The sequence below is a fragment of the Streptomyces sp. bgisy100 genome, assembly GCF_057709105.1.
In genome coordinates this window covers 1-57,671 of record NZ_JBYITE010000013.1, presented here as the reverse complement: position 1 = coordinate 57,671, position 57,671 = coordinate 1, and the positions used below count along the sequence as shown (strand labels likewise).

The 57,671-nt window shown below is 71.4% G+C and carries 43 protein-coding genes (1 of these 43 running past the window's edge); 16 read left to right on the top strand and 27 right to left on the bottom strand.

The window, feature by feature from the left end:
* The 3 genes from gltX to AC3EQ1_RS11860 all read right to left on the bottom strand — a co-directional run.
* Positions 1–902 carry the 5' portion of a glutamate--tRNA ligase gene (gltX, locus tag AC3EQ1_RS11870; protein WP_432094292.1) on the bottom strand. Its footprint begins 574 nt before the window's first position, so only the first 902 of its 1,476 coding nucleotides appear in the window; the start codon lies at positions 900–902; the stop codon falls past the left edge of the window.
* A complete protein-coding gene (locus AC3EQ1_RS11865) occupies positions 895–1,677 on the bottom strand; it encodes a fumarylacetoacetate hydrolase family protein (protein ID WP_432094291.1) in 783 nt (260 codons plus the stop codon). Before AC3EQ1_RS11865 ends, gltX begins: the two co-directional genes overlap by 8 nt.
* Positions 1,678–1,827: 150 nt before the next feature.
* Positions 1,828–2,013 (bottom strand): hypothetical protein, encoded by a 186-nt coding sequence (locus tag AC3EQ1_RS11860; RefSeq protein ID WP_432094290.1) that lies wholly within the window; start codon positions 2,011–2,013, stop codon positions 1,828–1,830.
* A 468-nt stretch (positions 2,014–2,481) separates the two neighbouring features.
* On the opposite strand from AC3EQ1_RS11860, the gene AC3EQ1_RS11855 reads away from it, so the two are divergent.
* From AC3EQ1_RS11855 to AC3EQ1_RS11820, 8 genes are all read left to right on the top strand, one after another.
* Positions 2,482–6,057 carry a sensor histidine kinase gene (locus AC3EQ1_RS11855; protein ID WP_432094289.1) on the top strand — a complete coding sequence of 1,192 codons (3,576 nt, stop codon included), beginning with the start codon at positions 2,482–2,484 and terminating at the stop codon, positions 6,055–6,057.
* Positions 6,058–6,066: 9 nt separating this feature from the next.
* On the top strand, positions 6,067–6,480 hold the full coding sequence (locus AC3EQ1_RS11850; RefSeq protein ID WP_098749732.1) for a roadblock/LC7 domain-containing protein: 414 nt from the start codon (positions 6,067–6,069) through the stop codon (positions 6,478–6,480).
* A gap of 112 nt (positions 6,481–6,592) precedes the next feature.
* On the top strand, positions 6,593–7,000 hold the full coding sequence (locus AC3EQ1_RS11845) for a DUF742 domain-containing protein (protein ID WP_351512515.1): 408 nt from the start codon (positions 6,593–6,595) through the stop codon (positions 6,998–7,000).
* On the top strand, positions 6,981–7,559 hold the full coding sequence (locus tag AC3EQ1_RS11840) for a GTP-binding protein (protein WP_388850729.1): 579 nt from the start codon (positions 6,981–6,983) through the stop codon (positions 7,557–7,559). The genes AC3EQ1_RS11845 and AC3EQ1_RS11840 overlap by 20 nt, the downstream gene beginning before the upstream one ends.
* 328 nt (positions 7,560–7,887) lie before the next feature.
* Positions 7,888–10,977 (top strand): sensor histidine kinase, encoded by a 3,090-nt coding sequence (locus tag AC3EQ1_RS11835; protein ID WP_432094288.1) that lies wholly within the window; start codon positions 7,888–7,890, stop codon positions 10,975–10,977.
* Positions 10,978–10,987: 10 nt separating this feature from the next.
* A complete protein-coding gene (locus AC3EQ1_RS11830; RefSeq protein WP_098749732.1) occupies positions 10,988–11,401 on the top strand; it encodes a roadblock/LC7 domain-containing protein in 414 nt (137 codons plus the stop codon).
* 94 nt (positions 11,402–11,495) lie between these two features.
* On the top strand, positions 11,496–12,041 hold the full coding sequence (locus AC3EQ1_RS11825; protein ID WP_388850735.1) for a DUF742 domain-containing protein: 546 nt from the start codon (positions 11,496–11,498) through the stop codon (positions 12,039–12,041).
* Positions 12,022–12,600, top strand: a complete 579-nt coding sequence (locus AC3EQ1_RS11820) for a GTP-binding protein (protein WP_078650299.1) — start codon at positions 12,022–12,024, stop codon at positions 12,598–12,600. Before AC3EQ1_RS11825 ends, AC3EQ1_RS11820 begins: the two co-directional genes overlap by 20 nt.
* Positions 12,601–12,701: 101 nt before the next feature.
* Here the strand turns inward: AC3EQ1_RS11820 and AC3EQ1_RS11815 are convergent, their stop codons facing one another.
* The 3 genes from AC3EQ1_RS11815 to AC3EQ1_RS11805 all read right to left on the bottom strand — a co-directional run bounded on the left by AC3EQ1_RS11815 (position 12,702) and on the right by AC3EQ1_RS11805 (position 17,203).
* Positions 12,702–12,908, bottom strand: coding sequence for an acyl-CoA carboxylase epsilon subunit (locus AC3EQ1_RS11815; protein ID WP_432094287.1), 207 nt, complete (start codon positions 12,906–12,908; stop codon positions 12,702–12,704).
* Positions 12,909–12,919: 11 nt separating this feature from the next.
* Complete coding sequence (locus AC3EQ1_RS11810; protein ID WP_432094286.1) at positions 12,920–14,503, bottom strand: acyl-CoA carboxylase subunit beta; 1,584 nt, start codon at positions 14,501–14,503, stop codon at positions 12,920–12,922.
* A gap of 174 nt (positions 14,504–14,677) precedes the next feature.
* Positions 14,678–17,203: a polysaccharide lyase 8 family protein gene (locus AC3EQ1_RS11805; RefSeq protein ID WP_432094285.1), complete on the bottom strand. Its 2,526-nt coding sequence runs from the start codon at positions 17,201–17,203 to the stop codon at positions 14,678–14,680.
* Positions 17,204–17,376: 173 nt separating this feature from the next.
* On the opposite strand from AC3EQ1_RS11805, the gene AC3EQ1_RS11800 reads away from it, so the two are divergent.
* Entirely contained in the window at positions 17,377–17,997 is a 621-nt protein-coding gene (locus tag AC3EQ1_RS11800; RefSeq protein ID WP_432094284.1) for a YceI family protein, read from the top strand.
* A gap of 214 nt (positions 17,998–18,211) precedes the next feature.
* On the opposite strand, the gene cimA is transcribed toward AC3EQ1_RS11800, so the two are convergent.
* The 3 genes from cimA to AC3EQ1_RS11785 form a co-directional block, all read right to left on the bottom strand.
* The gene (gene cimA / locus AC3EQ1_RS11795; RefSeq protein ID WP_432094283.1) at positions 18,212–19,825 is read right to left on the bottom strand and encodes a citramalate synthase; all 1,614 of its coding nucleotides are present in this window, start codon (positions 19,823–19,825) and stop codon (positions 18,212–18,214) included.
* An 805-nt stretch (positions 19,826–20,630) separates the two neighbouring features.
* On the bottom strand, positions 20,631–21,734 hold the full coding sequence (locus AC3EQ1_RS11790) for a branched-chain amino acid aminotransferase (protein ID WP_432094282.1): 1,104 nt from the start codon (positions 21,732–21,734) through the stop codon (positions 20,631–20,633).
* A gap of 347 nt (positions 21,735–22,081) precedes the next feature.
* Positions 22,082–23,119 (bottom strand): 3-isopropylmalate dehydrogenase, encoded by a 1,038-nt coding sequence (locus tag AC3EQ1_RS11785; RefSeq protein ID WP_432094281.1) that lies wholly within the window; start codon positions 23,117–23,119, stop codon positions 22,082–22,084.
* Positions 23,120–23,272: 153 nt separating this feature from the next.
* Between AC3EQ1_RS11785 and AC3EQ1_RS11780 the strand changes: the two genes are divergently transcribed.
* Entirely contained in the window at positions 23,273–24,901 is a 1,629-nt protein-coding gene (locus AC3EQ1_RS11780; protein WP_432094280.1) for a purple acid phosphatase family protein, read from the top strand.
* Between the two features lie 404 nt (positions 24,902–25,305).
* On the opposite strand, the gene AC3EQ1_RS11775 is transcribed toward AC3EQ1_RS11780, so the two are convergent.
* The gene (locus AC3EQ1_RS11775) at positions 25,306–25,437 is read right to left on the bottom strand and encodes a hypothetical protein (RefSeq protein ID WP_351512542.1); all 132 of its coding nucleotides are present in this window, start codon (positions 25,435–25,437) and stop codon (positions 25,306–25,308) included.
* A 363-nt stretch (positions 25,438–25,800) separates the two neighbouring features.
* Between AC3EQ1_RS11775 and AC3EQ1_RS11770 the strand changes: the two genes are divergently transcribed.
* From AC3EQ1_RS11770 to AC3EQ1_RS11760, 3 genes are all read left to right on the top strand, one after another.
* Positions 25,801–26,454 carry a hypothetical protein gene (locus tag AC3EQ1_RS11770; protein WP_432094279.1) on the top strand — a complete coding sequence of 218 codons (654 nt, stop codon included), beginning with the start codon at positions 25,801–25,803 and terminating at the stop codon, positions 26,452–26,454.
* Positions 26,455–26,575: 121 nt separating this feature from the next.
* Positions 26,576–27,223, top strand: coding sequence for a hypothetical protein (locus AC3EQ1_RS11765; protein WP_432094278.1), 648 nt, complete (start codon positions 26,576–26,578; stop codon positions 27,221–27,223).
* Positions 27,211–28,260 (top strand): hypothetical protein, encoded by a 1,050-nt coding sequence (locus AC3EQ1_RS11760; RefSeq protein WP_432094363.1) that lies wholly within the window; start codon positions 27,211–27,213, stop codon positions 28,258–28,260. The genes AC3EQ1_RS11765 and AC3EQ1_RS11760 overlap by 13 nt, the downstream gene beginning before the upstream one ends.
* A 284-nt stretch (positions 28,261–28,544) precedes the next feature.
* Here AC3EQ1_RS11760 and pruA read toward each other — a convergent pair whose 3' ends face one another.
* The gene (gene pruA, locus AC3EQ1_RS11755; RefSeq protein ID WP_432094277.1) at positions 28,545–30,176 is read right to left on the bottom strand and encodes an L-glutamate gamma-semialdehyde dehydrogenase; all 1,632 of its coding nucleotides are present in this window, start codon (positions 30,174–30,176) and stop codon (positions 28,545–28,547) included.
* A 51-nt stretch (positions 30,177–30,227) separates the two neighbouring features.
* The gene (locus AC3EQ1_RS11750) at positions 30,228–31,154 is read right to left on the bottom strand and encodes a proline dehydrogenase family protein (RefSeq protein ID WP_432094276.1); all 927 of its coding nucleotides are present in this window, start codon (positions 31,152–31,154) and stop codon (positions 30,228–30,230) included.
* A 209-nt stretch (positions 31,155–31,363) separates the two neighbouring features.
* Here AC3EQ1_RS11750 and AC3EQ1_RS11745 point away from each other — a divergent pair, with 209 nt between their 5' ends.
* Positions 31,364–32,596 (top strand): PucR family transcriptional regulator, encoded by a 1,233-nt coding sequence (locus AC3EQ1_RS11745; RefSeq protein ID WP_432094275.1) that lies wholly within the window; start codon positions 31,364–31,366, stop codon positions 32,594–32,596.
* Positions 32,597–32,819: 223 nt separating this feature from the next.
* Here the strand turns inward: AC3EQ1_RS11745 and serA are convergent, their stop codons facing one another.
* The 6 genes from serA to AC3EQ1_RS11715 all read right to left on the bottom strand — a co-directional run bounded on the left by serA (position 32,820) and on the right by AC3EQ1_RS11715 (position 42,900).
* Positions 32,820–34,412 carry a phosphoglycerate dehydrogenase gene (gene serA, locus AC3EQ1_RS11740; protein WP_432094274.1) on the bottom strand — a complete coding sequence of 531 codons (1,593 nt, stop codon included), beginning with the start codon at positions 34,410–34,412 and terminating at the stop codon, positions 32,820–32,822.
* Between the two features lie 463 nt (positions 34,413–34,875).
* Positions 34,876–35,874, bottom strand: coding sequence for a ketol-acid reductoisomerase (gene ilvC / locus AC3EQ1_RS11735; protein WP_432094362.1), 999 nt, complete (start codon positions 35,872–35,874; stop codon positions 34,876–34,878).
* A gap of 101 nt (positions 35,875–35,975) precedes the next feature.
* Positions 35,976–36,500, bottom strand: coding sequence for an acetolactate synthase small subunit (gene ilvN / locus AC3EQ1_RS11730; protein ID WP_351512557.1), 525 nt, complete (start codon positions 36,498–36,500; stop codon positions 35,976–35,978).
* Positions 36,501–36,543: 43 nt separating this feature from the next.
* Complete coding sequence (locus tag AC3EQ1_RS11725) at positions 36,544–38,421, bottom strand: acetolactate synthase large subunit (RefSeq protein WP_432094273.1); 1,878 nt, start codon at positions 38,419–38,421, stop codon at positions 36,544–36,546.
* Positions 38,422–38,666: 245 nt separating this feature from the next.
* Complete coding sequence (locus AC3EQ1_RS11720; RefSeq protein WP_432094272.1) at positions 38,667–41,630, bottom strand: putative bifunctional diguanylate cyclase/phosphodiesterase; 2,964 nt, start codon at positions 41,628–41,630, stop codon at positions 38,667–38,669.
* 331 nt (positions 41,631–41,961) lie between these two features.
* Positions 41,962–42,900 carry a 2-hydroxyacid dehydrogenase gene (locus AC3EQ1_RS11715; RefSeq protein WP_432094271.1) on the bottom strand — a complete coding sequence of 313 codons (939 nt, stop codon included), beginning with the start codon at positions 42,898–42,900 and terminating at the stop codon, positions 41,962–41,964.
* A 174-nt stretch (positions 42,901–43,074) separates the two neighbouring features.
* On the opposite strand from AC3EQ1_RS11715, the gene AC3EQ1_RS11710 reads away from it, so the two are divergent.
* Positions 43,075–44,112 carry an aldo/keto reductase gene (locus AC3EQ1_RS11710; protein WP_432094270.1) on the top strand — a complete coding sequence of 346 codons (1,038 nt, stop codon included), beginning with the start codon at positions 43,075–43,077 and terminating at the stop codon, positions 44,110–44,112.
* 210 nt (positions 44,113–44,322) lie between these two features.
* Positions 44,323–45,489, top strand: coding sequence for a PQQ-dependent sugar dehydrogenase (locus tag AC3EQ1_RS11705; RefSeq protein ID WP_432094269.1), 1,167 nt, complete (start codon positions 44,323–44,325; stop codon positions 45,487–45,489).
* Between the two features lie 216 nt (positions 45,490–45,705).
* Here AC3EQ1_RS11705 and AC3EQ1_RS11700 read toward each other — a convergent pair whose 3' ends face one another.
* From AC3EQ1_RS11700 to gatC, 9 genes are all read right to left on the bottom strand, one after another.
* On the bottom strand, positions 45,706–48,948 hold the full coding sequence (locus tag AC3EQ1_RS11700; RefSeq protein ID WP_432094268.1) for a helix-turn-helix transcriptional regulator: 3,243 nt from the start codon (positions 48,946–48,948) through the stop codon (positions 45,706–45,708).
* A gap of 306 nt (positions 48,949–49,254) precedes the next feature.
* Positions 49,255–49,449: a hypothetical protein gene (locus tag AC3EQ1_RS11695; RefSeq protein ID WP_432094267.1), complete on the bottom strand. Its 195-nt coding sequence runs from the start codon at positions 49,447–49,449 to the stop codon at positions 49,255–49,257.
* A gap of 222 nt (positions 49,450–49,671) precedes the next feature.
* A complete protein-coding gene (locus AC3EQ1_RS11690; RefSeq protein ID WP_432094266.1) occupies positions 49,672–50,256 on the bottom strand; it encodes a hypothetical protein in 585 nt (194 codons plus the stop codon).
* A gap of 177 nt (positions 50,257–50,433) precedes the next feature.
* Positions 50,434–51,060, bottom strand: a complete 627-nt coding sequence (locus AC3EQ1_RS11685; RefSeq protein ID WP_432094265.1) for a GNAT family N-acetyltransferase — start codon at positions 51,058–51,060, stop codon at positions 50,434–50,436.
* 252 nt (positions 51,061–51,312) lie between these two features.
* The gene (locus AC3EQ1_RS11680; RefSeq protein ID WP_432094264.1) at positions 51,313–53,517 is read right to left on the bottom strand and encodes an MMPL family transporter; all 2,205 of its coding nucleotides are present in this window, start codon (positions 53,515–53,517) and stop codon (positions 51,313–51,315) included.
* A 402-nt stretch (positions 53,518–53,919) separates the two neighbouring features.
* On the bottom strand, positions 53,920–55,425 hold the full coding sequence (gene gatB, locus AC3EQ1_RS11675; protein ID WP_432094263.1) for an Asp-tRNA(Asn)/Glu-tRNA(Gln) amidotransferase subunit GatB: 1,506 nt from the start codon (positions 55,423–55,425) through the stop codon (positions 53,920–53,922).
* Positions 55,426–55,439: 14 nt separating this feature from the next.
* Complete coding sequence (locus tag AC3EQ1_RS11670) at positions 55,440–55,682, bottom strand: hypothetical protein (protein WP_351512579.1); 243 nt, start codon at positions 55,680–55,682, stop codon at positions 55,440–55,442.
* Complete coding sequence (gene gatA / locus AC3EQ1_RS11665; RefSeq protein WP_432094262.1) at positions 55,679–57,172, bottom strand: Asp-tRNA(Asn)/Glu-tRNA(Gln) amidotransferase subunit GatA; 1,494 nt, start codon at positions 57,170–57,172, stop codon at positions 55,679–55,681. The genes AC3EQ1_RS11670 and gatA overlap by 4 nt, the downstream gene beginning before the upstream one ends.
* A 1-nt stretch (position 57,173) precedes the next feature.
* On the bottom strand, positions 57,174–57,470 hold the full coding sequence (gene gatC / locus AC3EQ1_RS11660; RefSeq protein ID WP_388850830.1) for an Asp-tRNA(Asn)/Glu-tRNA(Gln) amidotransferase subunit GatC: 297 nt from the start codon (positions 57,468–57,470) through the stop codon (positions 57,174–57,176).
* Between the last annotated feature and the right edge of the window lie 201 nt (positions 57,471–57,671).

Sequence of the window (57,671 nt, the reverse complement as noted above, 5' to 3'; positions counted from 1 at the left end):
ATGGTGAAGACGTCCCGGTCGGCGGAGAGCGACCAGCCCAGCAGCGAGAGGTAGTTGAGCAGGCCGGCGGGGACGAAGCCGCGCTCGCGGTAGAGGTTGAGCGAGGCCTGCGGGTCACGCTTGGAGAGCTTCTTGTTGCCCTCCCCCATGACGTACGGCAGGTGGCCGAACGCGGGGGTGGTGCCGTTGCCGACGCCGATCCCGGCGAGGGCGCGGTAGAGGGCGATCTGCCGCGGGGTGGAGGACAGCAGGTCCTCGCCGCGCAGCACGTGGGTGATCTCCATCAGCGCGTCGTCGACCGGGTTGACCAGGGTGTAGAGCGGGGCGCCGTTGGCCCGGACGATGCCGAAGTCCGGCACGTTCTCCGGGGCGAAGGTGAGCTCGCCGCGGACCAGGTCGGTGAAGGTGACCGGCTCGTCGGGCATCCGGAAGCGGACGATCGGCTCGCGGCCCTCGCGCCGGTGGGCGTCGACCTGCTCGGCGGTCAGCTCGCGGCACGTCCCGTCGTAGCCGGACGCCTTGCCCGCGGCGCGCGCGGCCTCGCGGCGCTGCTCCAGCTCCTCGGTGGTGCAGTAGCACTCGTACGCGTGGCCGGCCTCCTGCAGGCGGCGGGCGACGTCCGCGTAGATGTCCATGCGCTGCGACTGGCGGTACGGCTCGTGGGGGCCGCCGGCCTCGGGGCCCTCGTCCCAGTCGAAGCCCAGCCAGCGCATCGCGTCGAGCAGCTGCTCGTAGGACTCCTCGGAGTCCCGGGCGGCGTCGGTGTCCTCGATGCGGAACACCAGGGTGCCGCCGTGGTGGCGGGCGAAGGCCCAGTTGAAGAGGGCGGTGCGGACCAGGCCCACGTGGGGGTTGCCGGTCGGCGAGGGACAGAAACGTACGCGTACGGGTGCGCTAGCCACGCTTGATCACCTTGTTGGTGAGAGTGCCGATGCCTTCGATGGTGACGGCGACCTCGTCGCCGACGTTGAGCGGGCCGACCCCTGCCGGGGTGCCCGTGAGGATGACGTCGCCGGGGAGCAGCGTCATCGCCTCGGTGATGTGGACGATCAGGTCCGCGATCGAGTGGACCATGTCGCCGGTGCGTCCGAGCTGGCGCTGTTCGCCGTTGACGGTGCACATGATGCCGAGGTCGGACGGGTCGAGCTCGGTCTCCACCCAGGGGCCGAGCGGGCAGGAGCCGTCGAAGCCCTTGGCCCGTGCCCACTGGTCCTCGCGCCGCTGGACGTCACGGGCGGTGAGGTCGTTGGCGCAGGTGTAGCCGAGGACGACGTCCTGCACGCGCTCGCGCGGGACCTCGCGGCACATCCGGCCGATGACCACGGCGAGCTCCGCCTCGTGGTGCAGTTCGGCGGAGAACGACGGGTACGGGACGGGGTCGCCGGGGCCGGTCACCGCGGTGGACGGCTTGAAGAAGGCGACCGGTACCTCGGGGACCTCGTGGCCCAGTTCGGCGGCGTGCTCGGCGTAGTTGCGGCCGATCCCGATGACCTTGTTGGGGAGGACGGGCGGCAGCAGCCGGACCTTGTTCAGCGGGATCCGCTGCCCCGAGCGCTCGAACTCGGCGAAGGGGTGGCCTTTGATGATGTCGAGAACGGGACCCTCCGCGTCGGAGGGATCCCCTTCCACGACGCCGAAGGCGACGTTGCCGTCGATGGAGAACCTGGCGATGCGCACGGGAAGCCGCTGCCCCTCACTGATCACTGCTGGAGACTGACACTCCAGGCTATCGCGGGGTGCCGCGGCGGCCGGTGCGGCGCCCGAAGGGAACCGGGCCCGGCGCTCCGTGCCGGGGCTCGCGCCCGCCCGGGTGCGCGCCGGGAGGGGTCAGCACTGCGGGGCGTCCATCAGGACGGTGCGCCGCGGGTTCGCGGTCACGGCGGGCAGCTCGGTGGGTACCTGCTCATCGGCGGCGACAGAGTCGACCGTGCGCAGCTCCCCGGCGTCGTCGAGGTGGGCCAGGGTAGTGCGGCGCGGGTTGGCTATGTTGCGGAACAGCATCGTGGTCTTCACCGGGTTCTGCCTCGCCTTGTCATTCGTCGTTCGGCGTTTCGGACTTCTCTGTAAAGCGTCAGGCTAGACGCGCGTTTCCCAGGAGATTCGAAGAAGAAGCCAGGAGGGGCGTGTGAGTTTGCTCACGAACTCGCCGTCAAATGAGGCATAACGGTCAGTCATCCGTGCGCCCTGAAACGGACATTGCGCCACCGAAGCGAATGTTCCGCTCTTGATTACCGGTACGTAAACACCCGCCCCACGTGCGCGACTCGTCCGGAGAAGTCCGTTATCACCAACATGAGTTTCTACGTCCGGTAGTGCGGTCCGCACATAGCGTCACCCGCGTCACAGCCGGACCCGCCGCCCTTGTTGGAGATCCGCCACTGTGCTGGAATTCCACGGACCGCCGGGGCCAATGTCCCCATGACTCGACACCGCTCCGCCGCTCGCGCGGCGAGGGCGCCTGGTCCAGAGGTTGCGACGCTAGTGCAGGGACGTTTCAAGAGGGATGGCAGCGCTGCGGCGGAATCCGAGCCGCGCGGTGGAACCGACCGTGGCTCCTCGCCTCAGCGCGCCCAGGGCACCGGAACCGGTCCGGACGGCCCGGGCTCCGATCGCGCCACGCGCCCGAGTGCGCTGAGCGGTGGAGAGGCCCCCGACACGCCGGATGTGACCATGCCGTCCGGCCCGGGCTCCCGCGTCGCGCTGCGCAACTGGCGCATCTCCACGCGCCTGGTCGCCCTGCTGACCCTCCCCGTGGTCGCGGCGACCACGCTGGGCGCGCTGCGGATCAACACCTCGATGGACAACCTCCAGCAGCTCGAGAACATGAAGCTGCTGACGGACATGACCAAGCAGGCGACCGAGCTGGCCTCGGCGCTCCAGGAGGAGCGCGACCACTCGGCCGGACCGCTGGTCAGCGGCGACGACAAGAACGACGACGTCGTCTACCCGCGGATCAAGACCGACCGGGCGAAGCAGGCGTTCCGCGAGGCGACCCAGGAGATCGAGGCCTCGAACTCCGAGGAACTGGTCGGCGTCAACTCCTCGCTGGTCAACATCCTCAAGCAGCTCGAGAAGATCAAGACGATCCGCGCGACCGCGTACGACGACGAGAACTACATCGCGCAGACCGTCAGCAACTACAACGAGCTCATCACCTCGCTGCTCTCGCTCTCCCAGGACATGGCGCAGGCGACCAGCAACAGCGAGATGATCCGCAGCACCCGTGCGCTGGCCGCGTTCTCGCTGGCCAAGGAGTACGCCTCCATGCAGCGCGCGGTGATCAGCGCGGGTCTGGCGCACGAGCCGAAGCCGAAGCTGTCCCCGAACGACCGGCTGTACGGCCAGTCCTCGCAGCAGAGCGAGGAGTCCTCGCTCGCACAGTTCATCCAGGTCTACTCCGGTGAGTCCAGCTCCCAGGAGCTGCTCCAGGCGCTGGAGGACGGCGGCAACTCCGAGATCATCCTGGCGGACACCTACGCCGGGCGGGTCCTGAAGACCAACGGCGCGATATCCGCCGAGAAGCGGTCGTACAAGGACTGGTACGACCAGGACACCACCAAGATCGACGAGATGTCCCGGATCGAGCAGACGCTGCTCTCCGAGATGGAGGGCAAGGCCCGCGAGCTGCGCTCCGAGACGCAGCAGGAAGCCATCATCAACGGTGCGCTGATCCTGCTGGTCCTCGGTGTCTCGCTGGTCGGCGCGTTCGTCGTGGCGCGCTCCATGGTGCGCTCGCTCCGCCGGCTCCAGGACACCGCGCAGGACGTCTCGCAGAAGCGGCTGCCGGAGCTCGTCAAGCAGCTCTCCGAGTCCGACCCGCAGGACGTGGACACCTCCGTCGAGTCGGTCGGTGTGCACAGCCGGGACGAGATCGGCCAGGTGGCCGCGGCCTTCGACGACGTGCACCGCGAGGCCGTCCGCCTCGCCGCCGAGCAGGCGCTGCTGCGGGGCAACGTCAACGCGATGTTCACCAACCTCTCGCGCCGCAGCCAGGGCCTCATCCAGCGTCAGCTCTCGCTCATCTCCGAGCTGGAGAGCCGCGAGGCCGACCCGGACCAGCTGTCCTCGCTGTTCAAGCTGGACCACCTCGCGACCCGTATGCGCCGGAACGGCGAGAACCTCCTCGTCCTCGCGGGCGAGGAGCCGGGCCGCCGGTGGACCCGCCCGGTCCCGCTGGTCGACGTGCTGCGTGCCGCGGCCTCCGAGGTGGAGCAGTACGAGCGGATCGAACTGAGCTCGGTCCCGACCACCGAGGTCGCGGGCCGGGTCGTCAACGACCTCGTGCACCTGCTCGCCGAGCTGCTGGAGAACGCCACCTCGTTCTCCTCGCCGCAGACCAAGGTCAAGGTGACCGGTCACGCCCTGCCCGACGGGCGGGTGCTGGTCGAGATCCACGACACCGGTATCGGCCTCTCCCCCGAGGACCTCTCGGCGATCAACGAGCGGCTGGCCAGCCCGCCGACCGTGGACGTCTCGGTGTCCCGCCGGATGGGTCTGTTCGTGGTCGGCCGGCTGTCCCTGCGGCACGGCATCCGAATCCAGCTGCGGCCGTCGGACTCCGGCGGTACGACCGCGCTGGTCATGCTTCCCGTGGACGTCGCCCAGGGCGGCGCCAAGGGCAACAAGCCGCCGGCCCCCGTCGGGGGTTCGGGCGGCACCAACAACTCCGGTCAGGGCAGCAGCCGGCTCGCCGGTATGCAGCCGCGCGGCCAGGTCTCGGGCGGTCCCCGTCCGGCGCTCCCGGCGCGCGACGGCGGCCAGGGCGGGCCGGCGGGCCCCGGCGGGCAGGGCGGCCGTCCCGGCGGCGGTGCCCCGAACCGTCCGGGCGCGGGTGCCCCCGCGGGCCCCGGCGGCCAGGGCCGCCCCGGCAACGACGGTCCGGGCTTCGACCCGGCGGGCCGTCCGGGCGGCGGCAGCGGCATGGCCGGCGCGTTCGGCTCCGCGGGCCGCTCCGGCGCCCCCGCGGGTGCGGGCAGCGCCCCGGGCCGCGGTCCCGGTGACTCCGGGCGCCCGGGCAACGGGTACGCCGCCGAGAACCGCCAGGAAGCCCCGCCCCGCGGCAACGCCCCGGCCCAGCGGGAGACTCAGCAGGACGGGCGCCGTCCGGCGCTGCCGCCGCACGGCGGGGACGCCGGCCCGACGGTCGCGCCGCCGTCCGGTGCGCCCGTGCAGGGCCGTGGCCCGGCCTCCGGCCCGCAGGGCGAACGCCCGCAGCTGCCGCCGCGCGGACCGGCCGCCGAACTGCCGGGAGGCTCCCCGGCGGGCGCCGGGTCCCGGGGCGGGCAGCAGCCCGGAACCAACTGGGAGGCGCGCCGCGCCGCCGGTGCCTCGGCCGACGACTGGCCGACCGCGGCTCCCCAGGACGCCGCGGAGACCCCGCGGGGACACGAAGAGACGGCGTCCACCGGGCAGTTCCAGCGCCCGGCGCCGGCGGCGCCACAACAGCAGCAGCGGCCGCAGCAGCCGCAGGAGACCGGCCAGTACGCGCTCCCGTCGTCCGAGCTGGACGCGCCGCTGTCGCCCGCCGGTCCCGGCGACGGCCGCACGCCGCTCTTCGACACCCTGGAGTCGGACTGGTTCCGCGGCCCCGGCGGCGAGCAGCCCGGTGTGCCCGCCGCACCGCCCGCCGCACCGCCCGTTCCGCAGGGCCGGCCCGCCTCGGCGGTGCCGCCGGCGCGCAACGAGCCCGCCCGCGGGGACAGTGGCCGGAGCGATTCCGGCCGCGGTGACAGCGGCAGCGGAGCCTGGCGCGTGTCGCCCAACGACGAGCTCGGCAAGCAGGCCGAGCGGGTCCGCCAGCCGGCGGCCGGCGGGGTCACCACCTCCGGGCTGCCGCGCCGGGTACCGCGGGCGAACCTGGTCGCGGGCACCGCCACGCAGTCGCAGCCGGAACGCAGCGGTCCGCAGGTCTCGCGTGCGCCCGACGACGTGCGCGGCCGACTGACCAACCTCCGACGGGGCATCCAGCAGGGCCGTCAGGCCGGTACGACCACCGGTCAGGACACCCGTGGCAGTAACAATCAAGGCTTCGGCCCCACTTACCAGCAGGAGCGTTAGTTGAGTCCGATGAGCCAGGCGGCGCAAAATCTGAACTGGTTGATCACCAACTTCGTGGACAACACCCCGGGGGTGTCCCACACGGTGGTGGTCTCCGCCGACGGACTCCTTCTGGCGATGTCCGAAGGCTTTCCGCGTGACCGTGCCGACCAGTTGGCGGCGGTGGCCTCGGGGCTGACGTCACTGACCGCGGGAGCCTCGCGTATCTTCGAAGGTGGCTCGGTCAATCAGACAGTGGTGGAGATGGAGCGGGGGTTCCTCTTCATCATGTCCGTTTCCGACGGTTCCTCGCTTGCCGTGCTCGCACACCCCGAGTGCGACATCGGCCTGGTGGGCTACGAGATGGCTCTCCTGGTCGACCGGGCGGGCAGCGTCCTCACCCCGGATCTGCGCGCGGAGCTGCAGGGCAGCCTGCTGAACTGACCGAACCGACCCATCGATACAAGCTCGTACGCATGACCAACGTCCGGCCGATCGCCCTCCCCCCACCGGCCCGCCAGACGACACCTGTTGTCCAGCCCGGAGGAATCGATTCATGACCCCGCCCCACTCGCCCGGCCCGTACGGTGCCTCGCACGAGGCGTCGTACGGGGGTGAAGGCGATCAGCCGCTGGTGCGGCCGTACGCCATGACCGGCGGCCGGACCCGTCCGCGCTACCAGCTGGCCATCGAGGCGCTGGTCAGCACCACGGCTGATCCCGCCCACCTGGGCGGGCTGCTCCCCGAGCACCAGCGGATCTGCCATCTGTGCCGCGAGGTCAAGTCCGTGGCCGAGGTCTCCGCGCTGCTGGCGATACCGCTGGGCGTGGCGCGCATCCTCGTCGCCGACCTGGCGGAGGCCGGCATGGTGGCGATCCACCAGCCGGGCGGCAGCGACGAGGCCGGCGGCACGCCGGATGTGACACTGCTCGAAAGGGTGCTCAGTGGACTTCGCAAGCTCTAGCGGTGCAGCCCGCTCCACCACCTCCGCGAAGATCGTGGTGGCGGGCGGCTTCGGCGTGGGCAAGACCACGTTCGTCGGCGCGGTCTCGGAGATCAACCCGCTCCGTACCGAAGCGGTGATGACCTCCGCGTCCGCGGGTATCGACGATCTGAGCCACGTCCAGGACAAGACCACCACCACGGTGGCGATGGACTTCGGCCGTATCACCCTGGACCAGGACCTGATCCTGTACCTCTTCGGTACTCCGGGTCAGGACCGCTTCTGGTTCATGTGGGACGACCTCGTCCGCGGCGCCATCGGCGCCGTCGTCCTCGTCGACACCCGCCGCCTCGCCGACTGCTTCCCCGCCGTCGACTACTTCGAGAACTCGGGCCTTCCCTTCGTCATCGCCCTCAACGGCTTCGACGGACACCAGCCCTACGCTCCCGAGGAAGTCCGGGAAGCCCTCCAGATCGGCCCCGACGCGCCCATCATCACCACCGACGCCCGCCACCGCGCGGACGCCAAGAGCGCGCTCATCACCCTCGTCGAGCACGCCCTCATGGCACGGCTCAAGTAGGTAACGAGGAGCGGAAGTTGAACCATCGGCGGGCTGTGTCCTATGACACGGCCCGCTGCTGTGTTCATAACGTTTCGACAGAGAATTGGCTGCGCATCGGCACCCGACGCATTCAGCTGGCTTCGCTGTGCGCACAATCACCCTGCTATTTGCCGGACCTCGCGCTTAATGCCCCATTTATCTCGGGCTTACCGCCCCCGGAACGACCGTCGCCCGGTGTTTGGTGAGCACGCCCCTGACGTGCTGCAATTCATGAACTGCCGAGTAGTTACGGCCCAGAAGATAAACGGCACACCGTAGGTGCCGACGCCGAGAGGTTGTTGGTCGAGTGAGGCGAAGCAAGCCTGGCCCCGCGCAGCAAACGCGAGGCAACTTCACCCCGCCGCCGCGGGCAGCGGCGTCGCCCGCCGATACGCCCGAACCCGCTCCCGCGAGCGGCGGCCGGCTGTCGCCGCGGAACTGGCGCGTGCCCACCCGGCTGAATGCGATTCTGCTGATCCCGGTGCTCGTCGGACTCGTCTTCGGCGGGCTCCAGGTCAACAACTCCATTCAGACCTGGCGCGAGGCCCAGGACGCGGAGCGCACCGCCCTGCTGGTGCGGGCCGCCGCCGCCTACGGTCAGGCGCTCATCGACGAGCGCGACCGGACCGCCGTCCCGCTGCTCAACGGGGACCGCAACAGCAAGGTGGTCACCGACGCGCGGGCGCGCACCGACGCCGCGAAGGAAGAGTTCGACGCGCGGGTCGAGGACATGCCCGACAAGCCGGGCCTGCAGCGCCGGCTGAAGATCTTCCAGGAGAGCGAGGGCAAGCTGGGGCAGCTCCGTCAGGGTGCCTACACCTCCGCGCTGCCCGGTGTGAAGACCGAAGAGGGCTACGTCCAGGTCCAGCACCCGCTGATGGAGTTCGCCAACGAGCTCGGCCTCGGCACCGGCAACATCACCAGCTACGGCCGTACGGTCTACGCGATCTCGCTGGCCAAGGCCGCCGAGTCGCTGCAGCGCTCCATCGGCATGCACCTGCTGGTCAAGTCGGGCCCGAGCGCCCAGAGCCGCAGCGCCCAGGTCACCGCCTTCACCTCCTACGCGTACCTGGAGAACATCGCCCTCGGCGAGTACGTCTCCGGTGGCACGGCCGAGGACCAGGAGCGGCTGAAGGACTCCCTCAAGGCCGCCCAGGCCAAGGGCCGCCAGCAGGTCGCCGCCGCCAAGCAGCAGGCGGACGCCGCGGGTGTGCCGTTCGTGACCCCGCCGCCGATGAAGGACATGGTCACCTCCATCGGCCAGTTCAGCGGCCCGGAGGCGCTGAAGCAGAAGGGCATCACCCCGAAGACCTGGTTCGCCACCGCGACCGGCAAGTTCGACGCCTACCGCTCGATCGAGAAGGACCTCGTCGACAGGGCCGTGGACGAGGCCGCGCAGATCTCCGAGGACGCCCAGCAGGACGCGATCGTCAACGGCGCCATCGTGGTGATCGCCCTCCTCGCCGCGTTCATCATCGCCGGGATGATGGCCCGCTCGATGAGCAACAGCATGCGCCAGCTGCGCACCGCGGCCTTCGACGTCGCCGAGCAGCGCCTGCCGATGCTGGTCGACCAGCTCTCCCGGACCGACCCGGGCCGGGTGGACACCCGTGTCCATCCCATCCCGATCACCAGCCAGGACGAGATCGGCGAGGTCGCCCGGGCCTTCGACCAGGTGCACCGCGAGGCCGTCCGGCTCGCCGCCGAGCAGGCCCTGCTGCGGGGCAACGTCAACGCGATCTTCACCAACCTCTCCAGCCGGAACCAGGGCCTCATCGAGCGGCAGCTCACCCTGATCACCGACCTGGAGAACAACGAGGCCGACCCGGACCAGCTGGAGAACCTCTTCAAGCTGGACCACCTGGCGACCCGTATGCGCCGGAACGGCGAGAACCTCCTCATCCTCGCGGGCGAGGAGCCGGGCCACCGCTGGAACCAGCCGGTGCCCCTGGTGGACGTCCTGCGGGCCGCCGCGTCCGAGGTGGAGAACTACGAGCGCATCCAGCTCACCGGGGTCCCGGAGAGCGAGATCCACGGCACCGCCGTCACCGACCTCGTGCACCTGCTGTCCGAGCTGCTGGAGAACGCCACGTCGTTCTCCTCGCCGCAGACGAAGGTCAAGGTCACCGCGACCCGGCTGCCCGACGGCCGCGTCATGATCGAGATCCACGACAAGGGCATCGGCCTGACCGCCGAGGACTTCGCGGACATCAACCACAAGCTGGCCAACCCGCCGACCGTGGACGCCGCGATCTCCCAGCGCATGGGCCTGTTCGTGGTCGGCCGGCTGGCCGACCGGCACGGCATCCGCGTCCAGCTCCGCCCCTCGGGCGAGCAGGCCGGGACCACCTCGCTGGTCATGCTCCCGGACGCCATCACCCACGGCGGTGGCGGCGACCAGCAGCCCGAGAGCGACTTCACGGTCTCCCGGATCGTGCCGGAGCAGGAGCAGTCCTACGACCAGGGCCCCGCTCCGATGCGCACCGCGGCGGAGCTCGGCTTCGACGAGTCCCGCTACGGCGACGTGCCGGACGACATCCGTGAACTGGACCCGATGGGCCGCTCGCTGGCGCGCGAGGAGCGCAAGGCGCAGCTGGAGAACCGGACCGACGACCGTCCGCTGTTCCGCGACGAGAACGAGCAGACCGGTTACCACGAGCAGCCCTCGTACCCCGAGCGGAACGGCTACGGGCAGCAGCAGGGCCACAACACCGCGGAGTTCCCGCAGGCGGCTTATCCGGAATCCGGCTACGAGCAGCACGGCTACTCGGAGCCCGGCTACCAGGAGGCGGCCTACAGCGAGCCCGAGGCCACCGGCGGCGCCGCGTACTCGCAGTACGAAGGCCAGACGCAGCAGAACGAGTGGGACGGGTCCGCTTCGTACGAGAGCCGTTACCAGCCGGATTACGGAGCGGAATCGGAATCTCGCGGCAGTGCCGCCGGGGCGCCGGACCGCGTAGGCTTCGAACGGCCGGGACCCTCCCCGAGCGGCACCCACTCCATGACCGGCGCCGGCCTTCCGCGCCGTGACCGGGGCGGGCAGCAGCCCGAGGAGCCGGAGCGGACCCAGTCGGTCCCTCAGGTCCCCCAGGAGAACGGCACGGACTGGCGGTCGGCCAACGACGACCGCTGGCAGCGCGCCGAGAAGCTCCGGGAGCCGAAGGCCGGTGGAGTCACTTCCTCCGGACTTCCCCGGCGGGTGCCCAAGGCCAATCTGGTCGAGGGCACCGCAGAGCAGACCCCGCAGGGCGGCCCTCAGGTCTCCCGCGCCCCGGAGGACATCCGCGGCAGGTTGAGCAACCTGCGGCGGGGTGTCCAGCAGGGGCGCAACGCAGGGACGGACACCAACGGCCAGGGCTTCGGCCCCGGCGGCAGCACCTACGATCAGGAGCGTTAGTGTGAGCCCGATGAGCCAGGCGGCGCAGAACCTGAACTGGTTGATCACCAACTTCGTGGACAACACCCCGGGTGTGTCCCACACCGTGGTGGTCTCCGCCGACGGACTCCTTCTCGCGATGTCCGAAGGGTTCCCGCGCGACCGCGCCGATCAGCTTGCGGCCGTGGCCTCCGGCCTGACCTCGCTGACGGCCGGCGCCTCCCGTATCTTCGAGGGCGGATCGGTCAACCAGACCGTCGTCGAGATGGAACGCGGCTTCCTTTTCATCATGTCCGTCTCGGACGGTTCCTCGCTGGCCGTACTCGCCCACCCCGAGTGCGACATCGGCCTCGTGGGCTACGAGATGGCCCTCCTGGTCGACCGAGCGGGCAGCGTCCTCACCCCGGATCTGCGCGCGGAACTCCAGGGCAGCCTTCTCAACTAACGAAGAGGCAGTGCGTTTCGCGCCACCGCGCCATAGGGTGCGGTGGCGCGGCCCCTCAGCGGGGATCGGCAGACCGGCAGTTGGAGGAGGACACGTGGCAACACCCCCGAGCGGTTACCCGTATGGCGGTGGGCAGCAGCCACCGCACGGTGAGGACCACAACCGCTTCAACTTCCCCTCCACGCCCAGCCGCCACTCCCCGCACCCGCAGCAGCCGTACGACCAGCCGCAGGCACCGCGCATCCAGCCGGTGCAGCCGCAGCGCCAGCGGCCGCAGGCGTCCCCCGCCGGCGGCAGTTCCAATCCGCTGGTGCGGCCGTACGCCATGACCGGGGGCCGGACCCGCCCGCGCTACCAGCTCGCCATCGAGGCACTGGTGCACACCACGGCGGGACCGGCCCAGCTGCAGGGGCAGTTGCCCGAGCACCAGCGCATCTGCCACCTCTGCCGGGAGATCAAGTCGGTCGCTGAGATCTCCGCCCTGCTCACCATTCCCCTCGGCGTCGCCCGAATCCTCGTCGCCGACTTGGCCGAGGCCGGACTCGTCGCCATTCACCAGCCCGGCGGCGACGAGTCCGCCGGCGGCCAGCCAGATGTGACACTGCTCGAAAGGGTGCTCAGTGGACTTCGGAAGCTCTAGCGGTGCAGCCCGCTCCACCACCTCCGCGAAGATCGTGGTGGCGGGCGGCTTCGGCGTGGGCAAGACCACGTTCGTCGGCGCGGTCTCGGAGATCAACCCGCTGCGTACCGAAGCCGTGATGACCTCCGCGTCGGCGGGGATCGACGACCTCACGCACGCGCCGGACAAGACGACGACGACCGTGGCGATGGACTTCGGCCGTATCACCCTGGACCAGGACCTGATCCTGTACCTCTTCGGTACCCCCGGTCAGGACCGCTTCTGGTTCATGTGGGACGACCTCGTCCGCGGCGCCATCGGCGCCGTCGTCCTCGTCGACACCCGCCGCCTCGCCGACTGCTTCCCCGCCGTCGACTACTTCGAGAACTCGGGGCTCCCCTTCGTCATCGCCCTCAACGGCTTCGACGGACACCAGCCCTACACCCCCGAAGAGGTCCGGGAAGCCCTCCAGATCGGCCCCGACGCGCCCATCATCACCACCGACGCCCGCCACCGCGCGGACGCCAAGAGCGCGCTCATCACCCTCGTCGAGCACGCCCTCATGGCACGGCTCCGGTAAGCACGGAACGACGACACGAAGAAGTCCCCGCCCTCCTCGGAGGGCGGGGACTTCTTCGTGGTGGGTGCGGGCCGCCGCGCCGGGCGGGGGCCCGGGGCGGGTCAGCCCTGCCAGCTGTGCGGCGCCCGGAAGCCCGGGGTGCGCTCCAGCCGGCGCCAGCCGGCGGTGCTGCGGCGGGGACGGGCCCCGGCCAGGTGGTGGTCGGCGCCCGCGGCGGCCCGGGCGAGCAGCACCGCGGTCAGCGCGGCGAGCTCCTCCGGCTCGGCGTGCCCCTTCTCGACGCGGACGAGGTGGTGATCGATGCTCATGTCGGTCTCCGTCACTGCGGGGGGTTGCCGTGCTTGCGGGACGGCAGGTCGGCGTGCTTGGTGCGCAGCATGGCCAGCGAGCTGATCAGCACGTGGCGGGTGTCGGCGGGGTCGATGACGTCGTCGACGAGCCCGCGCTCGGCCGCGTAGTACGGGTGCATCAGCTCGGCCTTGTACTCCTTGACCATGCGCACCCGCATGGCCTCGGGGTCGTCGGCCTCGGCGATCTGCTTGCGGAAGATGACGTTGGCGGCGCCCTCGGCGCCCATCACGGCGATCTCGTTGGTCGGCCAGGCGTAGGTGAGGTCGGCGCCGATGGACTGGGAGTCCATGACGATGTAGGCGCCGCCGTAGGCCTTGCGCAGGACGACGGAGATCCGGGGCACGGTGGCGTTGCAGTAGGCGTAGAGCAGCTTCGCGCCGTGCCGGATGATGCCGCCGTGCTCCTGGCCGACGCCGGGCAGGAAGCCGGGGACGTCGAGCAGGGTGACGATCGGGATGTTGAAGGCGTCGCACATCTGGACGAAGCGGGCGGCCTTCTCGGACGCCTCGATGTCCAGCACGCCGGCCAGCGACTGCGGCTGGTTGGCGACGATGCCGACCACCTGTCCGTCGAGCCGGGCCAGCGCACAGATGATGTTGGTGGCCCAGCGCTCGTGGACCTCCAGGAGGTCGCCGTCGTCGACGAGTTCCTCGATGACCTTGCGCATGTCGTACGGCCGGTTGCCGTCCGCCGGGACCAGGTCCAGCAGCGCCTCGCCGCGCCGGTCGGCCGGGTCCTCGGCGGTGTGCGTCGGGGGGTTCTCCCGGTTGTTCTGCGGGAGCAGCGTGAGGAGGTAGCGGACCTCGGCGAGGCAGGTCTCCTCGTCGTCGTACGCGAAGTGGCAGACACCGGAGGTCTCGGCGTGCACGTCCGCGCCGCCGAGGCCGTTCTGGGTGATCTCCTCACCGGTCACCGCGCGGACGACGTCCGGGCCGGTGATGAACATCTGCGAGGTGTCCCGGACCATGAACACGAAGTCGGTGAGGGCCGGGGAGTAGGCCGCGCCGCCGGCGCAGGGGCCGAGCATCACCGAGATCTGCGGGATGACGCCGGAGGCCCTGGTGTTGCGCTGGAAGATCCCGCCGTAGCCGGCGAGGGCGGAGACGCCCTCCTGGATGCGGGCGCCGGCGCCGTCGTTCAGCGACACCAGCGGCGCACCCGCGGAGATGGCCATGTCCATGATCTTGTGGATCTTGGTGGCGTGGGCCTCGCCCAGCGCGCCGCCGAAGATCCGGAAGTCGTGGGCGTAGACGAAGACCGTCCGCCCCTCGACCGTGCCCCACCCGGTGACGACACCGTCGGTGTAGGGCTTCTTCGCCTCCAGCCCGAAGCCGGTCGCGCGGTGCCGCCGCAGGGGCTCCACCTCGCGGAACGACCCCTCGTCGAGGAGGAGGTCGATACGCTCGCGCGCGGTCAGCTTGCCCTTGGCCTTCTGGGCCTCGGTCGCCCGGTCACTGGGCCCGCGGTGGGCCTGCTCACGGATCGCGCGGAGCTCGGCCACCCGCCCACGGGTATCGCTCGCCCCACTGGGCGTCTCGTCGAGAAGGGTCATGTATCGACCCTACGAACAGGTCCCCCGAAAACGGGCCGTCGACTTCGTACAGTGTCCCGCCGGTTTTCCTGGAACCCTTGGACAGAACCACCACCTGAACGCCCCACTATTCACGACTGGGGGCGGTCCGGGCTGTGAGGATCCCACAACTGTGCGCCCGCGTGCCCCCGGCGTTCACCCGAGGGCGACCGTACAGCCATACGTGTGACCCGCGGTACCGGCCGCCACCCGCAACCGCAGGGACCGCCCGGTGGCCAGCACCTCGACGCCGGGGTCACGGGCGGTGACCCGGCGGACCGGCCGCGCCCAGCACAGCTGAAGCGGGACCCCGGTCCGCGCGGGGTCGGCGATCCGGACCTCGGCGTTCGGTCCGCGGCGGCGTACCAGGACCGCGGCCGGCCCGGAGACGGTGAGCGCTCCGGCCGAGCCGCCCGTCCAGAAGGTGACCGCGGTCAGGCCGAGCGAGGGCACGGCGACGCCCTGGCACCGGGAGGTGTTGGCGAGGACGGTCAGCCAGTGCCGGTCGGCGGCGCGGGCGGCGACGGCCCGCGCACTCGCGCCGGGCATCAGCAGATACGCGTAGCGGGCGCCCTCGGGGTCGGTGCCGTGGTCGTGCCAGAGGGTGAGCCAGCGGCGGGTGAGCGGGTCGGGCGAGCTGCCGGTGTTGATGTCGTGCCAGGAGCCGGTGCGCTCCTCGCGCAGGGCGTCGAGCCGGGCGCCGCCGGGGAAGACATAGCCGCCGTGGCCGGCGAGATGGGCCCAGTGGGCGCGGCGGAACGTCCGCCGCCAGCCGGGGGCGGACGGCTGGATCCCGCCGTCGACGATGAGCGCCTCAGTACCCCGCTCCCCCAGGTTGCGGTTGTCCACCACGGTCTCCACGCGGGCGCCGTCCCGGGCGGTGATCCCGGCGCCGAGGCAGATGACGGCGTCGTCGGCGCAGAACCAGGACTTCCGGGCGTCGAGAGTGCTCGCCAGGCCCTTCAGATGCTGGCCGACGGCCGCGAACTCGCCGTCGCTCACGCCGCCGACCCACCGGGCGTCGGGCCTGGGCTCGCCCCAGCCGCCGCCCTCGTTGTCGGCGAGGCGCTTGGCGGACACGGTGGTGCCGGGCAGCCGGTACCAGTCGACGGTCGGCCAGAAGCAGTCGGTGTACTGGCCTCCGCCGCCCTCCGCCCACCACAGGAGCATCCCGGAGCCGGTGTGCCAGCCGCGGGGGTTCTCGCCGTTGCCGTTCTCGTAGTGGGCGATGCGCGCCGACGCCATCGACAGGTTGGCGGCCCAGCCGGGGCGCCGGTGGACGGCCCGGTCCATCGCGGGGAAGAGCCGGTGGCCGACGGGCTCGGGGGCGAGGGGCCCGGGGGCCTTTGCGACCGCGGCCAGCCGGGCCAGGTCCGCCACGTCGAACTGCGGGTCGGTGAGGACGGGACTGGTGATGTCCCGGGCGATCCAGCCGCGGACCATGGCGTGCCAGCGGTCCCGCTCTCCGTCGGAGGCGGCCCCGGCGAGCAGCGTGATCGCGGCGACGAGCTGGTGGCCGTGGTAGTGGTCGCTGCGCATGACGCGGCGCTCGTCCGCCAGCAGCACGCCCCGGCTGATGGCGCGCCCGCTGACGCTGTCCATCACCAGGCCGTCCAGCAGGAACGGGGCGAAGGCCCGCTCAACGCTGTCGAGGACGATCTGCCGCCGGGGGTCGGTGACCTCCCAGGCCGACCCGGCGAGCAGGGTGAGGAGCCGGCCGATCCCGTCCAGCAGGACATGGCCGTAGGTTCCGGTGTAGGCGACCCAGCTGTGCTGGATGAAGGAGCCGTCGGCGTAGAGGCCGTCGCCGCTGGTGACGTACGGGAGGACGGGCGAGAGGGCGTCCCGGGCCAGCGCCAGCTTGGCGGGGGCCCGGCCGAGGAGGCCGCGGAGCGCGACGACGCGGCACAGGTCGACCCGGTTGGCGCCGGTGCTGGTGCCGGTGTAGTCGCCGAGCGCGGAGTCCGGGACGAAGTGGTCGACGGCGGCCAGGTACGCCGAGCGCCGGGCCGGGTCGAGCCGGTCGTCCAGCACCGCCAGGGTGTCGAGGAGCAGCCGGGGGCTGCCGATCCGCCACTCCCACCAGTTGCCGTAGGGCGTGGTGGCGGGGTGGTAGATCCGGGCGTCGAGGTGGTCCAGGCCTCGGACGACATCGGCGGCGAGGCCGGCGTCCCCGGTGAGGCCGGTGCCGGGCTGGGCCCAGGCCCGCGCCATGGTGGCGAGCCGCTGGTAGCTGCGGGTGAGGCCGGCGGGCGGATCGAAGGGGCAGTCGGGCCACAGGGACCGCTCGTCCGGCCGCATGCCCGACCGGAAGGTGCGGGCGAGGGCGCCGGTCTCCCGCAGCCGGGAGGCGTACGGCTCGGCGGCCGGGTCGTAGCCGGTGCCCAGCAGGAGGGTGAGCCAGCGCTGCCGGAGCGCGGCGAACGGGTCGTCGAGGGGCAGGCCGTCGGGGAGCGGGGCCGCGGCGGCCCGGCCCGGCTCGGCGACCGCCCAGGTGAGCGCGGTGGCGCCGAGGGCGGCGAGGAGGCTGCGGCGGGACCGGTCGGGCGGCAGGGGCACGGCGAGTCCTTCCGTCGGGGCGCCCGGCGCGGGGCGGTCGCGGTCGTGCGGCCACCGCTCGCCGGTCCGGGCCTCGTCCGGCACCTCCCGCCTGGGCGGTGGTGTCCGGTCGCGAAGTGCCATGTCTCGGACCAGGCCTAGCACTCGGGGCATAAGGCGGCAATGCGCATGACACTCCGGAGCGGCGCGGCCGGGGGGCGCACGGAAGGATCCCCGCATGAAGGTTGAACTTTGAACAACATGGGTCTACAGTCCATCTCGTTGAAGGTTAAACAAACTCGCTTCGAGGAGGAGCCATGGCTCTGTTCAACCGCAAGCAGAACACCCGTACCGCCACCGCAGCCGCCGTGCTCGAGGCGGACCCCGCCCTGGCCGCGCTGACCGGCGACTACACCGTCGACCCCGCGCACAGCACCATCGGCTTCACGGTCCGGCACGCCATGGTCACCAACGTCCGCGGCTCGTTCGGCGACTACGAGGGCACCCTGAGCCTGGACGGCGGCGACCCCGCCCGCTCCGGCGCGTCCCTGGACGTCCGGATCGCGAGCGTGGACACCGGGATCGCGGACCGCGACGGACATCTGCGGAGCGGCGACTTCTTCGACGCCGAGCAGTTCCCGCTGATGACCTTCCGCAGCACCGCCGCGGAGCGGACCGGCGGCGACTCCTACCGGATCACCGGCGACCTGACGATCAAGGACGTCACCCGGCCGCTCGCCATCGACCTGGAGTTCCACGGCTCCGCCACCGACGTCTACGGCAACGAGCGGGTGGGCTTCGAGGGCAGCGCCGAGATCCTCCGCTCGGACTGGGGCCTGACCTGGAACGCCGCGCTGGAGACCGGCGGTGTCATGGTCAGCGACAAGGTGAAGCTGACGTTCGACATCTCCGCGATCCGGTCGGCGCCGCAGGGCTGAGCAGCGGGGCCGAGCAGCGGGAACGACCCGCAGGCACTGAACCCCGGGCCTGAACCCCGGGCTTGAGCCGCAGGCCGCTTCCGGGCTCCGGCCCGAGGACCGGCCCCAGCGGCTCCGGCCCGCCCGCCGGAGCCTCCCCCGAGCACAGCCGTGCCCCGGCGGTGACCACTCGGTCCCGCCGGGGCACGCCGCTGTCCCGGGCCGGCTGCTCCCGCTACTCCTGCGGCTCCACGCCCGCCCGCAGCAGCCCGTAGGTGTACGCGTCCTCCAACGCCTGCCAGGACGCGGCGATGACGTTCTCCGCGACGCCGACGGTCGACCACTCCCCCTTGCCGTCGCTCGTCGAGACCAGCACCCGGGTGGTGGACTCCGACCCGTGCTTGCCCTCCAGGATGCGGACCTTGTAGTCGACCAGCTCCAGCTGCGCCAGCTGGGGGTAGATGCGCTCCAGTCCGATGCGCAGCGCCCGGTCGAGGGCGTTGACCGGACCGTTGCCCTCCGCGGTCGCGACGATCCGCTCCCCCTTGGCCCACAGCTTCACCGTGGCCTCGTTGGCGTGCGTGCCGTCCGGGCGGGTCTCGGCGATGGACCGCCAGGACTCCACGCGGAAGTAACGCCGGTCCCGGCCCTCCAGCTCCCCGCGCAGCAGCAGTTCGAACGAGGCGTCGGCGGCCTCGTAGGTGTAGCCCGCCAGCTCCCGCTCCTTGACCCGCGCCACGACCCGGCCGACCAGGTCGCGGTCGCCGCCGAGGTCGACGCCCAGCTCCTTGCCCTTGAGCTCGATGGAGGCGCGGCCGGCCATGTCGGAGACCAGCATCCGCATGGTGTTGCCGACCAGTTCGGGGTCGATGTGCTGGTACAGGTCCGGGTCGACCTTGATCGCCGAGGCGTGGAGCCCGCCCTTGTGGGCGAAGGCGGAGACACCGACGTAGGGCTGGTGGGTGGCGGGGGTGAGGTTGACGACCTCGGCGATGGCATGCGAGATCCGGGTCATCTCCGCCAGCGCGCCCTCCGGCAGCACCTGCCGCCCGTACTTCAGCTGGAGCGCGGCCACCACCGGGAACAGGTTGGCGTTGCCCACCCGCTCGCCGTAGCCGTTGGCGGTGCACTGCACATGGGTGGCGCCCGCGTCCACGGCGGCCAGGGTGTTGGCGACGGCGCAGCCGGTGTCGTCCTGGGCGTGGATGCCCAGCCGGGCGCCGGTGTCGGCCAGGACGGTGGCGACGACCGCCTGGATCTGGGCGGGCAGCATGCCGCCGTTGGTGTCGCAGAGCACCACCACGTCCGCCCCGGCCTCGGACGCCGTGCGCACGACCTGCTTGGCGTACCCGGGGTTGGCCCGGTAGCCGTCGAAGAAGTGCTCGCAGTCGAGGAAGACCCGACGGCCCTGGGAGCGGAGGTACTCCACGGTGTCCCGGATCATCGCCAGGTTCTCGTCCAGCGTGGTCCGCAGCGCCAGCTCCACATGCCGGTCGTGGGACTTGGCGACCAGGGTGATCACCGGGGCACCGGAGGCGAGCAGAGCCTTGACCTGCGGGTCGTCCGCGGCGGCGACGCCGGCCCGGCGGGTGGAGCCGAAGGCGACGAGCCGGGCGTGCTGGAAGTCGATCTCGGCCTGCGCGCGGGCGAAGAACTCCGTGTCCCGGGGGTTGGCGCCGGGCCAGCCGCCCTCGATGAAGCCCACGCCGAAGTCGTCCAGGTGCCGGGCGATGGTCAGCTTGTCCGCGACGGTGAGGTTGATGCCCTCGCGCTGCGCGCCGTCGCGCAGGGTGGTGTCGAAGACGTGGAAGTCGTCCCCGGGACGATCGGGGCCGGTTGCGTCCTTCATGCTGATCTGACTCCTGTGTCGGGATCTCGGTCTACCTGGGGTCCCCGTGCCGAAGGCCAGGGGAAGACCGGCTCCACCTCCCCCAGCCGCTTGGTGGGGTCCGCCAGCGGTGGCTGGAGGAGTCCCTCCCAATGTTCCCTTGCGCTCCGCCCCCGGTGAAGGTGGCCGGGAAACGAAAAAACCCCTCGCGGGTAGCGAGAGGTCTGCGCGCGGGTCTGAGGACACGGTGTCCGCTCCGGGTGGTCGTCACCACGGTGCGGTCACTGCGGACCGGCGCGCCTGCTGCCAATAATCATGACGAACGAGAGCACGGGGGCAGTCTGGCACGGAATGCCCCCGATACGGGACAGGGTCTCACCATGTGGGCGCGCCGCCGGAACGGACCGGTGGCGCGCCCCTCCCCGGAGCCGGGACGGCTCGGCGGGCGGCGGTGCCGGGCGGTGGCCGTGAGCAGGGCGTCCACCGCGCGCCGGCGGGTGCCCGCCGCAACGATCACGCGTACTTGCGTACGTTGCGTTCACCGTGGAGCGGCGGGGCGGCGGACCGGGCTCGCCCGGCGGAACGGCGGGCCGGCGCCGCGTGGACCGGTGGCCGGCGGCAGCAACGACGGACGGCGGCCCCGGATCCCTCCGGTGCCGCCGTCCCCTGCCGTTCCGGGCCGTACGTCGGCCGCGTTCCAGGCCGCACGCCGGCCGCCGTTGCGGGTGGTGGGTAAGCCGCCGTTCCCCGTACGTCAGTCGCCGTTGCGGGCGGTGGGTCGGCCGCCGTTCCAGGCCGTACGTCAGCCGCCGTTGCGGGCGGTGGGTCAGCCGCCGAGCGGGTGCATCCAGCCGTGGGTGTCGGGGGCCGCGCCGGTCTGGATGTCCAGCAGCGCCCTGCGCAGCCGCATGGTGACCTCACCGGGCTCGCCGTCGCCCACGGTCCAGTCGCCCCGGGCCGACTTCACCGAGCCGACCGGGGTGATCACGGCCGCGGTGCCGCAGGCGAACACCTCGGTCAGGGACCCGTCGGCGTTGCCGTTGCGCCAGTCCTCCACCGAGATCCGGCTCTCCGCGACCTCGTAGCCGAGGTCCTCGGCGATCTGCAGCAGCGAGGCGCGGGTGATGCCGGGGAGCAGCGAGCCGGACAGCTCGGGGGTGACGATGCGCCGCGCGCCGTCCGCCCCGCGGTAGACGAAGTACAGGTTCATGCCGCCCATCTCCTCGATCCAGCGGCGCTCGATGGCGTCCAGCCAGACCACCTGGTCGCAGCCCTGCTCGGCGGCCTGCGCCTGGGCGACGAGGGACGCGGCGTAGTTGCCGCCCGCCTTCGCGGCGCCGGTACCGCCGGGGGCGGCCCGGACGTACTCCTCGGAGAGCCACACCGAGACCGGCTGCACGCCGCGCGGGAAGTACGCGCCGGCGGGCGAGGCGATGACCATGAAGAGGTACTCGTTGGCGGGCCGGACCCCGAGGCCCACCTCGGTGGCGAACATGAAGGGCCGCAGGTAGAGCGACTGCTCGCCCTGGCCCGGCACCCAGGCCGCGTCCTGGGTCACCAGGGCGTCGCAGGCCGCGATGAAGAGCTCGGCGGGCAGCTCGGGCATGGCCATCCGGCGGGCGGATGCCTGGAAGCGCTGGGCGTTCTGTTCCGGCCGGAAGGTGGCGACGGCGCCGTCGGGCTGCCGGTACGCCTTCAGCCCCTCGAAGATCGTCTGGGCGTAGTGCAGGGTCATGTTGGCCGGGTCGACCGACAGCGGCGCGTACGGCACGAGCTGCGCGTCGTGCCAGCCACGGCCCTCCGTCCACTTGATCGTGACCATGTGGTCGGTGAAGTGGCGGCCGAAGCCGGGGCTGGCCAGCACGGCCTCCCGCTCCGCTGCCGACAGCGGGTGCGAGGAGGGCTTGAGCTCGATCGAGGGCGTCGTCATGTCTGCGTGTCCTTCACCAAGAGGTCGTGTCGGACCGCACGCTTCGCCTCCGGCGCTGTGAGTGACGTCCGAGCTGTTTCCCGGGTGCGGCCACGTGTCCGATTATCAGGGCACGCGTCGCGGAGCGGAAACCGGCGCCCGCGCGGGGTCGACGGCGCGGCCCGCAACATGGTCGCACCCGGCACCGCCCTTGCCCAGCGGCCGGGCGCTCCGGCGCGAAATATGTCACCGGCATGCCGCGATCGCCTGCGGCGCGACACCACGCGTCGGCCCCCGCCGTTGGGGGGCGGGGGCCGGTGCGCGGTTCGGTTTTCACCGGGCCGTCGGCCCGGCGGTACGGGCGTCGGTCAGCCGGATACCCGGGCGGCGAGCGCGTCGCCGATCTCGTCGGTGGTCCGGACGCCGTCCCGCTCGGCGAGGTCGGCCGCCACGGCCTCCTCGATCCGGGCGGCCTCGGCGGTGTAGCCGAGGTGCCGGAGGAGGAGGGCGACGGAGAGCACCGTGGCGGTCGGGTCCGCCTTGCCCTGGCCCGCGATGTCGGGCGCGGAGCCGTGCACCGGCTCGAACATCGACGGGAAGGCCCCGGTCGGGTTGATGTTGCCGGAGGCGGCGAGGCCGATACCGCCGGTGACGGCGGCGGCGAGGTCCGTGAGGATGTCGCCGAAGAGGTTGTCGGTGACGATCACGTCGAACCGCTCGGGCTGGGTGACGAAGAAGATCGTCGCCGCGTCCACGTGCAGGTAGTCGGTGGTGACCTCGGGGTACTCCGCGCCGACCGTGTCGAAGATCCGCTTCCAGAGGTGCCCGGCGTGCACCAGCACGTTGTTCTTGTGGACCAGCGTCAGCTTCTTCCGCGGCCGGGCCTGCGCGCGCTCGTACGCGTCCCGTACGACCCGCTCCACCCCGTAGGCCGTGTTCAGGCTGACCTCGGTGGCCACCTCGGCGGGGGTGCCGGTGCGCAGGGAGCCGCCGTTGCCCACGTACGGGCCCTCGGTGCCCTCGCGGACCACCACGAAGTCGATGTCGGGGCGGCCCTCCAGCGGCGTCGCGGTGTTCGGGAACAGCTTCGACGGCCGCAGGTTGATGAAGTGGTCGAAGGCGAAGCGCAGTTTCAGCAGAAGCCCGCGCTCCAGCACGCCGGAGGGCACGGACGGGTCGCCGATCGCACCGAGCAGGATCGCGTCGTGCTGCTTCAGCGACTCCAGATCCGCGTCGGGGAGGGTCTCCCCCGTGGCGTGCCAGCGGCGGGCGCCGAGGTCGTAACTCCGGGTCTCCAGCTTCGTGTCCTGCGGAAGCACCGCGGAGAGGACCTTGAGGCCCTGGGCCACGACTTCCTGGCCGATGCCGTCACCGGGGATCACTGCGAGATCGATGCTGCGAGACATGTCCGCACCCTACTCCCGCGTCCCATGGACCGACACGCGATGTCCGCCATACGGACAGCGGCCCCCGGCCGGATTCCGTTTCCCGCTTGGCCGACGCAATTCGTTCACCCTTTGTATGGCGGGGAGTTGGAAGTTACTGGCAAGTTGTTCCGCATGACCCCATCGCACCGCGGGGCCCGTCCCGCGTCCCCCCACACCCCCCGGGTCGGCATACCGGACCAGCTCCAGGACCGGATGAGCATGCCCGAGCAGCACGAGTACCTGCGCAGCAAGCTGTCGCGCCGCCGCATTCTGCGCGGCAGCGCCGCCACCGCGGCCGCCGCCGGGGGCGTCGGCCTGCTCGCGGGTTCCGGTACGACCACGGCCGGCGCCGCGACCCCCACCCTGATCACCGCCGCCGCGACCGCGAAGGTCGACGGCTCCCTGGTCGCCCCGTTCGGCCGCCACCTGGCCTTCGGCGCCGACCCGAAGACCCAGATGCGGATCTCCTGGCAGGTCCCGTTCGCCGTCAAGCAGCCGTACCTCCGCGTGGGGCTGAAGCCCTGGGAGCTGAGCCGGAAGATCGAGGCCGAGGTGCGCGATCTGCACACCCCCTCGCTGTCGAAGGACCTCCCCGCCGTCGACCAGTACTACCTGCACGCGGCGCTGGACGGCCTGCGCCCCGGCACCACCTACTACTACGGCGTGGGACACGACGGCTTCGACCCCACCGAAGCGAGTCGGCTGTCCACCATCGGCACCTTCCGCACCGCCCCGGCCGAGCCGGAGAAGTTCGTCTTCACCGCCTTCGGCGACCAGGGCGTGAGCTACGACGCCCTCGCCAACGACCAGCTGATCCTGGGCCAGAACCCGTCGTTCCACCTGCACGCGGGCGACATCTGCTACGCCGACTCCTCCGGCCACGGCAAGGAGTCGGACGCCTACGACGCCCGGGTCTGGGACCAGTTCCTGGCCCAGACGGAGTCGGTGGCGGCGAGCGTGCCGTGGATGGTGACGACCGGCAACCACGACATGGAGGCCTGGTACTCCCCCGACGGCTACGGCGGCCAGGCCGCCCGCTGGTCGCTCCCGGAGAACGGCCCCGACCCGTCGAAGGCGCCGGGCATCTACGCGTTCACCTACGGGAACGTCGGCGTGGTGGCCCTGGACGCCAACGACGTCAGCTACGAGATCCCGGCGAACCAGGACTGCACCGGCGGCAAGCAGACCGCCTGGCTGGACAAGCGGCTGAAGCAGCTGCGCGCGCAGCCCGGGATCGACTTCGTCGTGGTCTTCTTCCACCACTGCATGTACTCCACGGCCACCCACGCCTCGGACGGCGGTGTGCGGGACGCCTGGGGCGACCTGCTCGCGAAGCACCAGGTCGACCTGGTGATCAACGGGCACAACCACGTCTACGAGCGGACCGACGCGATCAAGGACGGGGAGGTCGGCAAGCCGGTGCCGATCGGCGCGACCACGGATCCGACCCGCGACGGCATCGTGTACGTCACGGCGGGCGGCGCGGGCAAGGAGCTCTACAGCTTCGGGCCGGGCGTTCCGGACAGCTACGAGGGGCACGTGGAGGACCGCGACCACATCGTCACCTTCCACTGGACCAAGCCGCGGATCCCGAACCCGGACACCGTGGAGTGGTCACGCGTCCGCTACACGGGCTTCTCGTTCCTGGCGGTCGAGGCGGTGCCGGGGGCACGGCCGAAGCTGAAGGTGACGGCGCTGGCGGAGAGCGGCGAGCGCATCGACGCCTTCGAGATCGCACGCGGGCAGAGCGGGCAGAGCTGAGCGACGGAGGTCACCGGCCGGACGGGGGGTGACCGGCAGGCGGCCGTGACCGGCGGACGGCCGGGCGGTCCTCGGATACGGAGGGCCGCCCGGCTGTCGCGGGGCCTAACGGCCGGCGTCGCAGAGGAGCCGGCCGCTCGGTGGGGCAGAGCGGTGGGCGGGACCGAGCGCCGGGGCTGGGCAGAACGCCGGGCGGGAAGAGCGGCCTCCGGCCCATCAGCGCGCGGAAGAAACACCGGAGACCCGGGCCCACACCTCACGCATGCGGAATCACGTGGGGCGGAGCACCGGGTTGCCGGATGACGATGCCGAGTTGCCGGATGACGGTGTCGAGAGAAAGCCGGGGTGCAGGCCGCGGGCCCGGCTGGTGGGCCCGCGCAGGCAGCCTGCGGCGGGCGGGCGGGTCAGTGCCCGGTGGAACCGCCGTTGTCCCGGCGATCCAGCGCGCGCTGCAGAGCAGCGGCGGCGTTCTTCCGGGCGGTGGTGTCGGCGGTGCGGTGGGCGGCGTGGCGGACCCGACGGGTGGGCTCAGTCATGACGCGTCTCCAATACCAGAGCGAAGAGAAGATCCCCGAGAACATGCGGATCTGATCGGATCGCCGGAGGGCGGGGCTGCGGTGCGGCAGGGGTCACCTGCGTGGGGGCACCACCGCTCACCCGCCTGTCGCTGGATGGAGCGAAGACGTTCGGCTTCTACAAACGTAAGACAGCCGGCTCGCGCTGTCTGCACAGTTACTCGGACTTCCTACTATCTGAGACGCCGACGGCGAACATCACACGAACGGGCTACGGAGGGCCTGCCTCCAAGTGCGGGGAGACAGAGGAAGCACTAGCGGCAGCCGGACCCCACCGATAGCGTCACGTCACTCATTCAGCCCCTACCCGACCGGGAGTCGAGGGTGAACCGCCGCTTCCCGCCCGCTGCCGCCGCACTCGCCGCAGCCGGAGCACTGCTGCTGACCGCATGCGGGGGAGGTGACACCAAGGCGGAGGAACACGAGAGGAACACCGCATCTTCGGACGGAGCGAAGACGTCGGCCCCAAGGCCGAAGGAGCCCTCGGGGCCGGCAGGCGGACCAGAGATCTCGTTGCCGAAGGACGTGAGGTACCGCTTCGACTGGCCGGAGACAGGAGATGCCGACAAGGACGCCGTGCTGCGCGACGGGGAAGGGTTCATCAAGGCCACGGACATGGCCATTGCGGAACAGGACCCGCTGCACAAGGCCTACCGCTTCTACTCCGAGGGAAAGATGTCGGCCTCGACGCAGAGCTTCGTCAAGCAGTACGCGGATCACAAACAGCGCACCACAGGCTTCTACCGTTTCTACGACGCGAAGGCGACTCTCCTGAAGAGCGGCACGGCGTCGCTCACCTACTGCGAGGATCAGAGCAGAGCGTTCCGAAAGTCGATCAAGACGAACAAGGTCTACAAGACCCCTGTAACCAAGATAAGTTACGTCCTCTACAACACTCGACTGCGGCAGGGCGACAACGGAATCTGGCTGACAACCGGGATGACCTCGCAGCGAGGCGCGGCGGCCTGTCAGCCATAGGCGCCGGACTCTACGCACCAAGCCACCACTGTGCGCGAGAACAGCCTGGACCCCAGCGTAAAGTCAGTGCCACACCCATTGCCCTATCACTCGATTCATCCCTATTGCCCGGGAGTTGACCGTGAGTCGCCGTTCCTTGCCCGCTGCCGCCGCACTTGCCGCGGCCGGAACACTGCTGCTGACTGCATGCGGGGGAGGTGACACCAAGACTGAGGAACAAGACAGGATCGCCGGAGCTCAGGACACCAAGAAGCAAAATTCTCCGAGCCCTCGAACACCCGCACCAGGACGCCCCAAGATCGAATTGCCGGAGGACGTGAAGCTGACGTTCACCCCGGAGAAGACCGGTGACGCCACCAAGGACGCCGTACTCGCCGACAGCGCAGAGCGCATCCGGGCCGTCGATGCCGCCATCACCGGGACGGACCCGAAGTACCGGGGCCTGAACTACTACTCCACTGGGCGAGCCCTTCAAGCCGGCGCCGACTGGGTTCAACAGTTCAAAAAGGCCAAACAGAGCATGACCGGCACCATTCGCTACTTCGACCGCAAAGTGACGATCAAGAACTCCGAAACCGCGTCACTCATCTACTGCGCCGACGAGAGCAAGGGCTACAGCAAGGACCTGAAGACCGGGAAGCCTGAGGTCACCCCGGTCACCGATAAAAGCTTCGTGGTCTACAACACCACTCTTGAGAAGAACGGCGCGGGCGTATGGCAGACATCGCGCATCATCTCGCAACGCGGAGCGTCCCAGTGCCGCCGATGAAGAGTAGGACAGCAATTCTCCTGGCTGTCGCCCTGTCAGCATCAGCTCTGAGTTCGCCTATCGCTTCAGCAGACGTCGGCCCGGGGTCCAGCGATCATACGGAGACCGACACCCACACCGATGCGGACTTCGACTCAGGTGACGGCACGGTGTCAGCCCTGGCCGGCGGAGTGCGCTTCGACACGTCGAAGAACGGGTCAGGTTCCGAGTCGGGCCAGCCCGCCCCAACCGGGAACTGGGCTCCGCCCGCCTGCTGGTATGCGCCCAAGTGGACACCGACGCAGTTCAAGATCTACGTGGAGAACATCTGGGCAGGCGACTCCACCGGGTACCAGTGGGACGCCGAGCAGCGCAAGCGTTACGAGGGAGGGGAGCCCTATACGGACTTCAACATGAAGAAGTCCGGCAAAGGTTACTGGTGGGACTCCTTCGTCGCCGAGGGACGCGCTGCAGATCCGGGAGCGGATGACTGTGGAAAGCCGTACTTCTGGGTGGACAAGGGTTCCGCTCCGCCAGCTGATGCAAAAAACGCTGTATCTCCGAAAATCCTGGCACAACTCGCTTATAGCGAGCTAAGAGTCCCGGACACGAAGGTCACCCTCAGCCCCTCCCTGGAAGCCAAGCAGACAGTCAACCTCCCGACGTGGGCTTGGCTGGACAAGACGGCATTCAAGCCAGTCTCCGTGACGGCTTCAGTCGACGCTCTGAACATCTCCGCGACCACCACCGCCACGCCCGTCTCCCTCCGGCTGGACCCCGGTACCGAGGACGCCGAGCTGCACCCGGCCTCCGGGGAATGCCCGATCGAGGACGGCCGCATCGGCACGCCGTACACCAAGGGCCAGGGCGACCGCACACCGCCGTGCGGGCTGACCTATCTGCGGGCCTCCCAGGACGGACCGTTCCCGTTCAAGGCCACGCTCACCTGGAAGATCTCCTGGGAGGGCTCCGACGGCCGGGGCGGTGACCTCCCCGACGGCACGTTCGGCACCACGACCGAGGTGACCGTCCAGGAGGCTCAGGCCGTCAACCGCTGACGCACCCGGGACCAGGCCCGGGACCGCGCATGACGCACCCGGGGCCAGGCCCGGGGCGGCGCATGAGCGCCCGGGCCCGGGCGGCGAGCACCACCCGCCGTTCCGGGCCCGGCACAGCACACCGGCCGCCGCTCCACGCCCTCCCCCGCCGTCCCCCTCAGCGGCTCAGCCGCCCAGCCGCGCCCGACGAGTCCCCGAACGCACTCCGCCCCCGCCCGGGAGGGATCCGGGCGGGGGCGGCGGCCTGGGCGGCCGGGCCTGCCGGGGTGACCGGCGGGGCCGGGTCAGCCCATGTGCGGGTAGCGGTAGTCCGTCGGCGGGACCAGGGTCTCCTTGATGGAGCGGGTCGAGGTCCAGCGCATCAGGTTCTGCTTGGCGCCGGCCTTGTCGTTCGTGCCCGAGGCACGACCGCCGCCGAACGGCTGCTGGCCGACGACCGCGCCGGTCGGCTTGTCGTTGATGTAGAAGTTGCCCGCCGCGAAGCGCAGGGCCTCGCAGGTGGCCGCCGCGGCGGCGCGGTCCTGGGCGATGACACAGCCGGTCAGGGCGTACGCCGAGGCGGACTCCATCTGCTCCAGCATCTCGTCGTACTTCTCGTCGTCGTAGACGTGGACGCCGAGGATCGGGCCGAAGTACTCGTCCTTGAAGATCTCGTTCTCCGGGTCGGTGGAGACGAGGACCGTCGGGCGGACGAAGTACCCCTCGCTGTCGTCGTAGGTGCCGCCCGCGACGACCTCGATGGTCGGGTCGGACTTGGCCCGGTCGATGGCGGCCTTGTTCTTGGCGAAGGAGCGGTCGTCGATGACGGCGCCCATGAAGTGCGACAGCTCGGTGACGTCGCCCATGGCGATCGCGTCGACCTCGGCGGCGAACTCCTCCTTGAAGCCGTTCTCCCAGATGGAGCGCGGCACGTAGGCACGCGAGGCGGCGGAGCACTTCTGGCCCTGGAACTCGAAGGCGCCGCGGGTCATCGCGGTCTTCAGCACCGCCGGGTCGGCCGACGGGTGGGCGACGATGAAGTCCTTGCCACCGGTCTCGCCGACCAGCCGCGGGTAGGTCTTGTAGTTCTCGATGTTGTTGCCGACCGTCTTCCACAGGTACTGGAAGATGCGGGTCGAGCCGGTGAAGTGGATGCCGGCCAGGTCCGGGTGGTTCAGGACCACGTCGGACACGGACTTGCCGTTGCCGGTCACCAGGTTGATGACGCCCTTGGGCAGCCCGGCCTCCTCCAGGAGCTGCAGAAGCAGCACCGCGGCGTGGGTCTGGGTCTGGGACGGCTTCCACACCACGACGTTGCCCATCAGGGCCGGGGCGGTGGGGAGGTTGCCCGCGATCGCGGTGAAGTTGAAGGGCGTGACCGCGTAGACGAAGCCCTCGAGCGGCCGGTGGTCCGAGCGGTTCCAGACGCCCGGGGAGTTGGCCATCGGCTGCTCCGCCATGATCTGGCGGGCGTAGTGGACATTGAAGCGCCAGAAGTCGATGAGCTCGCAGGGCGTGTCGATCTCGGCCTGCTGCGCGGTCTTCGACTGGCCCAGCATGGTGGAGGCGGCCAGCGTCTCGCGCCAGGGGCCGGACAGGAGCTCGGCGGCCTTGAGGATGATCGCCGCGCGGTCGTCGAAGCTCAGCGCGCGCCAGGCGGGGGCGGCGGCCAGGGCGGCGTCGACGGCGTCCTGGGCGTCCTGCTCCGTGGCGTTGCCGAACGTGCCGAGCCGGGAGGCGTGGTTGTGCGGCTGGACCACGTCGAAGCGCTCACCGCCGCCCATCCGCTTCTCCCCGCCGATGGTCATCGGAAGGTCGATCGGGTTGTCGGCCAGCTCCTTGAGCTTGGCTTCGAGCCGCTCACGCTCGGGGCTGCCGGGTGCGTAGCTGTGCACCGGCTCGTTGACCGGCGCGGGGACCTGGGTCACAGCGTCCATAGTGGCCGTTGTCTCCTTCGATCGAGTGGGTGGGGAGGGGATCGGTGGGGCTCAGCCGCGGGTGGCGAGTGAGCGCAGGAAGAACGCCATGTTGGCCGGGCGCTCCGCGAGACGCCTCATGAAGTACCCATACCAGTCTGTTCCATACGGAATGTAAACCCGCATACGGTGACCTTCCGCGACGAGCCGCTGCTGCTCGGCCTCGCGGATGCCGTACAGCATCTGGAACTCGTACTCGTTGAGCTTGCGGCCCGCCCGGCGGGCCAGCTCCTGGCCGATGGCCACCATGCGCGGGTCGTGCGACCCGATCATGGGGTAGCTGTCACCGGCCATGAGGATCCTGAGGCAGCGGACGTAGGCCCGGTCGACCTCGCGCTTGTCCTGGAAGGCGACCGACGCCGGCTCCTTGTACGCGCCCTTGACCAGGCGCACCCGCGACCCTTCCCCGGCCAGCGCGTGACAGTCGTCCTCGGTGCGGAAGAGGTAGGACTGCACGACGGCGCCGGTCTGCGGGAAGCGTTTCCGCAGCTCGGAGAGGATGGCGAGGGTGGAGTCGACGGTGGTGTGGTCCTCCATGTCGAGGGTGACCGTGGTGCCCGCCTCGGCGGCCGCCTCGACGACGGGGGTGACATTGGCCAGCGCCAGGTCGTGGCCGCCCGGCAGGGCCTGCCCGAAGGCCGAGAGCTTGACCGACATCTCGGCCCGGACACCCAGGCCCTCTCCGGCGAGGGCCTCGGCGAGCGCGAGGTACGCGTCGCGGTTGCGCAGGGCCTCCGCCGGGTCGGTGATGTCCTCGCCGAGGTGGTCGAGGGTGACCTCCAGACCGCGGGAGGCGAGCGTGCGCACGGCCGCCATGGATTCGTCCAGCCGTTCACCGGCGACGAAACGGTTCACCACGGGGCGGGTGACCGGCGCGGCGGAGACGATACGGCGGATGCTGTCGCTGCGCGCGGCGGCGAGGAGCACGGGACCCAGCACGGGGCACCTCCACGAGTAGTACGGACAGCCGCGACGGAACAGCCCGGAACGGCAAGGAGAACCACCGTGAAACCTAAGGATCGCTCCGATCGGCGGCCATAAACAGCTGTCACGCATCCGTGGCCCGGATCTCAGACAGTTGTATGAGAATGGTCTTCGGCAGCAGAACGAAGGCTCGGAAGGCGCGGCGGGAAGGGACCGGATCGGCGGTGCGCGGGGACTATCAGCAGCTGGTGGACGAGATTTCGGCGGTGCTCGGTGCCCCCGCGACGCTGGAGGACCGCGACTTCGGGCTGATCGCCTTCGGGGCGCACGACAGCGAGGGCGCGGACGGCGAACCGGCCATGGACCCGGTCCGCACCCGTTCGATCCTGCACCGGCGGTCCACGGCGGCGGTACGGGCGTGGTTCGAGGCGTTCGGCATCGCCCGCGCCACCGGCCCGGTCCGCATCCCGCCGGACCCGGCCGCCGGGGTGCTGATGGGCCGGATCTGCCTGCCCGTCCGCCACCGCGGACAGGTCCTCGGCTATGTCTGGCTGCTCGACGACGGACACCTCTCGGTGCTGGAGACCGGCGGGCCCGGCACACCGCCCGACCCGCGGCTGGCCCAGGCGATGGGCACCGCGGCCCGCATCGGCGAGCTTCTCGCCGCCGAGGCGCGGGCCGGCGCGGAGACCGGCGAGCTGCTGTACGACCTGCTCACCGGGCCGGCGACGGGCCGGGAGGCGGCCGCGGGCGGGCTGCGGGCCGCTCTCGGTTCGGCGGCGGACGGACCGCTGGCCGTGGTCGCGGTGCTGCCCTGGCGCAGTGGCGACGACGGCGAGGGCGCGGCGGCGGAGGGGCCGGGCTCGGTGCTCGCCGGGCAGCCGGGGGTGGCGGCCATGTGCGTGACCCCGGCCGTTCCGGGCGCGGGGGTGGACGGGCTGGCCGCGCTGGTGCGGCTGCGCGGCGCGAACGTGCTGGAGCCGGCGCACACCGCGGCCGAGCGCCTGCTGCGCTCGCCACGCGCGGGGGTCCGGACGGCACGGCCGGGGGCCGCCGCCGGGATCGGCGATCCCCGCCGGGGCCCGGACGACCTGCCCGCCGCGTGGCACGAGGCGGTGGCGGCGGCCCGTACCGCCCGCGCCGACGCGCGGCTCGGACCGGTCGCGCAGTGGGCGGACATCGGCCCGTACCGGCTGCTCACCGGCCTGCCCGCGCCCGCCGCCCCCGATCCGGCGGTGGTGCCGCTGCTGGGGACCGCGCAGCGGGACCTGGCGCGGACGGCCGAGGTCTTCCTGGACTGCGCGGGGCAGGCCGGCCGCGCGGCGGCGGCGCTGGGCATCCACCGGCAGACGCTCTACTACCGGCTGTCCCGGGTGGAGCAGCTCACCGGCCTGGACCTGGCGGAGGGCGAGGACCGACTGCTGCTGCACATGGCGCTGAAGGGGCAGCGGCTCTGAGGAGGAGCGGTTGCGCTGCGGTACGGGCCGGACCCCGGGGCCGGGTGTCAGGGGCCGGACCCCGGGGCCGGGTGTCAGCCGCCAGGCCCCCCGAGGCCGGGTGTCAGGGGCCGCCCCGCGGGGCCTGGCGGACAACCCCGTGGCACGGTCCGCGCACACGCGAGGCCCGGCACCCGCCGGAGCGGGGCCGGGCCCGGAAGCGTACGCGGCCGACCGCGGAGGATCAGTCCTCGAGGTTGACCGTACGGGCCGACGTCGCGCCGATCTCCTCGGCGATCTCCGTGAGCACGGCCGCCGGAACGTTGTCGTCCACGGTGAGGACGACCAGCGCCTCGCCGCCCGGCACGGCACGGGAGACCTGCATGCCGGCGATGTTCAGACCGGCCTCGCCCAGGATGCGGCCGACGGTGCCGACCACACCCGGCCGGTCGGCGTAGCGGAGGAAGACGAGATGGTCGGCCATGGCCAGGTCCACGTCGTGCTCGCCCACGGCGACGATCTTCTGGAGGTGCTTGGGACCGGCCAGGGTGCCGGAGACCGCGACCTCCTCGCCGTCGGTGAGGGTGCCGCGCACGGTGACCACATTGCGGTGCTCGGCCGATTCCGAGCTGGTGGTCAGCCGCACCTCGACACCGCGCTCCTGCGCGAACAGCGGGGCGTTGACGTAGCTGACGGTCTCGTCGACGACGTCCTCGAACACACCCTTGAGCGCGGAGAGTTCGAGCACCTTGACGTCGTGCTGGGTGATCTCGCCGTACACCTCGACGTCCAGCCGGACCGCGACCTCGCCCGCCAGCGCGGTGAAGATCCGGCCGAGCTTCTCGGCGAGCGGGAGACCGGGCTTGACGTCCTCGGCGATCACGCCGCCCTGGACGTTGACCGCGTCCGGAACCAGCTCGCCGGCGAGGGCCAGGCGGACGGACTTGGCGACGGCGATGCCCGCCTTCTCCTGCGCCTCACCGGTCGAGGCCCCGAGGTGCGGGGTGGCGACCACGTTGTCGAACTCGAAGAGCGGGGAGTCCGTGCAGGGCTCCTTGGTGAAGACGTCGAGGCCGGCACCGGCGACCCGGCCCTCCTTGAGGGCGGAGGCCAGCGCGGCCTCGTCGACGATCCCGCCGCGGGCGGCGTTGACGATCCGGACCTCGGGCTTGACCTTGTGCAGTGCCTCGTCGCCGATCAGGCCGACGGTCTCCGGGGTCTTCGGGAGGTGGACGGTGATGAAGTCCGCGACCTCGAGCAGCTCGTCGAGGGTGAGGAGCTTGACGCCCATCTGCGCGGCGCGGGCCGGCTGGACGTACGGGTCGTAGGCGACGACCTTCATGCCGAAGCCGGACATCCGCTGGGCGACCAGGACGCCGATCCGGCCCAGGCCGACGACGCCGAGGGTCTTCTCGGCCAGCTCGACACCCGTGTACTTGCTGCGCTTCCACTCGCCGTTCTTCAGGGCGGTGTTGGCCTGCGGGATGTTGCGGGCCGTGGCGACGAGGAGGCCGCAGGCGAGCTCGGCGGCGGTGACGATGTTGGAGGTCGGGGCGTTCACGACCATCACGCCGGCCTTGGTGGCGGCGGGCACGTCCACGTTGTCCAGACCGACCCCGGCCCGGGCGACGACCTTGAGCTTCTTCGCCGCGGCGATGGCCTCGGCGTCGACCTTGGTCGCGCTGCGGACGAGGATCGCGTCCACGTCGGCGATGGCGGGGAGGAGCTCGGCGCGGTCGGCGCCGTTGCAGTGCCGGATCTCGAAGTCCGGGCCGAGGGCCTCGACCGTGGCGGGCGACAGCTCTTCAGCGATGAGTACGACAGGTTTCGGGCTCACGTGGTCCTCAGTCCTCACTAAGTCCTTTTGGGGGCCCCTCCCGCACCCGGAAGCCGCGGGGGAGGACGGCCGTCCCGACGGCCGAAGGCGGTGAAGGGGGCAGCCGCGAGAAGACGCACGACGCTGTGAGCCTGACGCGCTTGTGCAATGCAGTGTACTGGCGGTAGCGGGTGAGTCTTGCGCCTTCGCGGAAGGATCACCCGGTCGGGGCTCGACGCGGTGGACAACGGTGCGAGCGGTGTGGCCCGGCCCTCCTCCGGACGGCCGGGGCGGCGCTGCGGGCTCCGGCCTTGCGGGGTCCGGACCGGCGGGCGGCGCGGCACCGCGGGCCGGGCGGCGCCGAGGGGCCGGCGGCCCGGACCCGGCGTGGCGCGGGCGGCCGCACCGGGCCGGGCAGGGCGCCCGGCGGGATCCGCGGCGCCCGGCCGCCGGATCCCGCCGTCACCCCTCGCGCCGGTGAGGATCAGGCCTCCTCGTTCACCCAGCTCATGAGCTTGCGCAGCTCCTTGCCGGTGGTCTCCAGCTTGTGGTTCGCGTCGGTCTTCTTGTACTCGTTGTACTTCGGCAGACCGGAGTGGTACTCCTCCATCCAGTTGCGGGCGAAGGTGCCGTCCTGGATGTCGGTGAGGACCTTCTTCATCTCCGCCTTGGTCTGGTCGGTGATGATCCGCGGGCCGGTGACGTAGTCGCCCCACTCGGCGGTCTCGGAGACCGACCAGCGCATCTTCTCCAGGCCGCCCTCGTACATCAGGTCCACGATCAGCTTGAGCTCGTGGAGGCACTCGAAGTACGCGATCTCCGGCTGGTAGCCGGCCTCGACCAGGGTCTCGAAGCCCGCCTTGACCAGCGCGGACGCGCCACCGCAGAGGACGGCCTGCTCACCGAACAGGTCGGTCTCGGTCTCCTCGGTGAAGGTGGTCTTGATGACACCCGCACGGGTGCCGCCGATGCCCTTGGCGTAGGAGAGAGCCAGCGCGAAGGCGTTGCCGGTCGCGTCCTGCTCGACGGCCGCGATGCACGGCACGCCGCGGCCCTCCTCGTACTGGCGGCGGACGAGGTGGCCGGGGCCCTTGGGGGCGACCATGGCCACGTCCACGCTGGCCGGGGGCTTGATGAAGCCGAAGCGGATGTTGAAGCCGTGGCCGAAGAACAGCGCGTCGCCGTCCTTGAGGTTGTCCTTGACGGACTCCTCGTAGACCTTGCCCTGGATCGGGTCCGGCACCAGGATCATGATGACGTCGGCCTCGGCGGCGGCCTCGGACGGCGTGGTGACCCGCAGGCCCTGCTCCTCGGCCTTGGCGCGGGACTTGGAGCCCTCGGGCAGACCCACGCGCACATCGACGCCCGAGTCGCGCAGGGACAGCGCGTGTGCGTGGCCCTGGCTGCCGTAGCCCAGAACCGCGACCTTGCGGTTCTGGATGATGGACAGATCGGCGTCGTCGTCGTAGAAGAGCTCGGCCACTTCGGGTATCTCCTTGTTTCTGCCGTTGCGGGGGATCTGCTGGTGCAGAGGCCCGCTTCCCACCGTATGACGGTTCGGCGGGGTGGGGATCGTGGGTCTCGTTATGCGGATCGGTCGAGCGCGCGGAGCGACCGGTCGGTGATGGAGCGGGCGCCGCGCCCTATGGCGATCGTGCCGGACTGGACCAGTTCCTTGATGCCGTAGGGCTCCAGCATCTTGAGCATGGCCTCGAGCTTGTCGCTGCCGCCCGTGGCCTCGATGGTGACGGCCTCCGGGGAGACGTCGACGGTCTTGGCGCGGAACAGCTGGACGATCTCCACGACCTGGGAGCGCGTCTCGTTGTCGGCCCGCACCTTCACCAGGACGAGTTCCCGCTGAATGGCCGCCGCCGGCTCCAGCTCGACGATCTTGAGCACGTTGACCAGCTTGTTGAGCTGCTTGGTGACCTGCTCCAGCGGGAGCGACTCGACATTCACCACGATGGTGATGCGGGAGATGTCGGGGTGCTCGGTCGTGCCGACCGCGAGGGAGTCGATATTGAATCCGCGGCGGGAGAACAGCGCGGTGATCCGGGCGAGGACGCCGGGCTTGTTCTCCACCAGGACGGAGAGCGTGTGCTTGGACATGGGCTCGTTCTCTCTGCTTCTCGGGGGCTTTCCGGTCCTGGACTCAGTCGTCTTCGTTGTCGCCGAAGTCGGGGCGGACGCCGCGGGCGGCCATGACCTCGTCGTTGGAGGTGCCGGCGGCGACCATCGGCCAGACCATCGCGTCCTCGTGGACGATGAAGTCCACGACGACGGGCCGGTCGTTGATCGCGTTCGCCTTGGCGATGACGGCATCCAGCTCCGCCGGGTCCTCGCAGCGGATGCCGACACAGCCCATGGCCTCGGCGAGCTTCACGAAGTCGGGGACGCGGGTGCCGCCGCTCGGCCCCGTGACGGTGCCGGGCTCCGCCGCGTCGCCGGTTCCCTCGGGCCCGGAGTGCAGCACGGTGTTGGAGTAGCGCTGGTTGTAGAAGAGGGTCTGCCACTGGCGGACCATGCCGAGCGCGCCGTTGTTGATGATCGCGACCTTGATCGGGATGTTGTTCAGCGCGCAGGTGACCAGCTCCTGGTTGGTCATCTGGAAGCAGCCGTCGCCGTCGATCGCCCAGACGGTGCGGCCGGGGGCGCCGGCCTTGGCACCCATCGCCGCCGGGACCGCGTAGCCCATGGTCCCCGCGCCGCCGGAGTTGAGCCAGGTGCCGGGCTTCTCGTAGTCGATGAAGTGCGAGGCCCACATCTGGTGCTGGCCGACGCCGGCCGCGTAGATGGTGCCCTCCGGGGCGAGCCGGCCGATCCGCTGGATGACCTGCTGCGGGGAGAGGCTGCCGTCGTCCGGCAGGTCGTAGCCGAGCGGGTAGGTGTCGCGCCAGCGGGCGAGGTTCTGCCACCACTCGGTGTAGTCCCCGGAGCGGCCCTCGTCGCGCTCCGCCTGGACCGCCACGACCAGGTCGGCGATGACCTCGCGGGCGTCGCCGACGATCGGGACGTCGGCGGCCCGGTTCTTGCCGATCTCGGCCGGGTCGATGTCCGCGTGGACGATCTTTGCGAACGGGGCGAAGCTGTCGAGCTTGCCGGTGACCCGGTCGTCGAAGCGGGCGCCCAGCGCGACGATGAGGTCGGACTTCTGCAGGGCGGTGACCGCAGTGACGGACCCGTGCATCCCCGGCATGCCGACGTGCAGCGGGTGGCTGTCCGGGAAGGCCCCGAGGGCCATCAGGGTGGTGGTGACGGGGGCGCCGGTCAGCTCGGCGAGGATCCGCAGCTCCTCGGTGGCGCCGGCCTTCAGGACGCCGCCGCCGACGTAGAGCACCGGGCGCCGCGCCTCGGTGATCAGGCGCGCGGCCTCGCGGATCTGCTTGGCGTGCGGCTTGGTGACGGGGCGGTAGCCGGGCAGGTCGGTCTGCGGCGGCCAGACGAAGCTGGTCTGCGCCTGCAGCGCGTCCTTGGCGATGTCGACGAGGACCGGGCCGGGGCGGCCGCTGGAGGCGATGTGGAAGGCCTCGGCGATGGTCTTCGGGATCTCGGCGGGGTCGGTCACCAGGAAGTTGTGCTTGGTGATGGGCATGGTGATGCCGCAGATGTCCGCCTCCTGGAAGGCGTCCGTGCCGATGGCCTTGGACGCCACCTGGCCGGTGATCGCGACCATGGGGACCGAGTCCATGTGGGCGTCGGCGATCGGGGTGACCAGGTTGGTGGCGCCCGGACCGGAGGTCGCCATGCAGACGCCGACCCTGCCGGTGGCCTGGGCGTAGCCGGTGGCGGCGTGGCCCGCGCCCTGCTCGTGGCGCACCAGGACGTGACGGACCTTCGAGGAGTCCATCAGCGGGTCGTAGGCGGGGAGGATCGCGCCGCCCGGAATGCCGAATACGGTGTCGGCGCCGACTTCCTCGAGAGAGCGGATGAGGGACTGCGCGCCCGTGACCTGCTCGGTGATGGTGGGCTGCTGTCCGCCGTTACGGGCCCGCTGCTGCGGATGGTGGGCCCCGGTGGCCTGCTCGGTCATCGGCAATCTCTTCTCGAAGATGAGGTCTAGCTGGGTGAGGTGGCCGCCCCGGCGAGAAGCACGGGGCGGGGCGGTTCGAGGTAACCAGTGCAACAAAAAACCCCTCGTGCCGTGAGGCAAGCGAGGGGAGCGCGCCGGGTGTGGTCCGCAGGGTTTCATCGTGACCCTGCTTCAGCCGACGCGCTTTCCAAGTACGAGAATTCGGGTGCGCATGGCTTGACCCTCTCCCCGGCGCACTATGGGTGTCAAGTGGGTGGGACGGAGGTCTCACTATTTGAGCGCAATGGCGGATGCACCAGGGAATCCGGACCCTCCCGGCCGTCGCTCACGGCGATCCGCTTCGGCAGTGCCTCCCGCCCCTGCACCCCCACCTTCACCGGCAGGGCACTGGTGGTGAGCACCGCCTCCCGGCCCGCCTCGAGGCAGTCCGCGGGGCCCGGTACGGGGTAGTCGCCACGGTCCAGGGCGCGCCGCAGCCGGTGCTCGTCGAGCGGTCCGGAGAAGGCCATGCCCTGCCCGTGGCTGCAGCCCATCGCCCGCAGCGCCGCCACCTGCTCCGGCAGGTCCACGCCGTCCGCGACGGTCTGCAGTCCGAGGTCGCCCGCGATGCGCAGCAGCCCCGACGTGATCTTGTGCAGCCGGGCGGACTCGACCACGCCTTCCACCAGCTCGCGGTCGAGCTTGAGCACATCGACCGGGAGCCGGCGCAGGGCGCTGATGGCGGCGCACCCGCTGCCGAAGCCGTCGAGGGCGATGCGCACGCCGAGCCGCCGCAGCGCGGTCAGCCGGCGTTCGAGTTCGTCGAGGGAGACGCGCGGGTCGGTGTCGGCCAGCTCCAGCAGGAGGGCGCCGGACGGCAGCCCGTGGCGGGTGAGCAGCGCCTCGACGCTGCCCGGTCCCAGGCCCCGCTCCGTGAGGCGGTGCGGGGAGAGGCGGACGGCGACCGGAGCGGGGTACCCGGCACGGTGCCGCTGCGCCGCCTGCTCCACTGCTTCCTCCAGGAGCCACCGGCCGATGTCGGCCGCGCGCGCCCCGTCCTCGCCGCGCGCGCGGTCGCCGCGCACCCGGTCGGAGACCCGGAGGAACTCGTCGGGGGTGAAGAGGATGCCCTGCTCGGAGCGCCAGCGGGCCTGCGCGGCGACCGCGGTGATCCGGCCGCTGCCGAGCTCCACCACGGGCTGGTGGAGCAGGGCGAACTCGCCGTCGTGGAGGGCGTTCCGCAGCCGGGTGGCGACTTCGGCGCGGCGGACCACCTCGGCCTGCATCTGCGGTGCGTACAGCTCGACCCGGCCCTTGCCGGCGGCCTTGGCGCGGTACATGGCCAGGTCGGCGTTGCGCATGAGTTCCGTGGGGTTGATCCCGGGGTCGGCGAAGGCGACGCCGATGCTGGCGGCCACGCGCACCTCGGTGCCGGAGACGCGGTAGGGGCGGGAGAGGCCGGTGCGCAGCCGCTCGGCGACCTCGAGGATGCGGTACTCACGGGCGGCCGTGTCCTGAGTGCCGTCGCCGAGGATGAGAGCCGCGAACTCGTCCCCGCCGAGCCGGGCGGCGGTGTCCCCGGCCCGGACGGACTCCTGGAGCCGGCGGGCGGCGTGGACCAGGAGTTCGTCACCGGCCTGGTGGCCGACGGTGTCGTTCACCGCCTTGAAGCCGTCGAGGTCGATGAAGAGCACGGCGGTGCCGGGGTCGGTGGCCCGGCGGCCGCTGAGCGCCCGCCGCACGCGCTCCGTGAAGAGGGCGCGGTTGGGCAGGTCGGTGAGCGGGTCGTGTTCGGCGCTGTGCCGCAGCTGGGCCTGGAGCCGGACCCGTTCGGTGACGTCGCGGCTGTTGAAGATCAGGCCGCCGTGGTGCCGGTTGACGGTGGACTCGACGTTGAGCCAGCCGTCGTGTCCCGCCCGGCCGGCACCGGCACGGAACCGGCATTCGATGCGGGTGGTGGGCTCGTCCTCCGGCTGCGCGGCCAGGAACCGGCGCACCTCGTGCACCACACCGCCGAGGTCCTCGGGGTGGATGAGCGAGGCGAACTCGGATCCGATGAGCTCCCCCGGGTCGATGCCGTAGACCCCCGCGGCGGCGGGGCTGACATAGCGCAGCACTCCGGTCGGCGCGGCGATCATGATGACGTCGCTGGAGCCCTGCACCAGGGAACGGAAGTGGTTCTCCTTCTGGGCGAGTTCCTGGGTGAGGCTCATGTTGTCGAGCAGCATGATGCCCTGCCGCACCACGAGGGCGAGGACGACGGTGCAGGCCGTGAAGATCACGACGCGGTCGATGCGGCTGCCGTCGATGACGTTGTAGAGGATCCCGAGCGTGCAGACGGCCGCGGCGAGATACGGGGTGAGGGCGGCCAGCGAGCCCGCCGTCGGGCGGCTCGGGTGCGGCTCTCGGCGGCTCCGGGCGCAGGCGTCCGCATCCGGCTGCCGGGCGACCCAGGGGGCGTACGCCAGGAGTATCGAGCCGGCGAACCAGCCGGCGTCGAGGAGCTGCCCGGAGCGGTAGTGCTCCCGCAGCAGCGGTGAGGTGAACAGCGCGTCGCACAGGACCGTCAGGGCGAGCGCCGCGATGGCGGTGTTGATCGCCGACCGGTTGGCGGAGGACCTGCGGAAGTGCAGCGCCAGCACCATGCTGACCAGCACGATGTCCAGCAGCGGATAGGCCAGGGACAGCGCGGCGCGGGCCACGCTCTCACCCTCCTGGTGCGCCGTGTGGGCGAGCGCGAGGCTCCAGGAGATGGTGAGCAGGGAGCCGCCGATGAGCCAGGCGTCGAGGGCCAGGCAGATCCAGCCCGCCCTGCTCGCGGGGCGCTTGGCCAGGACGAGCAGCCCCACGATGGCGGGCGGCGCGAAGAGCAGGAAGCAGAAGTCGGCCCCGGACGGGCTCGGTACGGGCTCCCGCAGGACGACCTCGTACCAGCCCCAGATCGCGTTGCCGAATCCGGCCATGGCGGAGGAGAGGGAGAACAGCAGCCAGGCGGGGCGCACGCAGCTGGTGCGGGACCGGCCGTAGCAGAAGCAGGAGACGGCTCCCGCGAGGGCGGCGGCGGCGAGGCCGAAGTCCCCCATGACGACCGCGAGTCGGGGCGATCCCCAGCCCAGGGCGGCGCCGGTGGCGTATCCGCCGCAGACCAGGGCGAGCAGCAGCTGGGGAAGCAGGCCCGTCCCGCCGCCGGAAGCCGGCGGCCGGGAGAGCACCGCCCCCGGGGTGCTCACCGCACCGTCCTTGGCGGCGTCGTCCTCCGCTGAGGTCTGCGCGCGTCGACGCCCCGGAGTCCCCGGCGGCTGTCGCGCCTCATCCGACTGACTGGGTGATTGATCCATTGGCCGTGCATCGCCCGTCGCCCCCCTCGAGTTCCGGTCCATCGCCGCGCCCGTCGCACTGCCCCCGGGCACAGTCCCCGTCGGGACGATACACCAGTCCGGTCACTCAGGGACATAGCATCTCTACACAGCGTAACCACCAGGGAGATTGCAACGACTCAGCGCAGTCGAACGGACTCGGAGCGTACTGAACGCGCCCCGGAGGGTGTGCTTCCGCTCCCGGTCAGCCCGCCGTGGCGACCACGTTGGCGAGCGGCTCGTCAGCGGCAAAACGGACCAACTGCTCGTGCAGCAGGCGCTTCGCGCGGGGCAGGAAGGCCGACGTGGGTCCGCCCACATGCGGTGTGACGAGCACCCCGGGGGCGTGCCAGAGCGGGTGTCCGGCGGGCAGCGGCTCGGGGTCGGTGACGTCCAGCGCCGCCCTCAGCCTGCCCGTCCGCACCTCCGCGAGGAGGGCCTCGGTGTCGACGACCCCGCCGCGGGCGACATTCACCAGCAGGGCGCCGTCCTTCATCCGGGAGAGGAACGCGGCACCCGCCAGGCCGCGGGTGTCATCGGTGAGCGGGGTGGTGAGGACGACGACATCGGCCTGGGGCAGGAGTGCGGGGAGTTCGGCGAGTGGATGCACCGGGCCGCGCGGGGAGGTACGGGCAGAGCGCGCGACGCGCGCCACCCGCGCACATTCGAAGGGGACAAGCCGGTCCTCGACGGCGCTGCCGATGGAGCCGTATCCGACGATCAGGACGGAGCGGTCGGCGAGCGCGGGACGGAACCCGGACCGCCACTCCTCCGCGTCCTGTCCGCGGACGAAGTCCGGGATGCCGCGCAGCGACGCGAGGATGAGCGTGAGGGCCAGCTCCGCGGTGCTCGCCTCGTGGACACCGCGCGCGTTGCAGAGCTGCACGCCGGGACGCAGCCCGGACAGGGCGGGGAGCACGTCGTCGATACCGGCCGTGAGGGTCTGGACCACCCGCACCGCCGTCATCTGCGGCAGCGGCCGTACGGAGACGGCTGAGCCTTTCATGTAGGGAACGCCGTAGAACACACAGCGGGCGGGGTCCGCCGGGAAGTCCGGCTCTCCGTCCCAGAAGTGGTAGGCGAACCCGTCGGGGAGGCCGTCGAAGAGATCGGGCCGCACCGGCAGCCATACATCAGCAGTCATGGTCAGGAGGTTACGGCCGGTCATCGCAGAACTGCCGTGTCCGCGCGCGGGCGGGTTCCGGGGCGGCTCCGGCCGATCTTCCGTGGCGGCAGCGGCCCGGGCGGCTCCGCTGCGCGTCCGGGCCGGTGGCAGAGGTTACTTTGGGGATCACGCAAGGGAGGGGTGCAGGACCAGGTGGAGCGCAGGACAATCGGCGCGAAGGCGCTGTCGGTGGGCGCGATCGGCCTCGGGTGCATGCCGATGAGCTGGGCCTACACCACCTCGCAGCAGAGCGGGGAGAGCTCGCTGCGCGCGGTGCACACGGCTCTCGACCGCGGTACGACGCTCCTCGACACCGCCGACATGTACGGGCCGTTCACCAATGAGCTGCTGGTCGGACGGGTACTCAAGGAGCGCCGCGCGGACGCGTTCGTCTCCACCAAGTGCGGCCTGCTGGTGGGCGAGCAGCACATCGTCGCCAATGGGCGCCCCGGCTATGTGAAACGGGCCTGCGACGCCTCGCTGCGCCGCCTCCAGACCGATGTGATCGACCTCTACCAGCTGCACCGTCCCGACCCGGAGGTGCCGGTGGAGGAGACCTGGGGCGCGATGGCCGAGCTGGTCACGGCGGGCAAGGTGCGGGCGCTGGGGTGGTGTGCGTTCCAGAAGGAAGCGCGGCACGTCCGCCGGCGAGCGGCGGCCCACGGCAGGGACGAGGCGCGGCGGAGCCCCGGCGCCCGGATGCACGAGACGACGATCCGCCAGCTGACCCGGGTGCAGCAGGTCTTCCCGGTGAGCAGTGTGGAGGCCGAGCTGTCCGTCTGGTCGCCCGAGGCACTGGAGTCGCTGCTGCCGTGGTGCGAGTCGCGCGGTATCGGCTTTCTCGCGGCGATGCCGCTCGGGAACGGCTTTCTCACCGGCACCCTGACGCCGGGCCAGGGGTTCGAACCGGATGACGTCCGGGCCCGCCATCCGCGGTTCACGGCCGACATGATGGCGGCGAACCAGCCGATCGTGGCCGGGCTGCGCCGGGTCGCGCGGCGGCACGGGGCCACCCCGGCGCAGGTGGCGCTGGCCTGGGTGCTGGCGCAGGGCCGGCATGTGGTCCCGGTGCCGGGGACGAAGAAGGAGCGCTGGGCGTTCGAGAACGCCTCAGCCGCCGCTCTCCGGCTGAGCGGGGAGGACCTGGCGGAGATCGCGGACCTGCCGCCGGTGCAGAGGTCCTGGGACTGACCGGCGACCGCGGGGCGTGACGGTTGTGCGGGTGGGCCTCCGGGACGCCATCTCCCGGGCTCGATTTCCGAGGCGGGCAGGGCAGTTCGCGGGCGGCCCAGGTGCGGCGGCGGCGAGGCGGATCCGCGTGAGCGGATCGGGAACCTCGCGGAGCACGGCGGTGTAGGAAGCAGTGTGATGCACTGGACGCGACCGAGAGGATCGTTCGTCATGCGACGACCTGTTGTGACTGCCCTGACCGCCGTGGTGGCCGCTGCGGCCTTCCTGTTCGTCTCCGGCTGCTCGTCGGACGGCGGCTCCGGGCCGCCGGAGCGGTCCGCGGCGTCGTCCTCGGCTCCCGGCTCCTCACCGCCCGACGGCGCCACGTCCTCCCCGGCGCCCGCGAAGGGCTCGGTGAAGGTGGAGCGCACGGTCGCGACGGGTCTGAAGTCCCCCTGGGGGCTCGCCGCGCTGCCGGGAGGTGACCTCCTGGTGTCCTCCCGCGACACCGGGAAGATCTTTCTGATCGCGGCGGACAACGGGAAGAAGACCGAGCTCGGATCGGTTCCGGGCGTCTCCGCGGGCGGCGAGGGCGGTCTCCTGGGGATCGCCGTCGCGCCCACGTTCGGGGCGGACCACTCGGTGTACGCCTACTTCACCACCGAATCCGACAACCGCATCGCCCGCATGGTCTACGACGAGAAGAAGCCGGCGGGGAGCCGTCTCGGCGCGCCGGACACCATCCTCAAGGGCATTCCCAAGGGCCAGATCCACAACGGAGGCAGGATCGCGTTCGGCCCGGACAAGATGCTCTACGCGGGGACGGGCGAGAGCGGCGACCAGGGGCTCGCACAGGAGAAGGACTCGCTGGGCGGCAAGATCCTGCGGATGACACCGGACGGAGAGCCGGTCCACGGCAATCCGTTCCCGGATTCCGTGGTCTACAGCTACGGCCACCGCAATGTGCAGGGTCTGGCCTGGGACGCGGACAAGCGGCTGTGGGCCGCGGAGTTCGGGCAGAACACCTGGGACGAGCTGAATCTCATCGCTCCCGGCAAGAACTACGGCTGGCCCGATGTGGAGGGGAAGGGCGACCAGCCCGGATTCGTGAACCCGGTCGAGCAATGGTCGACCGAGGATGCGTCACCCAGCGGCATCGCCTACGCCCCGGGCTCGATCTGGATGGCGGGACTGCGCGGCGAACGGCTGTGGCGCATCCCGCTGGACGGCCCGAAGCCGGTGGCGAAGCCGCAGTCCTTCCTGGACGGCACATACGGGCGGCTCCGCACCGTCGTGTCCGACGGAGCGGACCGACTGTGGCTGGTGACGAGCGAGACCGACTCCCGGGGAACACCGGAGAAGGGGGACGACCGCATCCTGCAGTTGAAGGTGTCCTGAGCCGTGCGCTCCTGCTCCCCGCCCCGGCCCTGCCCGCTTTCTGGACCTGGTTGGGAGCTGGAGCTGGTCCTGGTGCTCACCCTGGATCTGGTTGGGAGCTGGTCCTGGTCCTGGTGTTCATCCTGGACCTGGTCCCAGCCCCGGACCTGGCCACGGACCCAGCCCCGGCCCCGGACCCAGCCCCGGCCCCGGCCCCGGCCCCGGCCCCGGACCTGGTCAGACGGTGGGTTCCGTTCCGGCGAAGAGACGCATGCGGTGCGCGATGGACGCCGCCTCGCCCCGGTTGGAAACGCCCAGCTTGGCCAGGATGTTGGAGACGTGGACGCTTGCGGTCTTCGGTGAGATGAAGAGTTCCTCGGCGATCCGACGGTTGCTGTGGCCCAGGGCGACCAGCCGGAGCACATCCCGCTCACGCCGGGTCAGGCCGGGGCCACCGTCCGGATGGGCCGGGCTGCCCGAGTCCCGGAGACCGCCGGTGCCCCCGTGACGGCCGAACTCCGGATGGCTGCCAACGGCCGTATGACCAGCATCTGCCGATGTGCTGCCAACCCCCGCCGGCGACTCGGAGGAGCCGGGGCGGCCGACGGCGGGCGCATCGGTCACGGCCCCTGTCCCCGCACCGGTCACGGCCCCTCTCCCCGCATCGGCCACGGTCACGCACTCGGTGGCCAGGGGCAGGCGGGCGCGGCGGGCGAGGAGTTCGATCTCTTCGCGCAGCGGGGCGGCCTGCAGCCGGGTGGCGACGGCGTAGGCCTGTCCGAGCAGTTCGCCCGCCCGCTCCCGTACCGCTGCGGTGTCGGGCCCTCCGGCCCGCGCGCCCAGTACGGCGGCGGCGCCCAGCTGTGCCTCGGCCCAGCGGTGGCGGATGTCGGCCAGCACATAGGGATGGCCGTAGGGCTCGAAGGCGGCTGCGGCCTCGGCCCAGAGCTGCGGCCGGTGCTGCCCGTCGGCCCGGGCGAGTTCCGCGTCGAAGCGGCGGGCCCACGCGGACCACAGCGGTGAGGGGCACGCCACCGTGCGGGACGCCGCCTCGAGCCGGGACAGCAGCCGCCGGTGCTCCGCGCCGTCGGTCCCCGGGAGGCCGCGCGCCTGTCCGGCGACCTGGGCCCCGCCGACGAGCAGTCGCCAGACGTAGGGCTCCTGACCGAGCAGCGGGAGGAGGTTCAGGGCGCCGTCCAGAGCGGCGACCGCCTCATCGAACCGGCCGTGCGCCGCCTCGAACCGCATCTCGGCCTGAGCGAGGGGGATTTCGTACTGGGGTTCCATGTCGTTCTTGCCGAGGTGGGTGCGGCACTCGGTGATCAGGGCGGGAACCCGTTCGTACAGCCCGCGATTGAGGTCGAGCTCGAGCCGGTACATCACCATGGAGGCCATCGGCCGGGCGCTGCGGGCGCGGTCGCGCCACTCCTCCAGGACCAGGGCGGCCCGGTCCCACGCACCGAGCAGCAGCAGGACCTCCGCGAGGTTCCCGGCAACGAAGGCGGCGCTGCCGAGCAGCCGGTGCCTGACGAGCGTCTCGATGCCCGCCTCGGCCACATGGACCGCCTCCGCCGTGCGACCGAGCCGGTGGAGCACGTCCACGAGGTTGGCGTGGACGCGGCCCAGAGCGCGCGGCGCCCAGATGGTCTCGACGAGTTCCCGCACCTCGTAGAGCTCGGGGATGCTGTCCTCGTCGCCGCGCTGGGCCCGCAGACAGGCGCGGGTCACCCGGGCGTTGAGTTCGACGTCGCGGGCGCCGACCAGCCTGGCGAGGTCCACCGCCCGTTCGGCCAGGTCCACGGACCCCGCCTCGGACACATGCAGGCTGTGCCAGGCCGCGGCGTGCGCCAGGACATCGGCGTGCACCGCGGACGGCGGCAGGCCGGTGACCAGCTCCTGCGCCCTGGATATCTCCGCCCAGCCGTCGCCTCGTCCCACCGAGGTGACCAGCCGGGACCGCTGCATCCAGAACCAGGCCGCGCGCGCCGGATCACGGTCCTGGTCGATCAGCTTCAGCGCCTTCTTGACCAGCGCATACGCCCGTTCGGGCACATCGTCCCAGCGGGCGGCGACGGCGGCCTCCGCCAGCAGGTCCAGGAAGTGCAGATGCCTCTCCTCGCCGTCCCGGGGACAGCCACAGGGCGGGTAGGACTCGACGCTGCCCGAGCCGGAGAGCCGGGAGCGCTCCTCCGCGGGCACGTCGTCCCACAGTTCCATGGCCCGTTCGAGCAGTTTGACCTGCTCGGCGTAGGCGTGACGGCTCCGTGCCTCGCGGGCGGCGGCCAGTACGGCGGGCAGCGCCTTCCGGGCATCATGGGCGGAGTACCAGTAGCCGGCCAGCCGGGTGGCCAGCTGTTCGGCGCGGACCAGGGAGGGGTCGGCCTCCAGCGCCTCGGCATAGCGGCGGCTGAGCCGGGAGCGTTCGCCCGGCAGCAGGTCCTCGACGACGGCTTCGCGCAGCAGTGCGTGCCGGAAGCGGTAGCCGTCTCCGTCGTCGGTGGGGACCAGGACGTTGCCGCCGACGGCGGCGCGCAGCCCCTCGATCAGCTCCTCGTCCCCGAGCCCGGCGACGGCGGCGAGGAGGGCGTACTCCACCGTGGTGTTGCGGGCGGCGATCCGAACGACGCGCTGCGCCGCCTCGGGCAGCGCCTCGACCCGTACCAGCAGCAGGTCGCGCAGGGAGTCGCTGAGACCGCACGAGCCGTAGTCGCTGGTCGCGAGCTCCTCCACGAAGAACGGATTGCCCTCGGAGCGGTCGAAGATCTGGTCGGCCAGACCGTGTTCGGGCTCGCTGCCCTGGATGCCCGCGAGCTGCCGGCGCACCTCGTCGCGGCTCAGCCGGGGCAGTTCGATGCGCTGCACGGTCCGCAGCCGGTCGAGCTCGGCGAGGAACGGCCGCAGCGGGTGGCGGCGGTGGATGTCGTCGGTGCGATAGGTGGCGAGCACGACGAGCCGGGACCGCTGGAGGGAGCGGAAGAGATAGCCGAGCAGCTCACGGGTCGAACGGTCGGCCCAGTGGAGGTCCTCGATGGCGACCACGAGCGGACGGTCCGAGGCGAGACGTTCCAGCAGGCGTGCGGTGAGCTCGAACAGCCGGGCCCGGCCCTCCTGGTCGTAGGTGTCCCGGGTGACGCTTCCGATGTCGGGGAGGAGCCGGGCGAGTTCGTCCTCGCGCCCCGCGGCCGCCTGTGCCAGCTCGGGTCCGAGCTGCCGGTGCAGGGCGCGCAGTGCCGTCGCGACAGGGGCGAACGGCAGTCCGTCCGCGCCCAGTTCCAGACAGCCGCCGACCGCGGTCACCGCGCCGGAGCACTGTGCCGCGCAGAGGAACTCCTCGAGCAACCGGGTCTTGCCGCCTCCGGCCTCACCGCCGACGAGGACCGCCTGCGGCTCCCCCTCGGCGGCGCGGGCGAACGCGTCGGTGAGCGCGGTCAGCTCGTCGGCACGGCCGACGAAGACAGGGCTGATCGATCTGCTCTCCACATCGCTGAGCATGGCATACGGGGCGGCCCGCGCGGCACCGGCACTTCCCGGCCGTACCACCTCAAAGCCGTTGTTCACGACGGGGGTTCGGCCGGTACCGGCGAGGACGGAGCGAACGGTTCCTGTCACGGCGGCCCCCGGTGCGGGTGAGCTGGGCGGCACGCCGCCCGGGTCGCGCCGGGGTGCCGATTCAGGACACGGCCGGCGCCGGGGAAGGGGGCCCGGGAGGCGGTGTCCGAAATGGGCCTCCCAGGAGGGCATACCCGTCGGTGGCGCCGGCGTACGGGGCGCCGACGGGCCGAGCGTTCAGACGCCGGCGGCCCGTACGGTCCCGCCGCCTTCCCGCGAGGCGCTTCTGCTCACCCGCCCTTCCCCTTCGGGGCCGGCGGAGCCCCGGGCCGCTTCCCGGCGGGCACGGGCGGCCTCATGGGCGAGCCGGTGCCGGGCGGCGACGCGCATCAGTTCTTCCTGGCGGTCCCGCTGCAGTTCGTAGGCGAACATCGTGATCTCCCGGTGACGTGGTGTCCGTTCCGCTTCCACCTTCGTCTTCCGGAAGCCCCCGCCGCATCGGGCGACTTCCCGATCTTCGGGGGTCCTGGTGCCTTAGTTCTGCGGCCCGAGGGGCCCCGAACACACCTAAGGCCCCCTCGGAGAGGGGGCCTTAGGTGGCACGGTCGGCGGGCTTAGGGGGTGCACGGCCACTACGGCGCCGCACCTACCCCGCTACGGGGCTGTGGGCACTCCGCCGAGGAGGTCGAAGTAGATGCCGCCGGAGACCAGGAGGCCGAGGACGCCGAGGACGACTCCGGCGACGGAGACGGCCCGGATCCAGGGTGCCTGCGTGGTCCCCGCACCGGCCGGGCGGAGCAGCACCGCTCCGGAGACGATCAGCGCCGCCAGCGCGAAGACGCCGTTGAACAGGGCGGTGGTGTGCCAGGGCGTGCTGTAGAGCGCGGTGATCTGCTCCTGCGCCTGTGCCTGTGCGGCACCCGAGGAGGTCTTGATCTGGCCGATCAGCTGCTGCCGTTCGGCCGCCAGCCGGCCGACCCAGGTGCCGGTCAGGGACGCGAGACCGAGGGCGGCGCCGACCACCGCGGCGGCACCGGCCGCCACCGGCGTCGAGCGCGCCGGCACCGGGGCGTCGGCTTCCGGGCCGTCGTCGAGGCCGTCGTCGTCCCGGTCCGTCCGGTCGGTGGCCGCGGCCTTCTTCGGCGCCTCCGTTGCCGCGGGCTTCCCGGCTTCCGGGGCCTCGGCGGCCTCGTCGGTCAGGTCCTTCGTCTCGGTGTCCGTGGTCTTGGTGGTGTCCATGGTCCGCACCGTAAGCGCCGTTTCTGAGAGTCCTCTTAATTCTCGCGGCATGATCCGTTACGGCTCGATGCCCAGGAGGCCGGAGGGCCGGCGACGCATCGGGGCCCTGCTCGCCGGGACAACCCCTCGGCGGCCGGACACATCGGGGACCGGACACAACCGGCCGTCACCCCACGGTCACACCTGGGAGCTCTCCGTCACAACTCCTCGATCACACCGCGGCCCCGGAGCGCGCTGCGCGCCGGGTTCCGACGCCTCCTCGGCCCGGAGCCACTCATCGGCCAGCAGGGACCAGATCTCGGTGTCCTGCCGGGTGCCCGCGTACGGGAAGTTCTGCCGGAGCACGCCGTCCCGGCTCATCCCCAGCCGCCGGGCCACCGCGATGCTGCGCACGTTCGGCGCGGCGGCGTGCCACTCCACGCGGTGGATGCCGCGCTCCCGTACGGCCCAGTCGATCAGCAGGCGCACGGCCCGGGTCACCAGGCCGCGGCCCTGTCCCGCGGCCTCGGCCCAGCAGCCGATCTCACAGACGCCGGTCCGGGCGTCGAACGACACGAACATGACACCGCCGACCAGGGTTCCGTCCAGCCAGATGCCGTAGATCCGCCCGGCGTCGGCGGCCTGCCGGTCGGCGTAGTCCCGCAGGACCGTCCGCGCGGAGTCGAGGTCGGTGCTCCGGCCGGCCCACGGAATCCAGGGGTCGACATCGGCCCGCGCCCGGTCCATGTGGGTCAGGAACTCCTCGGCCTGCCAGGGCTCCAGCGGACGCAGTTCGGCCGCGTCTCCGAGGGGCACTGCGAACATCGTTCTCCTTCGCTCGTCCTGCGCCGGCCCGGGAACGCCCCGGGTCACGGCCGGCGGACGACGCGAGCCGACAGGACGGACTCCCCCGACCCTGCCCCCGCACCGCTCCCGCCCGGGACCGGCACCGCGCACCGCTCCCGTCCCGGTCCGCCACCCCCCGCTCCGGCCCCGTACGGCCGACAGCCCCGCGCGAAAGCCGGTCCGGACGGAGCCGGTCCATTGCGGACCGGTCCTGCCCCGGGCCCGCCCGTTTCAGCGGACGAGTGCGTCGACGTCCTCGCTCGTGCGCTGCGCAGGAAGTGTCGCATGGGCGATCTCCGGCGCCTCGATGCTGAACCGGGGCAGCAGCCGGTCGAGCCACTTCGGCAGCCACCAGTTGGCGCCGCCCAGCATGTGCATCAGCGCCGGGACCAGGAGCGTCCGCAGCACGAAGGCGTCCAGGGCGACCGCCGCGGCCAGGCCGATGCCGAACATCGCGATGATCCGGTCACCGCTGAGCACGAAGGCCGAGAAGACCGCGATCATGATGACCGCCGCGGAGTTGATCACCCGGCTGGTCTCGGCGAGGCCGACGCGTACCGCCCGCCGGTTGTCCCGGGTCTGCTGCCACTCCTCGTACATCCGGCTGACCAGGAAGACCTGGTAGTCCATGGAGAGACCGAAGAGCACCGAGACCATGATCACGGGCAGGAACGGTTCGATCGGCCCGGCGCTGCCGAGCCCCAGCAGTTCACTGCCCCAGCCCCACTGGAAGATCGCGACGACGACGCCGAAGGAGGAGGCGACGGCGGCGATGTTCATCGCGGCGGCCTTGAGCGGGATGCCGATGCTGCGGAAGGCGAGCAGCAGCAGGGCGCAGCCGAGGGCCACCACCACGCCGATGAACAGGGGCAGCTTGCCGATGATCACGGATGCGAAGTCGTCGTAGGCGGCCGTGAGCCCGCCGACGTGGGTGTTCAGGGAGGTGCCGTGCTCCGCCGGGGGCAGCACGTCGTGCCGCAGCCGCTCGACGAGCTGGGAGGTCCGCTCCGACTGGGGAGCGCTCTCCGGGACCACGGTGATCACGCCGGTGTCGCCGCCGCGGTCGACGGTCGCGGTGGTCACGTGTGCGACGCCCTCGGTCGCCCGCAGCTTCTCGGGCAGCTTGTCGAAGGCCGGCTTGTCGGCGGCTCCGTCGATCTCGGAGACCAGGGTCAGCGGGCCGTTGGAGCCGGGGCCGAAGCCGTCGGCCAGCCGGTCGTACGCCTGCCGGGTGGTGCTGGACGCGGGGTTGTTGCCCTGGTCGGAGGTGCCGAGGTGCAGCGAGGTCGTGGGCACCGCCAGGACGATCATGACGGCGGCGGCGATCCCGCCGAGCAGCTTGGGGTGCCGTTCGACGAAGGCGGACCAGCGGGCGGCGAATCCGGTGGGCAGCTCGGGCTTCGGCCCGTGCTCGACGAGGCTGCGGCGCTCCCGACGGCTGAGCACCTTCATGCCCATGAGGCCGAGCAGGGCGGGCAGCAGGGTCACGGACGCGGCGACCGCCAGGACGACGGTGAGCGAGGCGGCGAGCGCGACGCCGTTGAGGAAGGAGAGCCGCAGCACCAGCATGCCGAGCAGGGCTATGCAGACCGTCGCGCCCGCGAAGACGACCGCCCGCCCGGAGGTGGTGACGGCGCGCCGGGCGGCCTCCGCCACCGGTAGCCCCTGCCGGAGGCCTCTGCGGTGCCGGGTGACGATGAACAGCGCGTAGTCGATGCCCACGCCGAGTCCGATGAGCATGCCGAGCATGGGCGCGAAGTCGGCGACGGTCATGACATGACTGAGCAGCGAGATGCCCAGATAGGCCGTGCCCACGCTGACCAGCGCGGTGGCGATGGGCAGCAGCATGGCGGCGAGCGACCCGAAGGCCAGGAAGAGGACGGCCGCGGCGGCGAGGACGCCGACGATCTCACTGAGGTGGGCGGACGACTTCTCGGTGAGGGAGACCCCCGGTCCGCCGACGTCGACCTGGAGAGAGCCGTTCTCCGCGCCGAGCGCGGTGTCCACGATCTTCTCCACCTGACCGCGGCCGAGGTCGTCCGGGGACTTCTCGTAGACGACGGTGGCGTACGCGGTGTGGCCGTCCCGGCTGATCTGGCTGGCGCCCTCGGCGCCGTACGGACCGGTGATGGCGGCGACGCCGGGCAGGTCCTCGGCCTTGTCGAGGGTCTCCGTCATGTGGCGCTCGACGGACTGTGCCCGGACGGATCCCCGGTCGGTGTGCCAGACGATGGTGTCGTTGTCGCCGCTGCGGCCCGGGAAGGCCTCTTCGAGCTGCTTGCTCGCCTTGCCCGATTCGGTGCCCGGAACGTCGTAGTCGTTGGAGTACGAGGACCCCGTGAGGGCTGCCGCGACGCCCACTCCCACGAGAGCGGCGAGCCACAGCAGGATGACGACGAAGCGACGCTGGAGACACCATCCGGCAAGTGCGGCCATGCGCAGACTCTCCCTGAGCGTTGTGTGGACCCTTCCAGGAAATGACCCACAACGGACATAACGCGTACCGGGCCCACTGTTACAGGCATGCAAGATCAAGTGAGGGTTTCGTGGGTTTAGTCACATCGGCCCGGGGGAAGTGCGAGCCCCGCTCCGAAGCGGAACGGCTCCGCCGCACCGTCCCGCCACCCCGCTCGCCGGTTCCCACCGGCCCGGACCCGCCCTGACCGGCAGTGCAGCCAGGGAAAGCGGAACCGTCGGGAAGAGAAGCGGAACGGCCGAGGGGCGGCCCTCCCGATGTCGGGAGGACCGCCCCTCGGCCGCTGTGTCACCGCGGACGGATCCGGGCCCGGTCCGCGCACGGACCCGGCCTCGCCCCCCGTCCCCGGGGGGGCCGGCGCGTCAGCCCTCGACGCCCAGCTTCTCCAGGATCAGCTCGCGCACCCGCGCCGCGTCCGCCTGGCCACGGGTGGCCTTCATGACCGCGCCCACCAGCGCGCCCGCCGCCTGGACCTTGCCGCCGCGGATCTTGTCCGCGATGGCCGCGTTGGAGGCGATGGCCTCGTCGACGGCGGTGCCCAGCGCCCCCTCGTCCGAGACGACCTTCAGCCCGCGCTTCTCGACGACCGTGTCCGGGTCGCCCTCGCCCGCGAGCACTCCCTCGATGGTCTGGCGCGCCAGCTTGTCGTTGAGCGAGCCCTCGGCGACCAGCGCCGCGACCCGGGCGACCTGCTCCGGGGTGATCGGCAGCGCGGACAGCTCGACGCCGTCCTCGTTGGAACGCCGCGCCAGCTCGCCCATCCACCACTTGCGGGCCTGGTCGGCCGGGGCGCCCGCCTCGATCGTGGCGAGGATCGACGGGATGGCGCCGGCGTTGAGGACCGACTGCATCTCGTGGTCCGACAGGCCCCACTGCGCCTTGAGCCGCTGCCGCTGCACACGCGGCAGCTCCGGCAGCTCGGCGCGCAGCTGCTCCACCCAGTCACGGGACGGGGCGACGGGCACCAGGTCCGGTTCCGGGAAGTACCGGTAGTCCTCGGCCTCCTCCTTCACCCGGCCGGAGGTGGTGGAGCCGTCCTCCTCGTGGAAGTGACGGGTCTCCTGGATGATCGTCCCGCCCTCGCCCAGCACCGCGGCATGCCGCATGATCTCGAAGCGGGCGGCCCGCTCGACACTCCGCAGCGAGTTGACGTTCTTCGTCTCGGAGCGGGTGCCGAACTTCTCCCGGCCGTGCGGACGCAGCGACAGGTTCACGTCGCAGCGCATCTGGCCCATCTCCATCCGGGCCTCGGAGACGCCCAGGGCCTTGATGAGCTCCCGCAGCTCGGCGACGTACGCCTTGGCGACCTCGGGGGCCTTGTCACCTGCGCCGGTGATCGGCTTGGTGACGATCTCGATCAGCGGGATGCCGGCCCGGTTGTAGTCGAGCAGCGAGTGGGAGGCGCCGTGGATACGGCCCGTCGCGCCGCCCACGTGGGTCGACTTGCCGGTGTCCTCCTCCATGTGGGCGCGCTCGATCTCGACCCGGAAGGTCTCCCCCTCGACGTCGACGTCCAGATAGCCGTTGAAGGCGATCGGCTCGTCGTACTGCGAGGTCTGGAAGTTCTTCGGCATGTCCGGATAGAAGTAGTTCTTCCGGGCGAAGCGGCACCACTCGGCGATCTCGCAGTTCAGCGCGAGGCCGATACGGATCGCGGACTCGACGCCGGTCGCGTTGACGACCGGGAGCGAGCCGGGCAGGCCGAGGCAGGTGGGACAGGTCTGCGCGTTGGCGTCGGCGCCCAGCGTGGTGGAGCAGCCGCAGAACATCTTGGTCGCGGTGCCGAGTTCGACGTGGACCTCAAGACCCATTACGGGGTCGTAGGCCGCCAGAGCGTCCTCGTACGACACCAGTTCAGTGACGGTCACGGAAACTTAACCTTTCAGCCCGCGAGGACGTCGTCGTCGCCCAGGCGGCGCAGCTCGCGGACGAGGAGCGCGACGCCGGTGGCGACAGCGGCGGCGGATACGACCGCGTCGACCAGCATCAGCTTGTCGTTCTCGAAGCGGGCCTTCTTGGCCTGCTTGACGATGCTGACGGCGCCGAACAGCGTGGTGCCGATGGACAGGTACGTGCCGGGCTTCGACTTCTTGAAACCCTTGGCCTTGGCGAGCTTTCCACTCACAGCGACGGTGCCTCCTCCAGCAACGGGTGCCCCCAACGGGCAGTGAACGCGGCTTCCACAGCTGCGCCTACCCGGTAGAGCCGATCATCGGCCAGCGCGGGGGCGATGATCTGCAGACCCACCGGGAGCCCGTCCTCCGGCGCGAGGCCGCAGGGCAGGGACATGGCGGAGTTGCCGGCCAGGTTGGACGGGATGGTGCACAGGTCCGCCAGGTACATCGCCATCGGGTCGTCGGCCCGCTCCCCGATCGGGAAGGCGGTCGTCGGCGTGGTCGGCGAGATCAGCACGTCGACCTGCTCGAAGGCCTTCGCGAAGTCCTGCGTGATGAGGGTGCGGACCTTCTGCGCGGAGCCGTAGTACGCGTCGTAGTAGCCGGAGCTGAGCGCGTAGGTGCCGAGCATGATGCGGCGCTTGACCTCGGGGCCGAAGCCGGCGGCGCGGGTGAGGGCGGTGACCTCCTCGGCGGACCGGGTGCCGTCGTCGCCGACCCGCAGGCCGTAGCGCATGGCGTCGAACCGGGCGAGGTTCGAGGAGCACTCGGACGGCGCGATCAGGTAGTACGCGGCGAGCGCCTTGTCGAACGACGGGCAGGAGATCTCGACGATCTCGGCGCCCAGCTCGCGCAGCAGCTCCACGGACTCGTTGAACCGCTGCATGACGCCGGCCTGGTAGCCCTCGCCGGCGAACTCCTTGACGACGCCGATGCGCATGCCCGTGACGTCGCCGTTGCGCGCGGCCTCGACGACCGCCGGCACCGGGGCGTCGATGGACGTGGAGTCCAGCGGGTCGTGCCCGGCGATCACCTCGTGGAGGAGGGCCGCGTCCAGGACCGTACGGGCACACGGGCCGCCCTGGTCCAGGGACGAGGAGAAGGCGACCATGCCGTAGCGGGACACCGCGCCGTAGGTCGGCTTGACGCCGACCGTGCCGGTCACGGCGGCGGGCTGGCGGATCGAACCACCGGTGTCGGTGCCGATCGCGAGCGGGGCCTCGTACGACGCGATGGCCGCGGAGGAGCCGCCGCCGGAGCCGCCGGGGATCCGGGTGAGGTCCCAGGGGTTGCCGGTCGGGCCGTAGGCGCTGTTCTCGGTGGACGACCCCATGGCGAACTCGTCCATGTTGGTCTTGCCGAGGATGACGACGTCCGCGTCCTTGAGGCGGCGGGTGAGCGTCGCGTCGTACGGCGGGATCCAGCCTTCGAGGATCTTGGAACCGACGGTCGTCGGGATGCCCTCGGTGGTGAAGATGTCCTTCAGCGCGAGCGGGACACCGGCGAGCGGGCCGAGCTGCTCGCCCCGGGCCCGCTTCTCGTCGACGGCGCGCGCCTGGGCGAGCGCGCCCTCGCGGTCGACGTGCAGGAAGGCGTGCACCTTCTCGTCGACGGCCTCGATCCGGGCGAGGTGGGCCTCGGTGACGGCGACGGCCGTCACCTCGCCCGCGGCGATCTTCGCCGCGGTTTCGGCGGCGGTGAGCCTGGTGAGGTCGGTCATGTCAGTCCTCCCCCAGGATCTGCGGCACCTTGAAACGCTGCTGCTCCTGGGCCGGGGCGCCGGAGAGCGCCTGCTCGGGGGTCAGCGACGGACGGACGACGTCCGGACGCATGACGTTGGTCAGCGGCAGCGGGTGAGAGGTCGGCGGAACGTCTTGGTCGGCGACCTCGGAGACGCGGGCGACCGCGCCGATGATGTCGTCGAGCTGACCGGCGAAGTGCTCGAGCTCTTCGCCGGTCAGCTCCAGACGCGCCAGCCGGGCGAGGTGGGCGACCTCCTCGCGCGTGATGCCAGGCATGCAGCGATCCTCAAGGGTGAGTGTGTAGGTTTCGGGGCCAATCCTATGGCGCGGGGGGTGGTGGCCGCGAAACGCTTTGTCGCCATGCGGCGCGCGGTCGGGATTTCCTGAGGTTCGGTTGTGCGGGGCCTTGTCTGTTGGGTGCGGGTGTGTGGGTGGTTTCGGGGGTGGGGGGGGGGGGGGGGGGGGGGGGGGGGGGGG

Bases quoted from the DNA above. Each gene is read 5' to 3' on its own strand.
- AC3EQ1_RS11800 (WP_432094284.1), top strand. From the start codon at position 17,377: ATGGCTCTGTTCAACCGCAAGCAGAACACCCGTACCGCCACCGCAGCC.
- AC3EQ1_RS11805 (WP_432094285.1), bottom strand. From the start codon at position 17,203: ATGGCACTTCGCGACCGGACACCACCGCCCAGGCGGGAGGTGCCGGAC.
- AC3EQ1_RS11775 (WP_351512542.1), bottom strand. From the start codon at position 25,437: ATGACTGAGCCCACCCGTCGGGTCCGCCACGCCGCCCACCGCACCGCC.
- AC3EQ1_RS11785 (WP_432094281.1), bottom strand. From the start codon at position 23,119: ATGTCTCGCAGCATCGATCTCGCAGTGATCCCCGGTGACGGCATCGGC.
- AC3EQ1_RS11790 (WP_432094282.1), bottom strand. From the start codon at position 21,734: ATGACGACGCCCTCGATCGAGCTCAAGCCCTCCTCGCACCCGCTGTCG.
- AC3EQ1_RS11680 (WP_432094264.1), bottom strand. From the start codon at position 53,517: ATGGCCGCACTTGCCGGATGGTGTCTCCAGCGTCGCTTCGTCGTCATC.
- AC3EQ1_RS11725 (WP_432094273.1), bottom strand. From the start codon at position 38,421: ATGACCGAGCAGGCCACCGGGGCCCACCATCCGCAGCAGCGGGCCCGT.
- AC3EQ1_RS11815 (WP_432094287.1), bottom strand. From the start codon at position 12,908: ATGAGCATCGATCACCACCTCGTCCGCGTCGAGAAGGGGCACGCCGAG.
- AC3EQ1_RS11685 (WP_432094265.1), bottom strand. From the start codon at position 51,060: ATGTTCGCAGTGCCCCTCGGAGACGCGGCCGAACTGCGTCCGCTGGAG.
- AC3EQ1_RS11705 (WP_432094269.1), top strand. From the start codon at position 44,323: ATGCGACGACCTGTTGTGACTGCCCTGACCGCCGTGGTGGCCGCTGCG.
- ilvN (WP_351512557.1), bottom strand. From the start codon at position 36,500: ATGTCCAAGCACACGCTCTCCGTCCTGGTGGAGAACAAGCCCGGCGTC.
- gatA (WP_432094262.1), bottom strand. From the start codon at position 57,172: ATGACCGACCTCACCAGGCTCACCGCCGCCGAAACCGCGGCGAAGATC.
- AC3EQ1_RS11810 (WP_432094286.1), bottom strand. From the start codon at position 14,503: ATGACCCTTCTCGACGAGACGCCCAGTGGGGCGAGCGATACCCGTGGG.
- AC3EQ1_RS11715 (WP_432094271.1), bottom strand. From the start codon at position 42,900: ATGACTGCTGATGTATGGCTGCCGGTGCGGCCCGATCTCTTCGACGGC.
- pruA (WP_432094277.1), bottom strand. From the start codon at position 30,176: ATGGACGCTGTGACCCAGGTCCCCGCGCCGGTCAACGAGCCGGTGCAC.
- cimA (WP_432094283.1), bottom strand. From the start codon at position 19,825: ATGAAGGACGCAACCGGCCCCGATCGTCCCGGGGACGACTTCCACGTC.
- AC3EQ1_RS11830 (WP_098749732.1), top strand. From the start codon at position 10,988: ATGAGCCAGGCGGCGCAGAACCTGAACTGGTTGATCACCAACTTCGTG.
- AC3EQ1_RS11850 (WP_098749732.1), top strand. From the start codon at position 6,067: ATGAGCCAGGCGGCGCAAAATCTGAACTGGTTGATCACCAACTTCGTG.
- AC3EQ1_RS11695 (WP_432094267.1), bottom strand. From the start codon at position 49,449: ATGTTCGCCTACGAACTGCAGCGGGACCGCCAGGAAGAACTGATGCGC.
- AC3EQ1_RS11780 (WP_432094280.1), top strand. From the start codon at position 23,273: ATGACCCCATCGCACCGCGGGGCCCGTCCCGCGTCCCCCCACACCCCC.
- gatC (WP_388850830.1), bottom strand. From the start codon at position 57,470: ATGCCTGGCATCACGCGCGAGGAGGTCGCCCACCTCGCCCGGCTGGCG.
- AC3EQ1_RS11690 (WP_432094266.1), bottom strand. From the start codon at position 50,256: ATGGACACCACCAAGACCACGGACACCGAGACGAAGGACCTGACCGAC.
- AC3EQ1_RS11845 (WP_351512515.1), top strand. From the start codon at position 6,593: ATGACCCCGCCCCACTCGCCCGGCCCGTACGGTGCCTCGCACGAGGCG.